Source organism: Mesorhizobium sp. 01N446, assembly GCF_056399285.1.
On sequence record NZ_JBFTRA010000011.1, the window covers coordinates 113049 to 170719 of the forward strand.

At 60.3% G+C, this 57671-nt stretch carries 41 protein-coding genes and 3 pseudogenes (1 of these 44 only partly in view); 19 read left to right on the forward strand and 25 right to left on the reverse strand.

From position 1 onward, the window contains the following. Window positions 1-119 precede the first annotated feature (119 nt). On the reverse strand, window positions 120-1163 hold the full coding sequence (locus tag AC1DPX_RS30720; protein WP_477241473.1) for a DUF7146 domain-containing protein: 1044 nt from the start codon (window positions 1161-1163) through the stop codon (window positions 120-122). Window positions 1164-1175: 12 nt separating this feature from the next. Further along, window positions 1176-5714 carry a strawberry notch-like NTP hydrolase domain-containing protein gene (locus AC1DPX_RS30725; protein ID WP_477241475.1) on the reverse strand — a complete coding sequence of 1513 codons (4539 nt, stop codon included), beginning with the start codon at window positions 5712-5714 and terminating at the stop codon, window positions 1176-1178. A gap of 187 nt (window positions 5715-5901) precedes the next feature. On the opposite strand from AC1DPX_RS30725, the gene AC1DPX_RS30730 reads away from it, so the two are divergent. Beyond that, window positions 5902-7095 carry a DUF1173 domain-containing protein gene (locus AC1DPX_RS30730; RefSeq protein ID WP_477241553.1) on the forward strand — a complete coding sequence of 398 codons (1194 nt, stop codon included), beginning with the start codon at window positions 5902-5904 and terminating at the stop codon, window positions 7093-7095. A 37-nt stretch (window positions 7096-7132) separates the two neighbouring features. Here AC1DPX_RS30730 and AC1DPX_RS30735 read toward each other — a convergent pair whose 3' ends face one another. Beyond that, window positions 7133-7816, reverse strand: a complete 684-nt coding sequence (locus AC1DPX_RS30735) for a transposase (protein ID WP_477241477.1) — start codon at window positions 7814-7816, stop codon at window positions 7133-7135. A gap of 292 nt (window positions 7817-8108) precedes the next feature. On the opposite strand from AC1DPX_RS30735, the gene AC1DPX_RS30740 reads away from it, so the two are divergent. Further along, window positions 8109-8504, forward strand: coding sequence for a hypothetical protein (locus tag AC1DPX_RS30740; RefSeq protein ID WP_232375913.1), 396 nt, complete (start codon window positions 8109-8111; stop codon window positions 8502-8504). Between the two features lie 181 nt (window positions 8505-8685). Here AC1DPX_RS30740 and AC1DPX_RS30745 read toward each other — a convergent pair whose 3' ends face one another. The 4 genes from AC1DPX_RS30745 to AC1DPX_RS30760 all read right to left on the reverse strand — a co-directional run bounded on the left by AC1DPX_RS30745 (window position 8686) and on the right by AC1DPX_RS30760 (window position 13562). Next, window positions 8686-9285 (reverse strand): DUF1419 domain-containing protein, encoded by a 600-nt coding sequence (locus AC1DPX_RS30745; RefSeq protein ID WP_477241479.1) that lies wholly within the window; start codon window positions 9283-9285, stop codon window positions 8686-8688. 131 nt (window positions 9286-9416) lie between these two features. After that, window positions 9417-9809, reverse strand: a complete 393-nt coding sequence (locus AC1DPX_RS30750; protein WP_477241481.1) for a hypothetical protein — start codon at window positions 9807-9809, stop codon at window positions 9417-9419. A 120-nt stretch (window positions 9810-9929) separates the two neighbouring features. After that, the gene (locus AC1DPX_RS30755; RefSeq protein ID WP_477241483.1) at window positions 9930-12080 is read right to left on the reverse strand and encodes a ParB/RepB/Spo0J family partition protein; all 2151 of its coding nucleotides are present in this window, start codon (window positions 12078-12080) and stop codon (window positions 9930-9932) included. A 285-nt stretch (window positions 12081-12365) separates the two neighbouring features. Continuing rightward, the gene (locus AC1DPX_RS30760) at window positions 12366-13562 is read right to left on the reverse strand and encodes a DUF932 domain-containing protein (RefSeq protein WP_477241485.1); all 1197 of its coding nucleotides are present in this window, start codon (window positions 13560-13562) and stop codon (window positions 12366-12368) included. A gap of 399 nt (window positions 13563-13961) precedes the next feature. On the opposite strand from AC1DPX_RS30760, the gene AC1DPX_RS30765 reads away from it, so the two are divergent. Next, window positions 13962-14204 carry a DUF982 domain-containing protein gene (locus AC1DPX_RS30765; RefSeq protein ID WP_477241487.1) on the forward strand — a complete coding sequence of 81 codons (243 nt, stop codon included), beginning with the start codon at window positions 13962-13964 and terminating at the stop codon, window positions 14202-14204. Window positions 14205-14279: 75 nt separating this feature from the next. Next, a complete protein-coding gene (locus AC1DPX_RS30770) occupies window positions 14280-14501 on the forward strand; it encodes a hypothetical protein (RefSeq protein ID WP_057143289.1) in 222 nt (73 codons plus the stop codon). A gap of 486 nt (window positions 14502-14987) precedes the next feature. Here the strand turns inward: AC1DPX_RS30770 and AC1DPX_RS30775 are convergent, their stop codons facing one another. The 5 genes and pseudogenes from AC1DPX_RS30775 to AC1DPX_RS30795 form a co-directional block, all read right to left on the reverse strand. Beyond that, window positions 14988-15200, reverse strand: coding sequence for a cold-shock protein (locus tag AC1DPX_RS30775; RefSeq protein WP_057143290.1), 213 nt, complete (start codon window positions 15198-15200; stop codon window positions 14988-14990). Window positions 15201-15547: 347 nt separating this feature from the next. Beyond that, window positions 15548-16753, reverse strand: coding sequence for a plasmid replication protein RepC (repC, locus tag AC1DPX_RS30780; protein WP_477241489.1), 1206 nt, complete (start codon window positions 16751-16753; stop codon window positions 15548-15550). A gap of 154 nt (window positions 16754-16907) precedes the next feature. Continuing rightward, entirely contained in the window at window positions 16908-17936 is a 1029-nt protein-coding gene (repB, locus tag AC1DPX_RS30785; RefSeq protein WP_181061394.1) for a plasmid partitioning protein RepB, read from the reverse strand. Continuing rightward, on the reverse strand, window positions 17933-19114 hold the full coding sequence (gene repA / locus AC1DPX_RS30790; RefSeq protein ID WP_477241491.1) for a plasmid partitioning protein RepA: 1182 nt from the start codon (window positions 19112-19114) through the stop codon (window positions 17933-17935). The genes repB and repA overlap by 4 nt, the downstream gene beginning before the upstream one ends. A 1038-nt stretch (window positions 19115-20152) precedes the next feature. Continuing rightward, window positions 20153-21063 (reverse strand): annotated as a pseudogene (locus AC1DPX_RS30795) (tyrosine-type recombinase/integrase); the annotation flags it as partial. 119 nt (window positions 21064-21182) lie between these two features. On the opposite strand from AC1DPX_RS30795, the gene AC1DPX_RS30800 reads away from it, so the two are divergent. Next, on the forward strand, window positions 21183-21572 hold the full coding sequence (locus AC1DPX_RS30800; protein ID WP_407941787.1) for an antitoxin Xre/MbcA/ParS toxin-binding domain-containing protein: 390 nt from the start codon (window positions 21183-21185) through the stop codon (window positions 21570-21572). Continuing rightward, window positions 21569-22087 (forward strand): RES family NAD+ phosphorylase, encoded by a 519-nt coding sequence (locus AC1DPX_RS30805; RefSeq protein ID WP_477241493.1) that lies wholly within the window; start codon window positions 21569-21571, stop codon window positions 22085-22087. The genes AC1DPX_RS30800 and AC1DPX_RS30805 overlap by 4 nt, the downstream gene beginning before the upstream one ends. A 38-nt stretch (window positions 22088-22125) precedes the next feature. Here the strand turns inward: AC1DPX_RS30805 and AC1DPX_RS30810 are convergent, their stop codons facing one another. Further along, window positions 22126-23253: a site-specific integrase gene (locus AC1DPX_RS30810; RefSeq protein WP_477241495.1), complete on the reverse strand. Its 1128-nt coding sequence runs from the start codon at window positions 23251-23253 to the stop codon at window positions 22126-22128. Window positions 23254-23488: 235 nt separating this feature from the next. Here AC1DPX_RS30810 and AC1DPX_RS30815 point away from each other — a divergent pair, with 235 nt between their 5' ends. The 4 genes from AC1DPX_RS30815 to scpB all read left to right on the forward strand — a co-directional run bounded on the left by AC1DPX_RS30815 (window position 23489) and on the right by scpB (window position 26253). Further along, window positions 23489-23785 carry a hypothetical protein gene (locus AC1DPX_RS30815; RefSeq protein WP_111543956.1) on the forward strand — a complete coding sequence of 99 codons (297 nt, stop codon included), beginning with the start codon at window positions 23489-23491 and terminating at the stop codon, window positions 23783-23785. Then, window positions 23775-24368: a type II toxin-antitoxin system VapC family toxin gene (locus AC1DPX_RS30820; protein WP_477241497.1), complete on the forward strand. Its 594-nt coding sequence runs from the start codon at window positions 23775-23777 to the stop codon at window positions 24366-24368. Before AC1DPX_RS30815 ends, AC1DPX_RS30820 begins: the two co-directional genes overlap by 11 nt. A 236-nt stretch (window positions 24369-24604) precedes the next feature. Next, window positions 24605-25552 (forward strand): DUF1403 family protein, encoded by a 948-nt coding sequence (locus tag AC1DPX_RS30825; protein ID WP_477241499.1) that lies wholly within the window; start codon window positions 24605-24607, stop codon window positions 25550-25552. Window positions 25553-25554: 2 nt separating this feature from the next. Beyond that, entirely contained in the window at window positions 25555-26253 is a 699-nt protein-coding gene (scpB, locus tag AC1DPX_RS30830; RefSeq protein ID WP_477241501.1) for an SMC-Scp complex subunit ScpB, read from the forward strand. A gap of 215 nt (window positions 26254-26468) precedes the next feature. Here the strand turns inward: scpB and AC1DPX_RS30835 are convergent. The 6 genes and pseudogenes from AC1DPX_RS30835 to AC1DPX_RS30860 all read right to left on the reverse strand — a co-directional run. Further along, window positions 26469-26741 (reverse strand): annotated as a pseudogene (locus AC1DPX_RS30835) (DUF4158 domain-containing protein); the annotation flags it as partial. Window positions 26742-27083: 342 nt separating this feature from the next. Further along, a complete protein-coding gene (locus AC1DPX_RS30840) occupies window positions 27084-27854 on the reverse strand; it encodes an HNH endonuclease (RefSeq protein ID WP_477241503.1) in 771 nt (256 codons plus the stop codon). Between the two features lie 17 nt (window positions 27855-27871). Beyond that, the gene (locus AC1DPX_RS30845) at window positions 27872-29797 is read right to left on the reverse strand and encodes a hypothetical protein (RefSeq protein WP_477241505.1); all 1926 of its coding nucleotides are present in this window, start codon (window positions 29795-29797) and stop codon (window positions 27872-27874) included. Continuing rightward, on the reverse strand, window positions 29781-34259 hold the full coding sequence (locus AC1DPX_RS30850) for an Eco57I restriction-modification methylase domain-containing protein (RefSeq protein WP_477241507.1): 4479 nt from the start codon (window positions 34257-34259) through the stop codon (window positions 29781-29783). Before AC1DPX_RS30850 ends, AC1DPX_RS30845 begins: the two co-directional genes overlap by 17 nt. Next, window positions 34259-37048 carry a helicase-related protein gene (locus AC1DPX_RS30855; protein WP_477241509.1) on the reverse strand — a complete coding sequence of 930 codons (2790 nt, stop codon included), beginning with the start codon at window positions 37046-37048 and terminating at the stop codon, window positions 34259-34261. Before AC1DPX_RS30855 ends, AC1DPX_RS30850 begins: the two co-directional genes overlap by 1 nt. Beyond that, window positions 37045-42141, reverse strand: a complete 5097-nt coding sequence (locus AC1DPX_RS30860; RefSeq protein ID WP_477241511.1) for a DEAD/DEAH box helicase — start codon at window positions 42139-42141, stop codon at window positions 37045-37047. The genes AC1DPX_RS30855 and AC1DPX_RS30860 overlap by 4 nt, the downstream gene beginning before the upstream one ends. A 528-nt stretch (window positions 42142-42669) precedes the next feature. Between AC1DPX_RS30860 and AC1DPX_RS30865 the strand changes: the two genes are divergently transcribed. Beyond that, window positions 42670-43317 carry a DUF2726 domain-containing protein gene (locus tag AC1DPX_RS30865; RefSeq protein WP_477241513.1) on the forward strand — a complete coding sequence of 216 codons (648 nt, stop codon included), beginning with the start codon at window positions 42670-42672 and terminating at the stop codon, window positions 43315-43317. Here AC1DPX_RS30865 and AC1DPX_RS30870 read toward each other — a convergent pair whose 3' ends face one another. The 5 genes from AC1DPX_RS30870 to AC1DPX_RS30890 form a co-directional block, all read right to left on the reverse strand. Continuing rightward, window positions 43318-44067, reverse strand: a complete 750-nt coding sequence (locus AC1DPX_RS30870; RefSeq protein ID WP_477241515.1) for an NYN domain-containing protein — start codon at window positions 44065-44067, stop codon at window positions 43318-43320. It lies immediately after the preceding gene. A gap of 51 nt (window positions 44068-44118) precedes the next feature. After that, window positions 44119-44520 carry a hypothetical protein gene (locus AC1DPX_RS30875; protein ID WP_477241517.1) on the reverse strand — a complete coding sequence of 134 codons (402 nt, stop codon included), beginning with the start codon at window positions 44518-44520 and terminating at the stop codon, window positions 44119-44121. Window positions 44521-44579: 59 nt separating this feature from the next. Beyond that, window positions 44580-45005 carry a DUF6946 family protein gene (locus AC1DPX_RS30880; protein WP_477241555.1) on the reverse strand — a complete coding sequence of 142 codons (426 nt, stop codon included), beginning with the start codon at window positions 45003-45005 and terminating at the stop codon, window positions 44580-44582. Then, window positions 44956-45216 carry a DUF6946 family protein gene (locus AC1DPX_RS30885; RefSeq protein ID WP_477241519.1) on the reverse strand — a complete coding sequence of 87 codons (261 nt, stop codon included), beginning with the start codon at window positions 45214-45216 and terminating at the stop codon, window positions 44956-44958. Before AC1DPX_RS30885 ends, AC1DPX_RS30880 begins: the two co-directional genes overlap by 50 nt. Window positions 45217-45459: 243 nt before the next feature. Beyond that, a complete protein-coding gene (locus tag AC1DPX_RS30890) occupies window positions 45460-46920 on the reverse strand; it encodes a hypothetical protein (protein WP_477241521.1) in 1461 nt (486 codons plus the stop codon). 882 nt (window positions 46921-47802) lie between these two features. Between AC1DPX_RS30890 and AC1DPX_RS30895 the strand changes: the two genes are divergently transcribed. Together AC1DPX_RS30895 and AC1DPX_RS30900 are read left to right on the forward strand one after the other, a co-directional pair. Then, a complete protein-coding gene (locus AC1DPX_RS30895; RefSeq protein WP_477241523.1) occupies window positions 47803-49353 on the forward strand; it encodes a hypothetical protein in 1551 nt (516 codons plus the stop codon). 13 nt (window positions 49354-49366) lie between these two features. Then, the gene (locus AC1DPX_RS30900; RefSeq protein WP_477241525.1) at window positions 49367-50362 is read left to right on the forward strand and encodes a PDDEXK-like family protein; all 996 of its coding nucleotides are present in this window, start codon (window positions 49367-49369) and stop codon (window positions 50360-50362) included. Between the two features lie 359 nt (window positions 50363-50721). Here the strand turns inward: AC1DPX_RS30900 and AC1DPX_RS30905 are convergent, their stop codons facing one another. Continuing rightward, complete coding sequence (locus AC1DPX_RS30905) at window positions 50722-51471, reverse strand: hypothetical protein (RefSeq protein WP_477241527.1); 750 nt, start codon at window positions 51469-51471, stop codon at window positions 50722-50724. 372 nt (window positions 51472-51843) lie between these two features. Between AC1DPX_RS30905 and dnaE2 the strand changes: the two are divergent. The 6 genes and pseudogenes from dnaE2 to AC1DPX_RS30935 all read left to right on the forward strand — a co-directional run. Next, window positions 51844-52215: pseudogene (gene dnaE2, locus AC1DPX_RS30910) on the forward strand (error-prone DNA polymerase); the annotation flags it as partial. A gap of 105 nt (window positions 52216-52320) precedes the next feature. Continuing rightward, window positions 52321-53550: an AAA family ATPase gene (locus tag AC1DPX_RS30915; RefSeq protein WP_477241529.1), complete on the forward strand. Its 1230-nt coding sequence runs from the start codon at window positions 52321-52323 to the stop codon at window positions 53548-53550. A 2-nt stretch (window positions 53551-53552) separates the two neighbouring features. After that, complete coding sequence (locus tag AC1DPX_RS30920) at window positions 53553-54113, forward strand: RloB domain-containing protein (protein WP_477241531.1); 561 nt, start codon at window positions 53553-53555, stop codon at window positions 54111-54113. A gap of 260 nt (window positions 54114-54373) precedes the next feature. Then, entirely contained in the window at window positions 54374-55969 is a 1596-nt protein-coding gene (locus AC1DPX_RS30925) for a hypothetical protein (protein WP_477241533.1), read from the forward strand. Between the two features lie 618 nt (window positions 55970-56587). Then, a complete protein-coding gene (locus AC1DPX_RS30930; RefSeq protein ID WP_172224970.1) occupies window positions 56588-57640 on the forward strand; it encodes an ABC transporter substrate-binding protein in 1053 nt (350 codons plus the stop codon). Window positions 57641-57665: 25 nt separating this feature from the next. Further along, window positions 57666-57671, forward strand: the start of a protein-coding gene (locus AC1DPX_RS30935) for an ABC transporter ATP-binding protein (protein WP_477241535.1). The gene runs 1116 nt beyond the window's last position; only the first 6 of its 1122 coding nucleotides appear in the window; it begins with the start codon at window positions 57666-57668; its stop codon lies off the right edge, out of view.

Sequence of the window (57671 nt, forward strand, 5' to 3'; positions counted from 1 at the left end):
GGGGGTGGCAGGGGTCGCCTCTCAGGCAGGCCGCGGGCGCGGCCTCTCCGGTGGAGCGCCGCTATGTCTGCAGGCTATCCGGCGACGCCGTCCCGGCCCGCGTGTCGGCCCGAACCCATTCACCCGGGCGGCAGCAAGAGACGGGCATCCTCCGGGACGAGCTGGTCGCGGAGCCATGCCGCGAGACGGGCGGGCCCGAGAAGACGCAGATCGTCGTTGAAGTCGCCGAGCTGCGGCCGCAACACCAGGGCGAAAATCCCTGACTCGCCCGCGCGCTGGCTGAGACGCTCGATGCCATGCCGGCCGGCGGCGTCGGCATCGGCTGCGATGTACAGGCGACGGCAGCCAGGCGGGATGGTCAGGCCGGCGAGGTGATTGACCGAGGTGGCGGCGGCAACCGGCAGCGCAGGCATCACCGACCAGAGCGAGGCCATCGTCTCGAACCCCTCACCGGCGGCCACAACCGCGCCTGGCGCAGCGGGCTCAAGGCCAAGCCAGATGGCGTTGCCCAAGAGATGACCCAGTGAGCGGCGTGGATCGGCGAGTTGCGCCTTGCCCTGACCCGAGGGATCAAGCCAGGTGCGTTGCAGGCCGGTGATCTGCCCGTCGAAGCTGGTGACAGCGGCAATCAGGGCAGGAAGCGTTCGCGTTTCGCCCGTCATGAAATCCCGGTAGTAGCAGCCGGGATGGAAGCGCAGCGCGCGCTCACGCGGGGAGAGCAGAATGCCGCGGCCGCCGAGGTATCGTTCGGCCAGCGTGCCGGCGATTGGTTGCGACATGGCGAACAGACGACGCGCCGTGTCAGGCGAGCCGCGTGCCGCGGCAGGTTGGCGCTGCGCGCCAAGGGGATGGGGCGGTGGCAGCGGCATGGAGAGGAAGCGACGTGCTTCATCCGCGACCTCGCGGAAGTCGACCAGACCACAGCTCTGCTCGATCACGTCAAGCAGGTCGCCATATTCCCCCGACGACTCGTCGACCCATTTTCCGGCTGCCTTGCCGCCAACCGCCGTGAGCCGCACATGCATGGAGCGGCCGCGTGTGTTGCGGACATCGCCAACCATCCAGTAATTGCCGGAGCGATGGCCGTTGGAGAGATATTCGCGGCACACCGCCTCGGCATGTTCGCCAAGGCGGTGTGCCAGCTCGGAGGCCGAAACGGTCATGATCGTCTCCCCTCACGCCGCAGCCGCGCGGTCGGTGACGCCGACCAGTGTGTGGCGGTCGAGGAGCGCAGCTAGGATGGACGGTCCTTGCTCGCTCGTCGGGATGAACAGCCGCAGCTTCCAGGAGATGATCTCGGAGATCAGCCCCAGCGCCTTCAGCCGGGGGACCGTCGCCTCGGTGAAGCCGATCAGCTCGATACGGTAATCGTTCATGACGCGGCTGCGGCGCAGGATCAGGCCATCGGCGAGTTGCAGTCCGATCCTGCCTTCCACAAGCCCCGTCCATGCATCTTCCGGCGCGAGCGCCGGCACATCGTCGAGCCCCAGATTGTGGAACATGGTCGCGACAAGGGTCGGAGCGATGTGACGCCCGATGATGCGCTCGCCGGCATCGGTCTGGATCCGATAGACCTGACAATCATGATCCGGCAGCCTACGCCAGATTGGCAACAGGAGGCCCGTCACGATGTGAAAGGTGCTGGTGGTGAACTCCGGGACGGCAGTGACCTCTGCCTGCCACAGGTCGCAGAACAGTTTTCGGGCGGCGGGCTGCCAGTGGGTCTCGGCAAGGGCATCGAGACCGAAGCGCAGTTCGTCCGTCGGCCGCAGCAGGCGTACGCGGTGTTCGACTGTCCCGTCGTCGAGCATTAGGCTGGCCGTCGGCAGCTGTATCGCCGCGCGGTTCGACCGCGCGTTCACCAACAAAACCGATTGCGGTTCCGCCCGGGCGATGGCCAGCGCGTCGACCAGGCTGAGCGGCCGAATCCGGTCCTTGCGTGCGACGGTCAGCACATGCGACTGCGCGCCCGAGATCGGGTGCGCGTAGACGGTGCGGCGATCGGTGACGACGATACTCTCCGCCGTGATCGTCTCCAGGCCTTTGTCATAGGAGCCGGCAGCGATCGCGCCCTCGACCTTCGCCGTCATCAGTTGCTCGAAGACCTCGAACAGCAGGTTCTGGGTTTCGATCCGCAACGCCAGCAGGCGATTGAGCCAGGTCGTGATCGGCGGCAGCTCGTCACGCAGCCCGCCCTCGTCAGTCGTCAGCGACAGCCCGGTCACGGTCTCGAAGGTGGTGAGCGAACAACCTTCGATCCTGCCCTGATGCAGCAGCATGTAAAATTGGCGAAGTGCGGCCCGCGCGTAGGGGCTTTCAAGATTGTCCTCGGCACGGAACAGCCCTGCCCCGCCGGTCTGGCGCTGGCCACGCGTGATCGCGCCCAGTGTGTCGAGCCGTCTGGCGATCGTCGACAGGAAGCGCTTGCCGGCCTTCACGTTGGCGGCTATGGGCCGGACCAGCGGCGGTTGCTTCTGATTTGTGCGGTGGGTCCGTCCGAGCCCCTGGATGGCATTGTCGGCGCGCCAGCCGGCTTCGAGCAGATAGTGCTTGCGCAGCCTCTGGTTCCTGACCCCGAGATCAGCGTGGTAGGAGCGGCCTGTGCCGCCGGCGTCCGAAAACACCAGTACGCGCTTGTCGTCATCCATAAAACTCTGGGTCTCGGCGAGATTGGCCGAGCCAGGGCGGTTTTCGACGGCCAGCCGGTCGATGCCGTCGCGGCCGGTCTTCTTCACGATGCGCCGCGAGCGGCCGGTCACCTCGGCAACGGTGTCGGTGCCAAAGTGATGGAGGATCTGGTCGAGCGCGCTACCGACCGGCGGCAGCGATGCGAGTTTTTCGATCATCACGTCGCGCCGGCGAACCGCCTCCCGGCATTGAACCGGGTTGCCATCTTCGTCGTGGTCAGGCCGCGAATAGACGTTGCCTTCGGCGTCCGAATATTGCTCGAACAGCTGGGTGGGGAAGGAGTGGATCAAGTACCCGCCGACGTACTCGCGCGGTGTGACGTCGACATGCAGGTCCGACCATTCCTCGGTCGGGATCTCGGCAAGGCGTCGCTCCATCAGCGCCTCGCCGGTCGAGACGATCTGCACGACTGCCGAATGACCCTCGATCCGGTCCTGCTCGATCGCGCCGATGAGCGTCGGCGTCATCATCGAGGTGATGAGATGGCTGAAGAAGCGCTGCTTGGTGCTCTCGAAGGCCGAGCGCGCCGCCGATTTTGCGTCGCGGTTCAGCGTGCCGGCCTCACTGGTGATGTTGGTCGCCTCGAGTGCGGCGGTCAGGTTGTTGTGAATGACCTGGAACGCGTCGGCATAGGCGTTGTAGATGCGGATCTGTTCGTCGCTTAGCTCATGCTCGAGGAGGTCGTATTCGACACCGTCATAGGAAAGCGAACGCGCCGTATAGAGGCCGAGCGATTTGAGATCGCGGGCGAGCACTTCCATCGCCGCGACACCGCCGTCCTCGATGGCCGCGACGAACTCGGCACGGTTGGCGAATGGAAAATCCTCGCTGCCCCAGATGCCGAGACGCTGCGCATAGGCCAGGTTCTCGACGGCGGTCGCACCGGTCGCGGAAACGTAGACGATTCGGGCGTCAGGCAGTGCATGCTGGAGCCGTAGGCCCGCCTTGCCTTGTTGCGAGGGCGCGACGTCGCCTCGCTCGCTTTTGCCGCCAGCGGCGTTGGCCATGGCGTGGGCCTCGTCGAAGACGATGACTCCATCGAAAGATTTTTTGGCCCCCGACAGGTTTTCTCCGGCCCCCGTCTGGCTTTCTTTAATCCCCGTCGGGCTTTCGGCCCTTCCCGTGTCTTGTCCGATCCAATCGAGGATTTGGTCGATCCGGGATTTCTTGCCCTCCCGTTCCTGCGAGCGCAGGGTTGCGTAGGTCGTGAACAGGATGCCCTCGGCAAGGCGGATCGGTGTGCCCTGCCGATAACGTGAGAGCGGCTGGACAAGAAGTTTTTCCTGGCCAAGTGCTGCCCAATCGCGCTGAGCATCTTCCAGCAATTTGTCGGACTTGGAAATCCAGATCGCACGGCGGCGGCCCTGCAGCCAGTTGTCAAGGATGATGCCGGCGACTTGCCGTCCCTTGCCGCAGCCGGTCCCGTCGCCCAAAAACCAGCCACGGCGGAAGCGGACAGCGTTCGCAGCGCCTTCTGGCGCGGCCGAGACGACATCGCAGGTCTCGTCAACCGTCCAGGCGCCGGTGAGATGGCCGCAATGGGCTTCACCCGCATAGACGACGCTTTCTAGCTGGGCGTCCGACAGCAGGCCCTCGTCGATGATCGCATCAGGAAGAAGCGGTCGATAGGAAGGTTTTGGCGGCGCGACGGCGGCCATTGCGGCCGACTGCACGAGCGGTGTCGGATGCGGTTTGGCGCGGGGAATGTCGATCGACTGGAGCGCGTAGGGCTCGTAGATCGTATCGGTGAGCCGGCCGCCCTCCTCCGGCATCCAGTCGCGCAGCTCATAGGCGAGGGGAAGGGCCGGCGTGCTGCTTGCTATGACCTGGCGAGCGGGCTTGGCCCGCACAATCGGACGGGCCGATTGGATGGCCTTCGGAGCAGCCGTTGAAACACCGAGGGGTGCGGCTCTCGCCCCCGATCGGGCGCCCATGTGCATGGCGGCATTGCGCGGGATGCCGCTGGACAATGCACCGATCGAGTCCGGAAAGCCGCCCGGTGCTCGGGGCGGCAGGGCGGAGATCCAGGAGAGCAACGTCTCGACATCCATGGCCTTGCCCGGCGAGCCGGAGAAGCTGGTTGGGTCGGTAGCAGGAACTTTGTCGATGATGGTCAAGCGGGTCTCAGTGGTGGTGCCATGGCGGGCGTAGACACGGCCGTCGATCGCCGCGGTGAAGACAATGGTGCCCTGCTGCTGCAGGCGTTCGAAGGCGGGCCGCCATTTGGGGTTTTCCGGAGACAGGCCGGTGCCGGTGACGGCGACAAGACGGCCACCCGATCGCAGGCGTGCGAATGCGGAGGAGAGATGCCTCCATGCCGCATCGGCGACATGGCCGTCGACATAGGCGCCGACGCTGAAGGGTGGATTCATCAGCACGACGGACGGCTCCATGGCCGCGTCGAGATGATCGTCGATATGGGCGGCGTCGTGCCGCGAGACGGGGAACCGTGGAAACAGCAGGCCGAGGAGATCGGCCCGCATCGCGGCAAGCTCGTTGAGGGCGATCGAGGCGCGCGCCATCTCGGCATGGACGGCGAGCAGGCCGGTGCCGGCCGAGGGTTCGAGAACGAGGTCACAAGATGCAATCGCCGCGGCGTGCGCCGTGACGAAGGCCAGCGGCAAGGGGGTGGAGAGCTGCTGCATGGCCTGGCTCTCGTCGGAGCGCCGTGTGTGGGTCGGAACGAGTTCTGCGATGCGCTTCATCATCGCCAGCGTTGCCTGCGGCGTAGTCGGCCGAGACAGGATCGCCGGGCCGAACCGACGCAGAAACAGCACCTGGGCGACCTCGAGCGCCTCATAGCCGTCCTTCCAAACCCAGAACCCTTGCGCATCGCTGCCGCCAAAACTGGTCGTCATGGCGGTGCGCAGTGCTGCGGTGGTGACAGGCTTGCCCTGCTCGAGGAAAGGCAGAAGCAGCGTTGCCGCTTGATAGATTGCCTCGGCGTTGTTGATGGAGGCCGGCGTCGGCGCGCCGAGGGGAGCGGCAGTCCGCGCAACGGCAGGTGTGGTCGAAACAATGTTCATGGAAATGTCCTTCGCGAGAGGGGAGAGTAGCGGCCGCGCCGGCACTCTCTGCGCGCCGGCCGGGCCAGACTCCTCCCGGCTCCCCTCTGCCTCTGGCGCCGATGCACCAAAGGGGTTGCGCTCTGTGCAAACCCATGACTTGAATGCGCGCACAGGGATGCGGCGGCGACCTGGAGCTGTGGAGGTGATGCGACGGTTCAGAATTGGCAGTGCGGTCTACGAGGAGGCAGCGCCTGACCTGCAGGCGGCGTTGGCGAGCGCCTATGCCCGCACCGAGCGTCCGCTATGCCTGTGCCGAGAGCCGGCCTGCCCGATGTACATCGCCCGCATCGGCGACCTCCACCTGATCAAGCGCATGCCGATGAGCGGCGGCGGGCATGATCCATCCTGCGATTCCTATGAATCGCCTTACGAACTGTCCGGCCTGGGCGCCTTGATGGGCACCGCGATACAGCTCGATCCGCAAAACGGCTTGGCCGCCCTCAAATTGGACTTCAGCCTGTCGAAGACAGGGAGCCGGGCGGCATCGGTGCCTGCGGGGCAAAGTTCCGCCAGCGTTACCGCCGATCCGAGGAGGATGTCGCTGCGTGGCCTGCTTCATTATCTCTGGCACGAGGCCGAACTGACGGTCTGGACATCGAGGTGGGCCCGCAAACGTCATTGGTGGAATGTCCGTTGGCATCTGCTCGAGGCTGCCGGGCAAATGACAGTGAGGGGCGGACCACTCGCCGACATCCTGTTCGTGCCCGAGCCGTTTCGGGCCGAGAACAAGGAAGCTATCGAGCAGCGTCGCAACGCGGTTCTCGGAACGGCGCTGCCGCCGAAATCAGGCCCACGAAAGTTGCTCGTCCTGGTCGGCGAGGTGAAGGAGATCGTGCCTGCCCGATCCGGTCAGAAACTCGTCATCAGGCATGTGCCCGGTTTTCCGTTCATGATCGACGATGCATTGCATCGCCGATTGCAGGCGCGTTTTGAAAAAGAATTGTCCCTATGGGCAGCGGATTCCAGCTCGCATCTCATGACGATCGCGACGTTCGGACTGAACCCGGCCGGCCTCGCCATTGTCGAGGAGGTCGCGTTGATGGTGGTGTCCGAGAACTGGATTCCCTACGAGACGGTGCCGGAGAAAAGGCTCGTCGATGGGCTCGCCCGCCTTCGCGAGAAGAGCGTGAAGGGATTGCGCTTTGACCTGCAACCCGACCAGCCGATCGCCAATGCGTTGCTTCAGAACAGGGACGAGCCGATAGCGCTCTTTGTCGTTCCGGCCGGAGCGGACCAGAACTTCGAAGTGTCGCTCGACGAAATGATCGCCGCGCGACCTGAGATCGGCTCCTGGGTGTGGCGGGTCGGCGAAGGCGATATGCCGCCGCTACCGCCTTGAGCCGTCGGCGGAATTTCCGTCGTCGCTTCAGTATGCCTTAGGCCAAGCCTAGCTTCTTCTTGAGCTCGGCATTTTCCTTGCGCAGACGGTCGGCAAGCAGGTTCTTTAGGCGCTTGTTTTCTTCTTCGAGCGCGACAAGATCACGGAGATCGCCGCTGTCTGAAGAAGGTGCGACAGCTCTCTTCCAATAATAGTAGGTCTGCTCGGATATGCCGGCCTGGCCGACCGCAGTCTTGCTGGTCGCGCCGGCAGCGATCGATTTCTCGATCTGGGCAAGCTTCTGGGCGCGTTCCTTCTCGGAATATGTCTTGCGGACTGTCTTCGCTGCCACGGGAGCTTCCGCGGGCTGGGGCGCAGGTTTCGCTCCGTTCTTGCGGACCGGCTTTACGAGCTCTGCCTTCGCTTTCTTTGCTCGCGGAACTTTCTTCTTCGATTCAGGCACTTCCACTTTGGCTGGGGCTACTGTCGTCTGAACAGTCTGAGCGTCCTGAAAATCGGCCATCATATACTCCGCTTGTGGTGTTTCCCCCTCTTCAGCATCAAGGGGTCTAATACTGAAGTCAATGACCTGGGAATTTGGCAGCGGAGCAGCATGAGCCGGTTGCGTCATCTCCGTGGCAATCTTGGGCAGGTCGAGATCGCCCCAGATCGAATGGCTTGGCTTCTGCTTACCGCGCCTCTGTTTCATTTCCACGATGAATGGCCGGATCTGGCGCTTCATAGTCTGTTCCTTGATATGAGCATGACTTGCAAGCCAAGTCGCAGTTCGTGTTAGCGAGTACCCGACGTATCATATCGCTTTCGCCGTGCTTTGTCGGAGAAGCCCCGCAACGAGCAAGCGGTGTGTCATGGGCCTAGGGCAATCGGCTCAATCAACGGGGGCAAAAATGCCTACCGAGAGAGAGCTGCCTCATACACGCGATGCTCAGGCGTCTAGCCGGCGGAGTGCGATGACTGTGCACAACCCGGCTGGACCGATTGCAATCCTTATATCCTTGGGAACTAATCTTCTCATGGCGGCGGATGAGCTGGACGCGCTTGTTTTCGGGATGGCGGTCGACAGCGTTCGTGCGCTTTCTGTTCCTTTCGCGGAAAAAGTCGCGGAAATCGCCCACAGAAGCCACGGCGTCCTGCTTTTCAATTTGCGCATCGATGGCGACATGGAACTTCAGCGCGTCGCCGCCATCCGGTATCCAAGCAATCAGACAGGGGTTCTGGTGCTGGATAAGCAGGGCTTGTTGACCAGCCATTGCATGGTCAATGGCACTTTCTCCAACTTTGTCGCTCCGTTGGAGGACTGGAACACGCTGCCGCTCGCAACACAGGCCAGGACGAGTATCGCCGGCCCGGCCAGCCTGTTCATCGGCGCTTTACGCAATGCCGGGTACTTCCCGCGTGGCAGGCACTGAGCAGACGTTTTTCTGAGGGCCGGATGCTTATTTCCTCGTGGCAGTTGGCCATACGGTCTCGAAGGTCGAGACAGCTGAGGATGGACGCGGTTGCATCCATTGAGCGAAAGTGGTCACCGTGATGGAGAGGTTTCGCCGTCGAGGCGCGGTTCTCGTAGACATCCATCGTCGCCTTCCTTCGTCAGCTCCGACGCAATCGCACTTTGGACAGGAACTCGTCGATCTCGAGATCCGACAGATCATCGAGCAGCTTGAAGGCAGCATCATGCCTTCCGGCGTTAACGAGAATCGTGCGTTTGCCGCGATGCTCGRCCCACCCGGTCTCGGGCTCTGCGTTGCGGGGGATTCCCCTGAGCTCGACAGGGGTGATGTTCCAGATCGCCTCGAGCTTTTCCGAGCGGGTCATGCTGTCGCTCGCGCCGGTCTCGTGGGCTATGATGGCGGCGCGCATCTTGTCTGGCGACTGGCGATCGGTGAGATCGCAGAACCCGTGAAACCAACGCTCGCGGCCCCGGATCCGGATCGCGAGGAATACGCTGGTGACGTTGCCGGCCTTATACTCAGACATGCCGAACATGCCAGTGCGCATGAAGAGCGGCGGCAGCAAATCGAGCATGAAGTGGTATTCTGACGCGTTGATCTCGAACCACTCGGCTGAATAGGGAGTGCCGGAAAGCGGATCGATGCCGGGAGTGTCTTTGTGGCGGCTGAACAGTTGGAACATCTGCTCGCGGGTGGCGACGCCGTCGAGCACCTTCCTGAAGGGTAGATGTGCGGTCATAAGGTCTCCTGAAGGCAGGTCGGCCACGCGCGGCATCACCGTTCCATGGCAACTGCTTGGTGTGTTGTGGCTGGCGACGGGCCGAGCCCGCGGCCGGCACGTGCATCGGCGATGATGGGGTTTGAAGGGGGTTAGGCGGCGCGTCGTTCGGAGGAACGCGAAGCGTCTCGACCAACTCCAGTGATGGCACGGACGGCGGCGGCGAGCGCCGGGATATCGTCGAGCATGCCGAGTGCGACGAAGTGGTTGGCCCCGCCGATGTAGTCTTTACGGCCCTTGCAGGTGCGGATCAGGACACCGTGACCTGAGGACAAACCGAACTGGCCGACCTGGATGTAGGCGTCGTCGTGGTGCAGGGTAATTTCACCGCAAACAGCGATGCCCGCCTTGTTTGAGCGCAGGTCAAAGCTTCCCTGCGGCAGCGCAAGTTCGGCGGCGAGTTTCTTCAGCCGTGAACGGGCTGTGGTGTGGAAACGTCTCTTCTGCTGCTCGTCGTAGGAGCAGGATCTTTTCCAGTCGAACATGTCGATCTCCATGAAACAAAAAAACGCCCGGGCGCGCTATGGCGATCCCGGGCTTGAGCGTGAGTTGGAACTGGATTGGGCCCGGCGGGAGTGCCGGGCCCGGTGCGAGCGTGAGGCCGGTTATTCGGCGGCCTGAAGGTGGTCGGCCTCGTCGCTGTCTATGGTCACCGGCTCATCGGAGGACGGATCCGCATCGTCGGCGAGGAAGGCCGGCAGCTCGGCGGCATCGCCGTCGAGAGCCGCCTCGTCCGACATCTCGCTGGCGGCCGCGTCGCCTGCATCGGCAGACACTTCATCGATCTCAACGCGCAGCGGCTCTGGCAGCCAGTTCGAGCCTTCGAGAAGACGGGCAGCTTCACGGGCCATGATGTCCTTCTTCATGTGGTCGATCAGCTGCGCGGAGTCTGCGCCACGCGCTTCACGGACAGCCTGTAGAATCCGCGCCTTGGTGAGCCGCCCGAGGAACTCGACAGTGGGCGTCCACCCGGCGTCGACCATGTCGAACTGGAGCGAGCGGCCAAGCACGTCTACATGCTCGAGCGCCTTCGCTCGCCTGTTCCAGGGTTCGACCACCGCATTGAGGGTCAGCGAGACGCAGTGCGCGAAAAGCGCCTTGCGGCTTGCTTCATCGAGGCCGAGAAGGAAGTCCCACAGGCCTTCCGCCTCATCGGGCAAATCGCGGTCCCAGGCTTCGTGCCGCTCGGCGATCTCCTTGGCCCAGGAGGTCTCGGCAAGACCGTCAACCTGGCTGAAGCTGCCGCTCTTCATGCTGATCTCCAGGCACGTGTTCGGCGCGAAGCGATAGAAGACCTGCAAGACGAAGGCATGGAGTGCGGCGATGATGGCGATATCGACGTCGCCGGCGAGCGCGTTGCGTAGCGCCAGCGTGCGCTGCGCCGTCAGGTCGAAGACGAGCCGATCAGGGAGGGGCTTGATGCCATCGTCCTCGCCGTCGTCGCCAGAGGCGTCGTTCACCGGCTGGCCGTTGAGGACAACGCCATCGCCGTCGTCGTCGCCATTGGATCGGGTTTGGCCTTCGGTGCCCCCTTCCTCGCCCTCATCGACGTCGCTGGTTTCGGGCCGCGGCTCGTCCTCGGACCGAACGAAACCGGCGTCGACCTGGAGCTTGCCGTTCGCGGCAAGCATAACGAACACCCCGGCAATGGTCTTCTGGGCGAAATCGTAGCTTTGAGGACGATCATCGATCGCATCGAGCTCGGCACCCAGCTGGTCAAGCTTCGCCTCGATTGCCTCGTCGGTCTCCTCTGCCTTGGCATAGTCCGCATCCAGCTTGTCGTATTCTGCCTTCAGCGCGTCGTAGCGTTCGATCTCCTCGGCGCTGAGCTCCTGCGCCTCGGCGTAGATGCGCCGCATTCCGGAGGTGTGGCCATAGGGAAAGCTGATCGCCGCCTCCACCCATTTCCAGCCTTCAGCGCGGATCGCCTCGGCATCCACCTTCAGCCTGTCGACGACAAGCTGCTCGAGGAGTGCGGCATCCTGGTACCAGCCACCGGAATCCTGCTCGAACAGGTCGCGCAGGATAACGCCGCCGGCCGCCTCATAGGCTTCGGCACCGACATAGACGGCCCGGCGATCATCGGCCCGCACAGTCGTCTCCGTCAGCAGGCGCCTGATGTAGTATGGTTCCTGCATGTGCGAGCTGGAAATCCGCTCCCAGACCTGCTCCTGGCGCGCGTGATCGTCCGAGATCGAAAACGCCATGATCTGTTCGAGTCGGATTTCGTCCTTCTCGTAGAGCTCGAGAAGCTTTGGCGATACCGATGCCAGCCGCAGACGCTGTCTCACTGTGGCCGGCGACACGAAAAAGCGGGCGCCGATCTCGTCCGGATCGAGGCCCTGGTCGCTGAGTGTCTTGAAGGCCCGAAACTGGTCGAGCGGGTGCAGGTCGGCGCGCCGCAGGTTTTCAGCAAGCGAATCTTCCTCGGCCGAGGTCTCCTGCGCGCGGTTGACGATGCAGGGGATTGGCTCGTTCTTCGCCAGGCGTTTTTGCTTGATCAGGATGCCGAGCGCGAGATAACGCCGGCCGCCAGCGGGCACCTCAAAAGTGTCGGTCTCCTCGCCCTCACTATCGAGCACGGGACGGACGTTCAGACTCTGGATCAACTTTCGCCGTCCGATATCTTCGGCCAGCTGTTCGATCGACACGCCGTCCTTGATACGCCGGACATTTTTCTGCGACAACATTAGCTTGTCGTAGGGAATGTTCTCCGCGGCGTTCATCGCGATCTTCTGAATGGCGTTCTTTGCCATGGTCAGGTTCTCCATGACGGGCGGCCCGGGGCCTCTCCCCGAACCTCCAAGCCCGTCAAAAACCCTCCCCTCCCCCCTCTGCCTCCCGGCCTCACGCCGACCTGGCCCCGGCCCGCGGATCTCGACGCGACCGAGCCGCCCGAGGGGCCTCCAGCATGTTGGGCACCGGGCTCTATCCACGAAAAAAGCGCCGTCCCCCTGCTTAGGAGGACCGCGCTGGAATTGATGGAGACGGCCCGGAGGCGAGGCCGGCGGCGAGAGTTTTCGTAGCCGGCCTGCGGAGGATCATGCGGCGAAGTCGAGAAGCTTCTTGGCTTTGCCTTCCATGTCCAGGCGGACGTCCTGATGCGGCTTGTCGCGCGCGACCCGCGTGATGCCCTGCACGAAATCAAAGATCGATTCCGGCGGTCTCCCTTCCTCCATGAGAACAGTATCGATGATCTTCGTGGTCTCGGACTTGGAGAAGCCGCGCTTGCGCAGGAAGTTTTGGCGGTCTTCGTCATCTCGGGCAACGATCCGTTGCCGCGCAGTCTTGATGCCGTTGACGAACGGCAGGGGTGACGAATCGGCAAACTGGATCAAGGCCGGCTCGGCTTCCAGGGCGAAACGGGAGGCCGCGTATTTCGAATGGCGGATGGTGATTTCTTCGAAATCTTCCACGCCCCACAGATTGCGATTCTGACAAACTGCGCGCAGATAGAAGCTGGCGATGCCGAGGGTGCGGGCTCCGACTTCGGAATTCCAGCAGTAGAAGCCGCGGAAATAGAGATCCGGTTCCCCATTTGGCAGCCGTCCGGCCTCGATCGGGTTCAGATCGTCGACGAGGAACACAAAGACATCGCGGTCTGACGCGTAGAGCGTCGTGGTGTCGCGGGAGTTGTCGACGTGCGGATTGTAGATACCTGTCGACCAGTCGAGCACACCGGGCACCTTCCAACGCGTGTCGCCGGTACCGTTGCCGGCGATCTTCTGCACGGCGTCGACCAGTTCTGAGTCAAATATTCTGCCGTAATCCGGGCCCGTCACCGCCCGCAACTCGAGGCGTCCGTTCTCGATTTCCAGCGTCTTCACCTGTTCAGCGCGGTGATTGAGGAGACCGTGCTGAAGGTTGATCGCCGCGAGCGGGGCTGGAAGCTGACGCAGATAGGTGGCTGGCGCGCCGACCAGGCTGGCAAGCTGGCCAAAACTCCAATGCGTGGGGGCAACAGGGGCGGGCGCATCGGGCAGCATTAGCCTCAGACGCTCCGGATCGTCACGGCTGGCCTCGATGCGGATCAGCTCACTTTCGACGATGCGGGTCTTGCTGCGCTCCGACCGGCTCTTCACCGCATTTCCAAGGTCATTGAGCGACAGGTATCGCTCATCCGCCGGCCGGTTGAACCATTCTGACGACACGCGGCCAATACGCTGGCCGCGGCTGAGGTCGACCTTGTATCCGGCACGCTCGTTGCGCTTTGGCGCAAGAATTTCCATTTGGGTCATGGTTGTAGCTCCTCGGCGGACGCCGTGAGACTCTCTCCCGGACCTTTACCCGCCACCGCACCCCGCCCGCCCTCTTTCTCTCCCGGCACCCGCGCGCCACTAGCAGCGTCGCCATTGCAGCAGCGGCCGCCTCAAGGCTGGCACCGTCCAGGAAAGCCCGAGCCTAAGACCAGGCGCCGCTTCACCTTCCGGACACGTCAGAATTCGCTGTGCTTCCTTGCGCAACAAGACCGGTGCCCATCCGAATTCAGGTAGCGGCGTGCTGAAATTGGACAGGCAACTTGTATTGAGATTGGGCAACCGTCAGTTCTGTTCTGGCCCTAGCCACGAATGTATAAATTGACCCAACGTCATGATACGCGAAGACCGTGTCACGGTCGGAATTGAGAGTGCAATTGCATGTCGAGCAGGTTCGTCCGGCCCGTGGTGGTGCAAGTTGGCCGGCATGACCGTGAGCGCGTCATATTCGATGTGAACGACGCAGCGACGATCCTGCTGCGGAGTCTCCCTCATCAGACGAACAAGCGAAAACTGGCTATGGATGCATGTCTTCAGGTTCTGCGTGGTGAAGCACAGCCGCCGGTAGCTAGACGGGCCTTCGTTGTAGCGGCGTTAGAAGCGAAAATCCTACGCAGCGACTGAGGCCGAAGCGGAACATCGCGCCTCTCGACAACGGGCAGGTAGACCGGCAATATCTACCTCGATCGGAGATGGCATATGCGAAATTTGCCGAGCGACATCGATGCTGACGTTGTGATCGAAGTCAGTCGGCTTATCGATGATGCCGAGGATCTCTTGCCTTTGCCGGTGCACGAACTGGTCAAGCGGATTCGTACGATACTGCAGACCCGCCTTTCCGACCAAGCTATCGAAGAACTGGTGGTCGAGATGGCATCGACACGCGGGTTGCCCATGGTCTTCGACAATCCTGCAGAATAGTCAATTCTTCCACATCTCTTGTGAAAATATCGGCAAAAGCAGGCGGCGAATTGCCATTGTCCTTCGAATGACCGGAGAGAATGGCAGGCCGAGAAACGGCCTTAGGTCAGTCTTCGCCAGCCGGGCTGGCGAATATAAGCCATCGGCTTAACCGCTCTGACCATGGCTCTCAATTCACCGATGAAGTGGCAACGCGATACTGCCCAATTCTGGCTGCGAGATCGCGCAATCACCGCCGGGCCTCGTCACCTCAGTTTACCCGTTTCTCGCGCGCAAGAAAAAGGCCGGACCAAGGTCCGGCCAGGTATGAAGGTTAAAACCTCCAGAGGGGAACGCGCCGGACGAATGGGAGGAAACATCCGACGCACCGCGCATATGGGTCAGCAAAGGTGACACTTCAACAACATGCCGGTAGGCCACCAGACCTGTCCTCTTGGTGCACTGAAGCTTGCGTGCTTGATGCGATTGCCAATTTGAGTGCCTGGTTCAGCCAGCCTTGCTCAGGTTGCCGGCAGACGATTTACCCGTCCGCCGATCCTGTTCTATCTCGTAGTTGACCTTCTGGCCGTCAGCAAGCGTCGATAGGCCAGCGCGCTCGACAGCAGAAATATGGACAAACACGTCCTGTCCACCACCGTCGGGTTGAATGAAGCCAAAGCCCTTGGTCGCGTTGAACCACTTTACCGTTCCAGTCGCCATAAAGGTGTTTCCTTGCCGTAAGTGTCTACCTGTCCGCTGGCCGACCGCACTGGCCGCAGCTGTTTCAGATACATGCAGCAAATGGCCCTCATAGCAAGTCTTTGGGCCTGTTTGACGACCTTTTGGCGCCAAGCGGTGGGGGCGCTAACGCCACCTTGATAATTGAGCAGTGCCAGCATCGTATGCTTGGAAACAAGACTCTCGGAATACTGCCCCACCCTTGTGCCTTGTCGGTCAGACGCGCGGACAACCACCAAGACTGCTGCTGGTCGACGAAACCAACGACCCAAAAGGCCGCATTGGCTTTGAGCTGGGCGCAAAGCGACAAGCTGCGGGATCGGCGATCGTCATCCCGTCATCTTCGCCATCGCGCCGTTCGCCTTGAGCGCCGCCATCAGCATCGGCCCGACAGAGAACTGCCCTGACGTCGCCTTTTCGGTCAGTACCCGCAAATAGCCGCCGGCCGAGTTGATGTGCTGCGCCCTTTGCAGAATGCAGGCAATCACGATCGCCGCGATCTCTTGGCCCATCACATGGCACGCCTCCTCATACGCAGACGGCGAAACGCCCAGATATCCCCGCACCTGGGCGGCCGTTATCATGAGATCGCGCCAATTGCCGATCCCGTCGACGGCATAATCCGCAATTTCGGGGCAAGCCTTCAGCACCATCCCTAGTGGGTATGTTTTCGGCGCCTCTGCGGTCCTCGTACTGGGCGCGACCGTCGCCCCGCTTTTCTCTAAAGCAGGTTCAAATTCAAAAATAGAGTCGGTATTTGAATCAGATTGCTGCCGCTCGTTTTGGGAGTCATTGCCGCTCGAATACGTGGATTTCATATGGATTTCCAGCAGCTTATCCACATCATCCCGCAAGGCGGCCATCTCGGCAACGATAGGCTCGATCTCGGCAACGCAAGCTCGGCGCGGAATTGCCTCCACAACGCCGCGGAAACGCTTCCACAGGCCTCCCCAGTCGCCCGGGGCATCTTCGTCAAGGGCCGCCTCTATCAGCTTGTGGATGTCACGGCGGTGCAAGGTGATCCGCTCGCGCATAAGCCTGAGCGCCCGGTTGTCGGCACGAACACGCTCGGCAGCCGCCTCGATCTCGTAAGCACGGGCCAGCAGCGGCGCCAGGGAGAAGCCGAATGCTTCCTCGATCTCCCCTCCCCGGCCCTTGCGGGCGTAACGCTTGCCGTTCGGGCTATCCCGACGGATGATCAGCCCGCAGTCAACAAGAGCCGCCAGGTGGCGCCTGACTGTGGGCTCGGGCATTCCGTGCGCCCTGAGCGACAGCTGTGCGTTCGAGGGAAAGACGATGAGGTCGTTTTCCTCACTCAATTCGCTGTCAGGATAGAATGATAGCAACGCATTCAAGACGGCCAGCGCACGATCGCCGATGCCGACGATGCTCTTGCCCTCGCAGAGGTTGCGGTAGATCTGCCATTTGTCGACGACCCTGCCCTTGGGGATTTCACGTGAATCGTTTTGCGCTGCCAGCATGGCAAGCGACATCGGCCGCCGCCCGAAGGGCGTCGTTGCAATACCCGTCTCCATTTTCTTTCACCCTCTATCAGGCAAAAGAAATCCGCTCGCCAAAACGACGCCAATGACTCTTGACAGTGATTCGTGGAGATGCGATTCTCAGAGTGCTTAGTTCAGAGAGAGGCTTCCACGGCTTGCCGTTTGGGGGCCTTTTTCTTTTGCGGTTTCAGACTCCTTGTTTCATGGTGGACTTCCGAAAGGCCTCGAACAGGTCGTCCAGTTGTCCGGCGATAAACGCTGCGAAACGCGATCCTTCAGCCTCTCCCACCGCAATCATGGTAGTTTTTCCGTTGTCTTTGAGGCTGACGCTGACTGTTTTGTCTGGAGCAGCCCAGGATTTCAGAGCAATCTTGGGCTTTGATGGCTTGGCCGGACCCGCAGGTTCTTTGATCGCATTATGATCCAATGGTAGCGTCTCAAGCAGAATAATGAATCTTTCGTCGGACGTTGCCTCACGAAATTTGTTTTTGCGAATAAAGGCTTTTGCGAGTGAGCCGTCGACTGAATAGCGGTTCGAGAATTCTTGCCATCGTCCTCGACCAATCCCGGGAGCTTTACCAATCGATTGCAGTATCTCCTTGTCGACCGAGGAGGCGATTTTGATCATCTCGGAGACATGCGATTTTCCTGTCGACAACGAAGCGCAGATGGTGTCCCGTTTGTACCCCGCTTCCTGCTGTGCAAGCGCAAAAGCGCACTTTTCAATGTATGAAAGGTCCTCTCGAGCGGTGTTTTCTTCGCCTTGGAAAATGACTGCTTGTTCATCAGTTAACTCGCGGACGGCCGCTTTGAAGCCGATCCCAAGCTGCTTAGCTGCGGCAAGTCGTCTGCGACCATAGACGATTTGAAACTCGCCATCCTTGCCTTGTACTGGCCGAACCAATCCAGGCACAATTTGACCGCGCTCCCGCATGGATTCTGTGATCTCAGCAATGGCGGAAATTTCGTAGGCGTCATCATATCGATCGGTGATAGATGACGGCCGTATTTTGTCGGGATCGAGTTCAATGATCTGTTCGCCTGACTTCAGTAACTTGTCGGCGATATCGCTACGCTCTTGCATTTGGCGAACACCAGCCGCCACCTTCATCAGGTGCGGCGACGACGTGCGGCGGCTAACGCCCTCCTCCGTATTCTCTTCCCCGAGTTGCCCCAAAACAGCAGCAAACATGCCCTTAGAATCTTTACGGCTCACTGTTCACGCCTCCATGCCATTGTGATGAGGCTTTCTATTTCCGCGTTCGCGGCGTTGATCGATTCGATTGCACGATCATAAGTTTTAGGTGCCGAGAACCTCGATCGTTGCACTTCATAGAGGCTCTGCTTCCACGTAAGAGCGTCCGCAACCGCAGTGGATTTGGAGACCGAATTCAGAAGTAAATCCTCGCCAAACACTTGGCGCATTAAGGCCTGCATGTTGGCTTGCGGGTGGTCGTTGGCCTCAAACTTTGTGATGAGGAATTTGGCGAAATCCCAATGTGCGCCTGCACCAGCCTCATCCAGGATTTGCATATAAGATGCGGCCAGCTCCAAAAACTTCCCTGTGGAGTCGACATCGAGCATATGCGCTGGAACTGGGATTAGGACACCGGTAGCGGCAGTGAGTGACGAAAGCGTCAGGAAATTGAGTGACGGCGCACAGTCGAGAAGAACGATATCGTAGCTGTCGACGATCTGTTCGAGGGCCTGTGACACTCGAAGCAGGAAACTGGTTCCTCCGCTCTTGCGCATTTCAAGGGTAACGGCCGTTTCGAATTCTGTCAGCTCAAGACCGGCGCAGATGACATCGAATCCGATGATATGCGTCTGATGAATGATCTTTTCCGTTGGCACCGGATCATCAAACCGAATCGCCGAGTAAAGGGTGTCACCTTCTCGGTAGTCAAATCCCGGTAACGCTCCTTGCAGACTTGTTAACGACGCTTGGGGATCCATATCGACTGCGAGAACGCGATATCCTCGTAGTGCCAACCAATGACCCAAGTGAATAGTGGTCGCTGTCTTGGACGATCCGCCTTTGAAGTTCGTGATCGCGATGATCTGGCAATCCTCGCCTTTAACACGACGAGGATTGATCCATTTCTTCCGTGCCTTTTCCGCCAGGTGCATCCGCAGGTCCAGTACCTGCTCCACAGAATATAGGCGCTTCCCGGTGGCCGTTGTCTCTGGCTCGGGTCCCTGCCCTTTTAAGGAGACCTGTCGTATGTAAGCTTCGGTCACTCCCAGCAATGCTGCCACTTCAGTCGAAGTGAATTTGCGCATCGAGCGAACCGCGTCAGGAGGATACTGAGCCAGCGAGAGATTGTTGAGTGCCTTCTCGAGTTTCGTCGAGAAGGTATTCATGAACTGAAGGCTGCTTAGATGCCGCGTCACCCAGATTCTCCTCTTGCACCCAGCGCCTATTGATAGCGACTGTGGTTAACAAGCTGTTAACGCCACGCCAACTACGCCAACTTTTCGAATTACGCGGTTTTTCCGTTACTGGGGTTATGCCCGATTCGGAGAAGTCGGGCAAATGGACATAAGGCAGTTCCCAGATGGGAACTTTCGCTATCGCTGGCTCCACTATTCCGTCAAAATTGCGCATCAGGTGTTGAAAAATATAGCTATGAAGGTGGTCACGCAGCATGGGCGCACGGGCGAGTCCGTTGACCGCGTTGTTCTGGTGAATTAGTCGACGTCGGTGTGCCGGTTGGCTCTAGCTTCCGCGGGCGGCGGCAAGCGAACTACAAAGGCGCGGGTAGCTTTCGGCGCCTGGAGACACGCCCGACATTGGTGCGGCGTCGAAATTCCCCTTGGTGACGGCAGGCACGGTTACTCGCGCAGTCCCTAGGGAGGTATCACATCCTTCGTCGGAGACGATCGGATGTGTTTGTGATGCAGCCCGGCCACGACCCTTCCGATGTCACTTCGGTAATCGCGCCTACCAGGCTGGCAAGTTAGACGCCCCACGGCCCCCTTCCCTGCAACAAGGCATTCCGCGCCAAGTGGTTCTCGAGAATGGCAACTCAACGGCTAGGATTCGTCTTAGGCAGCCCACGCGAGTTGACAGCAATCAGCCACCGTTTGACACGTGGGCGTCCTGTCCACGCGCTCCCCCCTCCAGTGCGTAGTCGATGAGGCAAGCAGGAGGCTGCAGCGGTCGCCAGGCGGCCTACCTCTGGGTCTAGACCAACGGTTGGCGAAGGATCCCGAGGACGCATCGAGAATGCAAACTTCTCGCATAACTCTTCGTCTCGCACTCACCACCCGCACTTTAAGTTCCCAGCTGGGAACAGGTCTCAAGTTGGAGGGATGCACGGCACCAAGAGACCCTGGACACTCATCAACTTTATGGTTGGGAATGTGGTTCTCGGGCGCATTGCCGCATCCCGAGTCACCTGCGGCTATAGGCGTACCGCACCCCACAAATCCTGACGCCATAGTTAGAACTCGAAACCAGTCACGCCGTCGCTGATACTTACGTGTCATCTCGGCACTGGCGTGGCAGCTGCTTTTTGCACATAGCGCTCGTGACCTCGGCCGAGGACGCGCGCAGCGAATGGCCAGAAAAAACCTTTGGCCGCGCTCGCCTCGGGAAAGACCCCCGCGCTCGCCGGCGGCCAAGGCGGCGCGTTTGACCAGCCGCGCCACCTCCTGATCGTTCAGCCGCTCAACTCCCACCGCCTTGCCCTGACCGGTGACGAAGCGGAAGAGGGAGCCATGCGCTATACGGGCCAGCTTCAGCCAGGTCTGCCAGGGCGACAACCGGGCAGCTGTCGGACGAGCCGCGACCAATTTCGACCTCGCGCCAGCCGGTCTTGCCCGCAACGTAACCAGCACGCCATGTCTGGAAAGAATTCAATCCAGCCGCGACCGTCGTCGGTTTGATCACGCGCAACACCAGGCCGACGATTTCGGATCGGCGCAAGCCACCGACTAAGCCCAAAAGGCGCATGGCACGGTCGCGCAGACCACGCAGTGTGCCGCGGTCGAGCGTTTCCCAGCATGGCGAAAAGATCATCGAGGAGGAGGGCTTCCCTTTGACGGGGGAGGCTGTTTGTTGCCGATGCGGGCGAGCACGGTGGCGATATGCCGGTCCTTTGGGTCGAGCGGTTGACCGCGAGGACATGCGGCGCTCGATGGTCGACACCGACTTGTTGTCCCTCTGCCGATCCCCAGGCCTGGGCCGTGATGTAGAGGCCGCCGATTTGTGGGTCTGGCGGCTGCGGATCAAACGACTGACGCCGGCAGCAGGCGCAAAAATCCTTCCAGTCGGCGGCATCGGCGCGACGGGTGTTTGCCGAACTTGCTTCCTCGACACAGTCGCGCGCACGGTCGGCTCAATCCGCGTACGCTAGGCGGCACTTCGAATTGGTTCGGTACCGAGCTTGAAAGTTGCCCAGAACTGCCATATCTTTTGCACAAGAAATATGACTCTCAATATGGTAGGATGAATTCTGTGGCCCACGCACTCAAGATCCCCGAGCAGAATGGACCTCTGATCTTGTCCTATATGGACCGGAACGGGAAGATTGCGATCGAGCAGGTCGCGGACGGTTTTGGCATGTCCAAGGGCCAGTTGGCCCAGACCGCCGGTCTTGCGCGCGAGACCCTTTATCGGTCAGAGCGCAGCGCTGCGGTAAAGACACAGGGGCGTCTGCGGGAAATGCTCGAGATCATCAGCCGCGTTACGGATTGGGCGGGTGGCAAGGAGCAGGCGATGGCTTGGTATCGGGCTCAGCCGCTTCCAGCATTTGGGGGACGCACCGCTGAGGCGCTGGTGAAGGACGGCAGGGCCGCTGCGGTCCGTGATTATCTCGATCACATGGCCGTTGGCGGGTTTGCGTGAGGTTCGTCAGAACCTGCTACCGGGCACACGATCCACGCTGGGCTTTCAAGCCGACTTCCGGTGAAGGAGCGGCGATCAGAGGTGCGCGATTCAATCCCAAAGGTGTGCCGGCGCTCTATCTCGCGTTGACCCTTATGACGGCGATCAAGGAAGCCAATCAGGGCTTCGCGCAGCGGATCGATCCGTGCGTGCTTTGCTCCTATGAGATCGATTGTGACGACATCGCGGATCTGACAACGGAAGAGGGGAGGGCAGAGTTTTCTGTGACGCTCGAAGAGATGGCCTGCGCCTGGGCGACGGCTCTTAGCGACAGAGAGCGCCCGGCGTCCTGGTCCATCTACGACCGGCTGCGGCCTCGAAATATTGCCGGCATTGTGGTTCCGAGCTTTGCGCCGAGCGCCGAGATGGAGGATCGCAACCTGGTCCTTTGGGACTGGGGTCCGGATCTGCCGCACAAGGTAACTGTATTCGACCCGAGCGGCCGGTTGCCGAAGGACCAGCTATCCTGGCGATAACGCACGCTCGGCTCCGAAGGGCAGGGGAGTCTTTCGCCCTACAGGCCTGATGCCTTGGTGAGATTGACCCGGAAGCGGTCACGCCGTCGCTGGTACTTGCGTGTCATCTCCGCCGAGGTGTGGCCAAGCTGCTTCTGCACGTAACGCTCGTCGACCTCGGCCGAGGAGGCGAGCCCGGCGCGCAGTGAATGTCCGGAAAACTTCTGTCCCCGCTCGCCCTCGGAGAGATCGCCGCGCACGCCGGCGGCCAAGGCCGTGCGCTTGACCAACCGGGCCACCTCCTGATCGTTGAGCCGATCGACGCCGACCGTTTTACCCTGACCAGTAACACGGCGGAACAAGGGGCCATGCGCGATGCGGGCAAACCTCAGCCAGGTCTCGAGCGCGACAACCGGGCAGGTGGCGTCGGACGAACCGCGGCCGATCTCCACCTCGCGCCAGCCGGTCTTGCCGCGCAGTGTCACAAGAGCACCTTTGTCGAGCACCTCGACCCAGCCGCAGCCATCCTCGGTTTGATCGCGGGCAAGATCGAGGCCGACGATTTCGGAGCGGCGCAAGCCGCCTGCGAAGCCCAAAAGCAGCATGGCGCGGTCACGCAGGCCACGCAGCGTGCCGCGGTCGAGCGTCTCCAGCATGGCAACAAGATCGTCGCGCAGTACGGCCTCCTTCTGACGGGGCGGGGCGGCGTGCGTGTTGCGGATGCCGGCGAGCACGGTGGCGATATGACGGTCCTTCCGGTCAAGCGATTGGCCGCGCTGCGTGTAGTTCCAGGTCAGGGATGACAGGCGGCGCTCGATCGTCGCCACCGCCTTTTTGTCCCTTCCAGTGCCCGAAGCCTGCGCGGTGATATAGAGGCCAACGGTCTGCGGGTCCGGCCGCGATGGATCAAAAGACTGGCGCCGGCACCAGGCGCAAAAATGCTTCCAGTCGGCTGCGTAGGCGCGACGGGTGTTCGCCGAACTTGCTGCCTCGACATAATCGCGCGCACGGTCGGCGAGCTTTTCGAGATGCGTAGGCAACGATGTCTGTCGCGGGTCAAGGACCGGCGGGGGAGGGGAGGGGCCTTCATCCGGCCGCCCCATCTCCATGACGACGTCGACAATGTCCGGCAGGTCATCGGTGTCGATTGCGTCGGTGGACACCATCAAATTACGGGCTTTGCCCATCCAGCCTCGTCCATTCTACTCTCGCAGCAATGCGATTCTTACGAGCGAAGGTGCGGCCAAAGTCCGGAATTGTCCACCGCGAGCTGTGTGACGGAATAGCTGCGCGAATTGCCTCCGCTCCGGTCCTGGTATCGCATCAGCGGAGCGCAACGGGCCTTTCCGATCCAGGGATGGTCTCTCCTTGCTATCATGTTCAACATCCTTTATATTCCGTTCAACAGATGGAGATCCCAAGATGACCATACGTGGCGCAGCGACAGCCGCAAGCGAGGAGCGGATCGCCCACACCCGCAACCGTCTGGTGCTTGAGCAGGCGAGGGCGGTCGGCCTGCTTGGCGCGGCCAAGAACACACGCCTTTCCGGCAGGGTGCCGTCGGAATTGATCGAGGCGGCAAAGAAGCGCGCCCATGTGACCTCCGACACCGAACTGCTTGAGCTCGCCTTGTCGCGGCTGGCCCTCGAGGATGATTTTGGCGCCCGGCTCGTCGGCCGCAAGGGCAGCATCTCCGCGGACATCGATCTTGGCATTTGATCTAGGCGGCGCACTGCGGTCCCTAAAACCACAGCGGCGGAGCGCTGGGCTGGAACGGCGACCAGATTCCACCCTGTCCTGGGCAGGTGACCAGCCGCCTGTCGGCGGCGTATTGCTCCTCGACACCAGCGTCTATCTGGATGTCCTGCAGGGACGTACGCCCGAAGCGGTCGATAACCTTCTGACGTATCGGCTCTGTCACCACTCGGCCGTCTGCCTTGCCGAGCTCAGCCACGTGTTCGGCCGGCTCGACCCGGCGCACCCGACGACGAAGTCGGTCCTGGGAGCCGTTGCTGATACGATCGAGGATATTCCGGCGCACCGGCTGCATGCACCCGACGCCACCGCTTGGGGACGCGCCGGCATGCTGGCCGGCCTGTTGTTCCGGCTGAGCCATCTGCCGAAAGGGAAGGGGCATGAACGCCGCTTCCTCAACGATGCGCTGATCTTTCACCAGGCCGGTATGCTCGGGGCGACGGTCCTGACCGGCAATGTTGGCGATTTCGATTACCTCAGCCAGCTTGTTCCGTCGGTACGTGTGATCTTTTATCGGCCGGTGACAGGCTCGCGCCTGCCGCGTTGAAGCGTTAGGCGCTATCGTAGCCGTTACAGGAAAGACCGTCGCGCTGTAGGGATGGTCCGGAGGGTCGCTGGGCGTGAATTTTGGGCTTCTGCGCGACGAAAACGGCCCATTTCTCATGTAGAGCGCAAAACGAACGATAATGCAAGATTATCATTCGTTTCACCGCCCCGACAGGCTGTGCGCTTTGGCGCGAAAACGATAGCGCAAAGCGCACGGCCGCTTTACCCTCCAAAACCATGATTCGCCTCGATCCCGCGACCGCCAGCTCCGCCGCGCCGCCGATCGTGCCCACCTGGGCGCTCGCCGCCGGCGCCGCCAGCGACGCCGACGCCGCCTTCCAGGCCGGCGCCGCCCTGGCCGCGCTCGACACCCTTGCCTGGGCGCAGCCTGCCTGGGCCGGCGCCTGGCGGCAGCGGCTGGCGCTTCGCTGTGCCGCCGCCAGCATGCGGCTCGCCGGCCGCGCCGAGGATGCGGCCGCCCTGCGCGACGCCTGGCACCTGCGGCCGGTCGGCGTTGATCCCGGTCCCGCCGGCGCCATCCTTGGCGCCTGGCGACAGCTGGCCGGGCAGCCGCCCGTCACCGCCGATCGTTTCGCCAGGATCGTCGAGATGCTCGGACTCCACTGGGACGGTGCCGCGCTTGCCGCGCTTCGCGCGGAGGTCGATAACCTGGCAAAGTCGCAGCGGCCGGCGCCGTTCGCCGCCGCGGCGATCGCCGCTCACGTCGTCGCCATGCGGCCCGACTGCGAGCTTTTTGCCTGGTGGCTCGCTGACCTGGTGCTGGCGCAAAGCCTGCGCTGGCCGCGGCCGCTGCCGCTGCTGATGGCTCAGGTTTTTGCTTCGGTCTTTCGCGGCGAGGCCGGCGGCAGGCGCATCCGACCCGGGGACGAGAATTTTGAGCGGGCGGTTTGCCTGGCGCTGGTGGCGGCGGGGGCAGACGCCTGCCGGCTGGCCGCCGAGCTGTCGCGCCGCGCCGAAAAACTTCTGGCGGTGGCTCCAAAATTGCGCGCCAAGGGTGCCGGCGAGGTGATTTTTGCACTACTCAACGAAGATGCCGTTTCGGGCTCGCTGACGACGAAAAGCCTGTCGCGTTTTGCGGCGCGACGCCTGTTCGAGCGGCTGCAACAATTGGATGCCGTGCGCGAGCTTTCCGGCCGCACCACCTTTCGGCTGTTTGGGTTGTAGCGATGAGCGAAGCGTCTGCCCGCCGCAAGCCAAACGGTCAGCCAGCTTTGCTGGATACCGAGCTGGAGCACCTGCCGCCAGAACTGCGCTGGCGCGAATGGATGGGCCGCGTCGAAGCGGTGATCTTTGCCGCAAATGAACCGGTGAGACGCAGTGTCCTCGCGCGGGTGGTGGGAAGGAATTGCAATATCGAACTGATCATCGACGACATCCGCGCCGAACTCGCCGAGCGCCCCTACGAGCTGGTCGCCGTCGCCGGCGGCTGGCAGCACCGGACCAAGAAAATTTTTGGGGACACCATCCACGCCGCATTTGGCACGGCAGCGGGCGAGGGGGCAAAAGAACTGTCGCAGGCGGAGGCGCTGGTCTTGATGTGCATTGCCTATTTCCAGCCGATCACCCGTGGCGAGCTGTCCAGTTTTTTCGGCAAGGAGGTGTCGCGCGACCTGATCGGCGTGCTGCGCGGGCAGGACCTCATCGCCTCGGGGCCGCGCAGCCCGCAGCCGGGCGCGCCGTATACCTATGTGACGACCAAAAATTTTCTGTCGCAGTTCGGGCTCGACACGTTGCGCCAGCTGCCGGATTTCGAGGCGCTTGAGGACGCCGGGCTGCTGTCGAAGGAAAAACTGCTGGCTGGTGACATCATTCCAGGGTTTGCAGATATCGACGATGATGGCGCCAGCGCCGCGCTCGACGAATAGATGATCCCATCAAGGCGGGACAATCCACGCGATCTCGCCGCTCGTCAGATAGACGATTGCACCACGCACGGCGCCGGTCGCGGACAGATAATCACGCAGCTGCTGCACATGTGCTTCGCGCACAGCAGGTGTGGGATGAACGTCGGATTTCAGCTCAGCCTCACCCGGACATCTGCCGGAAAGCGGGCACTACATTGCCGAGGAAGCACCCGAGCAATCTGCTCGGCAACGTACTTTAGCATTGCGCGAGGCGGAGTTTCATCGGTCGCGAACACTCTTCCTGGATATCGCATCAGGCAGAGCTGAACGGCAAATCCGAGCTGATTGTGTTCTCGTCTGCGAAGTCCAATCGCAAGCCTGTCAGCCGACGACAACGAATAGTGGCGGATGAGGCCGTCCTCATCGGTTGGTATATCGAAAAGTCTCTGTCGATCCTGAACCTTGAGAAGCCGCCGTTTACCTGTCGCCCAACTCCTTCCACGACTAATCTGCCGGAAGCGTTGTCGAGTCGGACGGGCGACAAAATAGAAACTGAGTACCCTGCGATGGCAATCCACAGGGATCGGATGCTGCACGGCCGCACTACGGCAGAGTTCATGATCCGTTCGCCCTTAGCGTACGATTTCGCACTGCTCTTGTTCCGACCCCCTATTCAAGCGGCATTCGTGCGAACGACTAATGAAGCGGCGCCTTGTCGGCAGCGACCCTAGAAAGGCCGAGTGATTACAAGTGCAAGCCGCGAGCGGTCATCCCGCTGACCGTTCTGTACCAAGGTCTGCTGTCCTAGAATTGTGACCCTCGTTTATTCTTTGAAAATTGAATGTTGCTGCTCAAGATCTGAAAATATTTTCCCTATGCCACAAGACTCTAGGACGATGGCCATTGGTCAAGGCTACGCTGGGCACGCGACTGGCGCTAAACATTGCCCGGCTCACGCTACCCAAATGAGGCGACAGCAGTACGGAACCGTCGTCTTCAAAACTCACCAATCCGGCATCGAACGCAGCGTCCCAGTGTGCTGCTAGGAGAATTCCGTTGTGGACATCGAGCCGTTCTGCGTCGCTCACACAGGCTGCCCAAGGGACAATGTGTGAGGCGCGCAGCAATGCCGGATCATCGATCCCTGTAATCGGGCAACGTCCCTGCCAGTATTCCATCAGCGCGCGGCGAAAAATGTCCTGCCCGATCCGCTGGCGAACGATCCGTTCGGCCTCGGTCGCACCCAGTGTCGCCACCTCGTCTTCGAAACGTTTGAGCGGCGCGTTGGGAAGGCTGAGAGATAGTTGATAGATGCGGCTTAGGGCGACGCGCATCGCCTCTTGTTCCGAGAAAGCAAAGGCGGCGCGGCAAGCGCTGGGCATCGGCTCGACGCGCTCAGCTGCGAGTTCAACAGCGACCCCAGGGTGCTCCACAGCAATAAACCAGTGCGTTGGTGAAGCAGCCAACGCGATCTCGCCGTCAATCGTATAGGAACCAAAGAAGAGCCACCCGTCTGCACTGCCGCTGTCGCGGTGATAACCGTGGTTCGCGGCGGCTTCACGTAATTCGCTACCTTGTACGAAGGGTAGTGACCGGAACCGCTCGTTTGTCGTCAGAGTCATCTGGGACGCAATCTGAGTCAGAGATTCATTTTGAACAGTCGATCGTCGGGGGGAGCACTGCACAACGTCAAACGCAGCCAGGGTACTGTCTGGAATTCTGACGGCGGCGCCGTCGTGGTGGTAATCACATACTGGAAAGTCGGTGACGTACCTAGACGCTCAAGCTTCAGTGCCAAGTCGAACAGCCGGTAGTAGAGCGAGACGCCCAAATCAGCTTCTCTCGGGCTGTCGTGGAGAAGAAAGCCCGGAAGCTGCGCCTTGCCCTCGATCGCCAGGATGAGTGCCGCGAGGTCAAACGCAACGACTTTAAGGGAATCGACCGCTGCCGTCGAAAGCGAGCCTCCCTTTACGACCTTGGCTTGAAGACCGTTTGCGTGCAGTGTAACGGCGCCGGTCGCGCCATCAGCGACGAGATAACGAATAACCGCGTCGAAATAGCCGGAAAGTCGAACAAGGACGTTTTGGGAGGAACGCTGAAGATCGAGGATACTTCGAGCGGCTAAATCTCGATCGGCCAACGCTCTCGTTATCTCGCCCTCGACACGCGCTAACTCCTCGTTGTGCATCTTGTAGCGTTCGGTCGTCGTGACATGTCCCTTAGCGGCGGAGACCTGTTGAGACTGGGCGACTAAGGCGTGTGTGAGCTTTTCGACGGTGGACGCAAAGCGATCGTATTCCTGTCGAGAAGCGGATATCGCGATCTTCAGAGACCTTGATTCAGCCTCCAGCACGCCACGTGCCTTAGCTCTCTGATCGAGTTCGGTGGCAAGCGCATCTCGTTCGGCGATTCGCTCCGCGATGAAGGCTTGCTCATTAGCCGTGATTGGCTGACCGCAGGAAAGGCAAAGCGGGTTCTCAGCATCGCGAACCCGTGTGCTGGCTTTCGCATGCCGATCATCCAGCATTCGAACAAGCTCGCCGATCCCAGCAAACTCGCTATCTACAACGGCGAGGCGAGTCTCTACGGCTTGAAGCTCGGCTCGCTTGCTTTCCGCTTCCTTTCGCGCTGATTCCAGTTTCGCCACCAGGTTGGGGTCAATTTGCGCTTGCTGCCGCTCCAGCTCCTCGTCGGCACGCCGCTGCCATAGATCGAGCGCTTCGGCGTTATGGGTTGGATCGCCGCCAAACGTTGCGGAAAAACCTCGAGCCAAATCGTCCCGGATCCATTGGAGGCGATCGCGCCGTTGCAGGGCCGCCGCATGTGTTCGTTCATGCCGGCGCATTTCGGCCGCGACCTCGATCTCTTCAGGTTGCAGCGCATTGAGAAGCAGGCGCACGATGGAAAGACGGTCAGAGGTCGAGAGATTGCGCGACGGTGACCTAGATTCCGTTTGGGGCGCCCGCCATTCTAGCGGCCCAAGTAACCGGCATTCTTGATCCCGTGTCAGCCAGGCAAGGGCCGATTCCCATCCGTCATCAATCGCATTGGAAACTGGCATGTGCTGCACGGCGGTTGGCATGATGGCTTGCACGATGGCGTGCCGAAGTGGCGACATGCCGGTGTTGACCATTTCAGCATGAAGAGCAGTTTCAAGATCCCCTCCCTCTTGTGCCAGCTGCCGACCACGCGAGCGGCCAATCGGACGGACGACGATCCACTGACTGCCTTCGAGCATGATTTCGGCGCCGACATATGAATCCGGAAGCGCGTTGCCGATGAGGTGTCGTTGCTCCTGCGAACCGAAACTGTCCTCGCCAAGGCAGTAACGCAACAAGCGGCAGAAGCTGCTCTTCCCGCCACCATGCCCAATAGGGCCTTCGCGCTCGTCGGAATCGGGCGACCAAACGATGTTCAGACCTGGTCGTAGGGAAATGTCCCGCAGAATTGCGCCTGGTTCTTTCCATATGACAACACGCCGAACCCAGAGTCGAGGACCACTCAGGCCCGCCGCCGGGGTGATCGCGTCAAGCGACGCGGTGAGTAGGTCAAGCTGCGAGTGCAATTCTGATGAAATCCCTTTCTTCCTGCGGCAGCGCGTTTTGTACATTCTCAAGAGAGATTGACCGTATCGCGTGCCAGACGAAATCCGCACGCCCTTCGCACCAGGCTGGGAGTGTGTAGTCGTAAATCGAAGCGCCTCGATCCCATGTCTGGCTGGCGGTATCAAAGCGGAGCGCACGCTCGGCGGCCAAACGAGCCTTCGCCTGACCAAACGTTCCGAGATGGGCAGATGCAATTCCGCTGACGACGGTCGACGAAGGCAAGTCGGCGTCAGACCCCACAAGGCGACGCCATTCCGTCTGACGTGCGCCGTCCAAGTGCCGCATCAGCAAGTGGGGCCGTGCCACGAAGAGCAACGCGTGGACGACCTCGCGTACAGTCTTCGGGCCACGCATGCGTCTCAGAAGACCCGCCAGCAAATGACGCACATCAATTTCACCGCTTAGTTGATGTTCCCATTCCGAGTCCGCAATTGTATCAGTCACAGGTGCGGCTGCTGTCATCCTCTCATAAGCGGCGAGAACGAGACGACGGGTGCGGTATTCACCGTATTTCGCGATCTCGTTCTTCTTCAGCACGCGGAAGGTTTCAGACGGATAATCCTCGCCCATTACGTCTGTCGGGTCGAGCACGTAGCGCAGTTCGTCGCGGGAAAGACCGTAGGCAAGTGCATACCAAGCGTCGAGTTCGGCGCGCAACAGGGCACGGCGGTCCTCGTCCCAGGCGAAGGGCGGGTCGTCACAGCCGAGATCGAGCGCGAAGGGGGCCATCGAATGGCTGGTGTAGGTGAGCTCCAGCACGCGCGGCACGATGAAGTGGAGATCGGCATCTGTGTAGGTGGTCGGCGACAGGACAGGAAACTGGTTTAGGTAACCATATGTCAGGTGCGTTCCGCCGACCTTTTGCCGAGCGGCAAAGTCGAGAACAACGGACGAAAGGTTGGCATGGAACGCCGCCCATAGCTCCGGCCTTGCTGATATGATGAATAGCGGTGAGGTATGCCCCGCAGCCGATCGGGGAAACGTCGTCGCAATGACAGTCCGCTCATTCTGAGGTTTGGATATGTCGCGCCAGCCCATTAGCCACCCACGATCCCAACCCCTCGCGCGCAATCGGCTGTCGACCTCGCGTCGGGGCACCAAATAGCGTGCGCAAGGCTCAAACGTCGGGTCCTGCTTCTCAGCAAGCGTCACGTCGCGACTGTCGAGACCGTCATAAGTCGCCCAGCGGTGATCGAACTGGTGGATCATCTTCGCTTCATAGAGCGGCACATATCGGTCGCTGGCTACGCTGCCGGTCGAGAGGTCGAGATTCAGTCTGTCGCTACCACCGGTGAGCGCGAGCGCCGCTTGGGGCGGACGTGCACCTCCCTCACGCACCCAATCGGTGCCGGCGTGCACATAGCCACTTTTGGCGAGCTGTTCAGCGGTGCGGAACAGGCTGCTGTCGTTCGACATGTGGAACATCGCCATGAACGACACGCCCCACGGATTTCCCGCTGCGCCCCGCGATTCCTGTACGAGGACGGGAATGCGATTATAGATATATTTTGTTATCTCTGCATCGCGACGGGTTCTGAATATCGGAAGCGTATATGTGTTCGGATTGACCAGCTTAACGTCCTGAACCGACATTTGAAACTGGCGCGTCTGGTCAGCAATGTCCTCACTAGTCTTCAAAACAAAACTAAAGGTTGGTGGGTCATCCTCCGAACTGCCCGTCAATGTCATCAAACAAAATTTGAACGTAGCATGCCCAATGGCGTTGAAGAACTCAAATCCAGTCTGAAAATCACGCAAACTAGCAAGCCGACGATCATGGAGGAGATGTCCAAAAAACGGCGCGGTCGTTGCGTCCGTTGCGATGCCCGTCGGCACAATCACGCCCGCCCGCCCGCCCCCTCGCGTCAAATTCAGGAAATGCTCCGCGAAGAGGGCATAGGTGTTGACGTCGCCTGTGCCGGTGAAGCGGTACCGGCCACCATCTTCGCCTGGCACGCGCGCGAAGAGCGAAGCCGCCTCGGCGATGCGTTTCGCAATCTCGAACGCCTCGAAAAGCTGCCGCTCCTGGCTGCCGGCCGGGGCCCCGGCTAAGTTGGCGATGGCAAGCGTGCGGGCGGCGGCGTTGGGCTCATCGGCGATGGCCGTGCCGGCGAAGAACTCTTGCTCCTGCAGCTTTATCCGCTCCCACGGTGGGTTGCCGAGCACCACGTCGAAGCCACCGCGGCCGATCATCACGTCGGGGAACTCTATCGGCCAGTGGAACGCGCGCGCGGCGAAGGCGGCAGCGTCGATCGCCGCCGCGAGCCGGCCCACAGGTGGGCGGCGGTCAAGCGCCTCGCGGACATGTCGAGTCGTGGGGACAAGAGGCCTCGTGGTCGCGTCGGGCAGAGCCGGTTTCGGCAGTACGAAAGCGCCAACATATGCGTTGCAGGCAACGGTGAGATGCCACCAGTCCTGCGAACTGCGCAGCTCCTGATAAGCACGAGCCTTAGCGCGAACCTCCGGAACGCTGCCCTCCGGCATGGCGTGAAACCGATCAAACGCCTGCGCCAGCTTCTCTGGCGCGATTGCGCGCCGAAGCAGCGGAGCGTCGCGTTCGGCCCGGTTGGTCTTCTTCAGGCCGTTTGCAGTCGCCTTTTCGTCGCCGGTCAGCGCCTTGTAGGCGTCGTCGGGAATACCCTCTTCAAGGGCCTTGAGAGCGAAGACGCCGAGCAGCGCGTCGCCACATCGGATATTGGCATCAAGGAAGCCGAGCGGCTGCCCGGGAGACACGCTTTCGATCCACAACGCGACCTTCGCGAGCTCAACGGCCATTGGGTTTCGGTCAACGCCATGGATGCAGTGGCCCACGACGTCGCGAAGAGCGGCCTGTCGGTCGGGCGCATCAGGGTTGCGCAGTTCGGCAACACGGTTGGCCATGCGGCGCGCGGCACCCAGCAGGAAGTGGCCCGAGCCGCAGGCCGGGTCGATAACGCGAAGGTCGAGAACAGCGTCTGCGCCGCCATTAGCCTCGGCGCGCTCCAGAACCGGATCGAGCGCGCTATCGAGCAGAGTCTCGACCAGGCTGTCGGGTGTGTAGTAGCTGCCGCTGGTTTTGCGGGCATTGCCTTTTGCGCCGAAGTCCAGCTCGAAGTCTCCGTTGGTACGCAGGATCGGCCGGATCTCTAGTAGGCTTTCGTAGACGGAACCCAGCTCCTCCGTCTTCATGTCGCGCCAATTGATACGGGTGCGGGTGGATTCAACCTCAAGGAAACCAAGGCGGTAGACCGCCATCAGGAAATTGCGGTTGGGGATTTTCGACGAACGCATGGTCGGAGTCTGCCCACCGCCGAAAAGCCCAGCGAGCGCCGGCAGGCCAAGCAACGCCTCGCCATTTTCTAGCGCCGCCAGCGTCACCTTCATGCCTTCCCACGCATCATGGTGGGCGTCGTAGGCCGTGCGCCGAGCCGAACGCTCACGCCAGAAGCCGAAGCCGTAGCTGCCGGCATAGAGTTCACGCACCTTGCGTGGCGCGGCCGGCGGGTGGAGCAGGTCGCGATCCTCGGCGACAGCGAGGAAGATCAGCCTATAAACCGTGCGCAGCAGTTCCTCGAAAAGCGTGTCGAGCGACAGCTCGCCCGACTCGATGCTGGCCAGCACCTGCGGATTGGCGGAGACGAGGCCCTGGCCAAGTTCCTTCAGCGCCGCCTCGACGCCGTCGCGAAGCCGCTCGCGTGCGGCTGTGCCCTGCTTCTGCCCAGCCTCACGCCATCTCTCCAACGGCGTGGCTGAAGCCGCAGCGCCGGCAGCGCCGAAACGCGAGGCATGGATCAGCAGCCAGAGCGCGGTAAAATCGGCGAACATTTCATCACGGAAGATCGCGGCGAGATCGGCCTCGATCCAAGCGGCGCGTGTTAGGCTCGCATTGTCGCGCATCAGCCGGACGCGGTCGCCGGCGAAGACAAGGCCCCAGGTTGCTTCTACGCTGGCGTTCAGCCAATCCTGCAGGAGCACCACGGGCGACCGCCGGGCGCGACCGCCATCACCGTCGCCGAATTCGGCCAGCGCCCTGGTGAAGCCCTCGCTGCTAGGCATCGGCGCGGCACAGACGATTGGAACGCGCCCGCCCTTCGCTTCCAAAGCTATGCGGTAGCGCCGCGCGCCCTCCTGGTGCTCGACTGGGCCGACTAGGTCGGTGAAACCGAAAACCTGTGTAAGTAACCCATTGGCGAAAATGGCGACTTGCGAGATTGTTGGTGCATCGATTTTTGCGAAAGCCTGCCAGTGCGCCTGGCCAATTCGAAAGTATCGCGCGATCTCATCCCCGATGTTGGTGCCCTTGGGGCAATCGTATTCGACGGCGCTCTTCGGGTTGCGTCCGGTCTTGACGATCTCTGCGATCTGCTCAGACGCGATCAGTCCGCCTTCGACGACGATCGCCTCAAGTCCAAGCACTGTAGGGCGGCGGGTCGGACGAGCCATCAGCCGACCTCCGGGATCAGAACATAAAGGCCGATGATGTCCGCCGGGAGAACCGCGCTGACTTCGGTCGTCGAGCCGCCGCGCGCGGCTTCCGTGACGCGCTGGTGGTCGTGGCTAAGCTTTTTCGCCCTTGCATCTGCGTAGGTGGCGATTGCCTGACCATAGCCGTCGATGCGGGCGAGCGCATCCGACAGTCGGCGCTCGATAACGCTGCGCTCGAGATTGCCCGACGCCTCTGGCTCTAGAAGTGCAAGTGCGTCTGCACCGCCTGCGGCCGCATCTTGCTCCATGCCTTCGAAGGCGAGCGCGGTCGCTTCTTCGGCGAGCAAGGTGCGGCTGGCGCGCCCGCTCGTCACAAGGGTGAAGCGAAGTCGCATCAGAAGAACTGTAGTCATCCGCGACACTGCACGCGTGCGCCACGCTCCCGCCCGGCCGAGTGGGGAACCACCCTGTCGCCCGCCGGGATCAAGCGCGCCCTCCGCCATGTTCTCGGCGAGCGTTGCGACGAGGGGATGAACGCGGCCAACGTGGGCGATGTCGGGCTGGAGATCGTCTTTGAAAGTGACGGTGCGCGTGCCGGTCAACCCGCGCGCGGCGAGCCGCTCGCGAAGCTGTGTAGGCAGCTGATCGTAGTGCACACGAAAATTGGTACCGATTTCGCCGATGGACCCTTTGTACATGCGGTCGAGCGCGCGGCGCGTGAAACGCTGCACCTCTTCAGGTCCACCGTTCAACGCGCGCATGCCTTTCCATTCGGGAAGAACTTCCGCCGGCTTTAGCGTGACCTGAGCATAGCGCGTTTGGCTCTTCTTCGCGTTCTCCTCAGCGTCACGCCATTCGGATTCGAGCTTAGCGCCAGCATCCCCGAAGTCGAAAGACCCCTGCGCTCGGGGACGCTGCGAGCGGAGAAGCATCGCCTGCAAGAGCGCATTGGCAACGCTCGCCGAATCCTCCGGCACTGGCACCGTCACGCCGGTCTCTTTGCGTATGCGTTCGGCCTTCCGGGTAATGACATCGAGTACCGCGCCGTCGATCATGCTGTTCTCGCCGAACATCATCACTGTCCAGACCGCCCTCGCAGGTTGACCAAATCGGTCGACGCGGCCCTCGCGTTGCTGGTGGCGGGTGGGATTCCAGTTGAGGTCGAAGTGAACAACAGCGTTAAATTGCGCCTGGAGGTTGATGCCTTCGGAAAGGCAGTCGGTCGCGACGAGGATGCGATCCGAATGATCGGCCAGCGCCTCGACCCGTGCCCGCCGTTCCTCAGGCGTTAGGCGTCCAGTGACAACGTCGATCGTCGACTTTTTGAAGGCGGTCCCTAACGCCTCGCCGACCGCCTCGGCCGAAGAGATAAAACGGCAGAACACGATCGGTCTCGCGCCCTCTGCCAGCAGTGATTTAATCTGCCGAACGAGTTCACGAAATTTGGGATCATCGCTTGTGCGGCCTGCAAGCTGCTTGGCCTGCCCAATAAGGCGGTCGAGCGCTGCCTGCTCTTCGCGGTCGATGGCCGTGGCAGGTTCAACATCGGTGTCAGTGAAGGTGCCTTCCTCTGCATCGAACAACGCGGGCTCCAGCGTCTCTTCGTTGGCCATGCCTGCAAGCCGGTTGCGCAATGCTGAAACGGCGGCAGCGGGCGAAGAGCCAACGCAGCGCATCAGTGCCAAAGTGCCCCAGAAGGCAAGTCGGCGAGCACGGTCGCCGTTGGTGCGCTGGGTGATGCCCAAACAATAGTCGAGTACGTCTTCCTGGAAGGTTTGGAACTCGCTCGCAAGCGTATATGGCGCCGGCCGATCCATGTGTTGGGCGAAGACACGGTCCTCGGCCCATTGACCTTCGATGTCGGGACGGCGCCGCTGTACGAAATGCTGGGCGAGACGTCGCCGATAGCGCTCGATGGCGTTGGCGTCCGCGCTTCCAGGGAAGCTGGCGAGGTCCGGATGCAACAAGCTAAGGAGGCGCGCATATGCATCCTGATTGCCGCTGTGCGGCGTGGCCGTCAGCAGCAGCATGTGCCTGCTCTCCGCATCGGCCACACGGCGCAGCAGGTCGAAACGCTGCTGCGTGCCGCGTTCGCTGCCGCCTACGCAGGCATGGGCCTCGTCGAYGATCACCATCTCCGGACAATGCAGTGCAAAGCTGTCCCGGCGGCTGTCCGCCTTTATGTAATCGAGACTGACGACTGTGAATGGATAAGCCCGGAAGATCGTGTCTGAAAGAGCGAGGCCTCGCTCCAGCGCGCGGGCGCGGGCGGAAGTTACCGCGACGGCGTCGATGTCGAACTTCGACAACAGCTCCCCAACCCACTGATCTACCAGATGGGGTGGGCAAAGCACTGTAAAACGGTCGATCTCGCCCCGGTCCAGCATCTCGCGTAGAATGATGCCGGCCTCGATCGTCTTTCCGATGCCGACATCGTCGGCGATCAGCATGCGCTTGACCTCAAGCTTAAGCGCCATCAGCAGTGGTACGAGCTGGTAGGCGCGCAGCTCGACGCCCAGGTGTGCGGCGCTTCGGAACGGCCCAGCCCCTCTTCTCAGCGAAAGACGCAGCGCGTCGGCAAGCAACCGTGCGGCATCCTGTGTGTCGAGCTGGTCGACGGAGGGGAGACCGAACTGAGCTGCCTTGACCGGCTCAGGCTCCAGCACAGACACGAGGTTTATTGCGTCCTCCTCCGACCCGGAAAGGGGACGAACACGAACGATCCCATCAGCCGGCGTGCCCAAAATGATCCATTCGCGGCCGCGCGCGCGAACCAGGTCGCCAGTCTGAAGAACAGGAAGGTTCACGCGGTCACTCCAAGGGCGTCGGCGAGTGCGGTTGGCATCATGGGTCCGGGCATCGCCGGGAGTTCGACGAGATCACGACCGATATCGGCGCAGCGCTCAGCAATCGAATCCGGGGCGGGGCCAGTCACCGCCATCACGCCACGATCAGGCCAGCAGAGCGGGTACCGGACGCCGTCGATTGTCTCTGCGACTGGCATCGGTGCCGCCCAGCCTTGCAATGCGGTGACCCAAGGATCAGCGCCATTACCTGCGCCGCGTCCCACGGTATCGCATTTGAAGAGAGCGCCGAGCATCCCTTGAACCGCCGGATCGCGCCGCTCGATAAGCTCGTGGTCCGGCTGGTTGTAGTAGGAGAGGAGGCAACGATAGCAACCAGCTTTGCAGCTATCAGTTCGCTCGATAAGCAATCCGGACTCGTCCCGGTCGAAATGCATCAGATCAAGAGCGCGGGAGCCGAGTTCGTGCCACCGCTCGTGACCCTCCATCAGCCGTTTGAGTACACCCGCGCCACCCTCCGAGGCCTCATATAGGAGGATGGCATTCCGGTTCGCACGGGTAGGCAAGGGCTCGCCAAGCAATTCGCCGGTTTCCAGGACGTGCTCGGTTTCGATGGCGCGGACGAGTGCGTGCTGGAGTGTTGCCAACTGGGCCTCGCTCAACGGCTGATGAACTTGGATGAGCATCGCATTTTTTGTGTCCTCGACCACCGGCACGATTGTCTGGCGCCGCGCCCCCCGGGGATCGTCCCCTTCGTCATCACCCTGGGTTTCGTTCTTGAGCCAGCGCCCTGTCAGCGTGTCGATATCAAATCCGTGCAGTTCCTTCGACGCTCGACGGCGCAAGCCGAGATTGACGCGAGATAGCCGCGTGCGTGGTCCGTAGCGCAGCGTCATCAGTTGCTCTCCGGCAGCGCCGAGAGTCAGTTCCTGCTGTCCTTCACCCTGCCACTGGAAAATTGTCTGGATCTCAAATCCTCGGCGCTGCCTGTCCTCGTCATTGGCGGTGATTCGCGCGCCCGGGACGGCATCGACATTGTCGATCCGAAACAGCTTGGCGATCTTTCCCTCACTGGTCAGCGCCGCCCCACAGACACCGCAGCGTTCCTGGGTTTCCTCCTCATGTGCGGCTCCACAGGTCTGACAACAATTAAGCGTCCGCGTAGCGAGCAGTCCGTCTTCGCCGCGCGAACCCGATGGCAACTTCGCTCGATTGCAACGGTAGGCCTTGCCTTCGTGATAGACGAGGCTGTTAGGACCGAACTCAGAGATTGCCAGGAAGCGCGGTCGCTGGAGAACGGTCGATGACTTCTCTGCGTCTATGAATGCGTAGAGCGGCAGTCGGGGGAAATTGTACCCCGGTAGGAATCCCTCCGTTGCCAGGTAGCGGTAACTGTAGAAATCTGACCCGGAGGAAGACTTACCCGTCTCTAGCAGCTCCAGCTGACGTGAGGCGCTGAGGTAGCGCGAGCGGGCATCACGCCGCTCTGTCGCCGAAAGCCCCGTACGCTTTTCAATGGCGGCTGCGTCGTCAAGCTCGCGTTGTGCCGAACTATACAGGCTGCGCCATCGATCGAATGCTTGCGAGAATGCGATCTCAGCGTCCTCCCAGACTTGGTGGACAAACGCCTCGGGATTCGGAATATCGCCGATGCCATTCACCGGGAGCGCCGAGCTGATCACCGCAACAGCCCGCCTGAGGTCCGAGCCGCTGGCAGTCGCGACCCGAAACGCGTTGGATAGTCGCTCGCATACGGGGAGCCCCGCTTCTTGCATGCGTAGGTTCTCCGGAATGGCCGGCGACAACCCTTCCCGCGCGGCGGCGAGCCACTCCGCATGGACGTGACTCGCCAGCAAATCAATGTTCACGAGGTCGATCGCGGGAGGCCGTACAATGCCTGCTACCAGGTCAGCTCGTCGCTCGAAGTAGTACTGGTCGTGAGGGCTCTGCGCTGCGCAATAAGTAACAACGAGTGCCGCCTGCCCGCTGCGGCCGGCACGGCCGGCACGTTGCGCATAGTTAGCCGGGGTTGGGGGAACATTACGCAGGAAAACGAGATTGAGCTGCGAGATATCGACGCCAAGTTCCATTGTTGGAGAGCAGAAAAGCAGCGGAAGGAAGTCGGTGCGTTCGCGCTGCTGCATGTCCGCTGCGGCCTCTTTCAGGCGCGCCTTGTCTGCCTCGCCATAACGAAAGCGATCCTCTCGCCACTGGCGGACCACGGATTCTACCTGTGCGGTATGTTCTCGCGCTTCAAAGGAGAACGGCAAGCGTCCGACGTCTCCAAGTCGCTCGGCGACATCTGCATAAAGTTGCGAAAAGAATCGGTTCTCCTGTCCCGGTTTTGCCTGTCCACTCCCTGGATGAAGTCGAATAGCGTTTGGGGCGAGTCGCCAGCCCCTTGTACCCCCAACCGTAAAATGGCGGACGATCTGATGGCTGTCCGCCGCTTCCAGCATAGCTTCAACCAACGTCAATCGATCGGCCAGCGAAAGAGGGGTCCCAAGTGCCTTTTCGATCGCGCGAGCAATCCGACTTCTGCCTGTAGCCCGAATGGTGGCAATATCTTCTGCGGCGCGTTGCTCAACTCGGGGAGGAGGCTCGGTAATCAGGATACCCTGCCTAGCAAGGTCCCTATCCTGCTCTTCTCGTGCAATGGACCACGGGGCCTTGAGTAGCGATCGAGAACGTTCGGCGATCTGTTCCAAGCTGACCCTGTCAAGCGCATCGACGCTGATCGCAAGGCCCTCGCGCATTGCATCGAGAAGGACGACGAACATCGCCGCCCGGACTTGCGGCGCCGCATTGGCGAGATGCGGATTGGCGCCACAGGCTTCCTCGTCCGCCGCGAGCATGGGGATACCGGGATATCGGACCTGCACCAGCGCGAGTTGATCGAGGTTGGGGTTTGTGTAGCGCCAGCCCCTCCGCAGATCGTTCCAGAGACGGTGGGCCAGGACCCGGTTAATCGCGATCTTGGCATCGTCGAGCGCCGCAAATCCCCGCGGATTCGGATCAAGCATCCACTCCTCGCGCCTCTCTGTCCGTTCGGGTTCGAAACCCAGTGCTCGCCGAAGCGCGTCTCCGAACTGTTCGTGCGAGAGCCCGTCAGACCCCGCCTGACGGACAGCGCGAAGCATCGCGCCGCGCAACAGCGTCACGAAGATGAAATCGTTGAAGTGTCCCGCCTGAAGGGCCGCGTCTTGCCGATTGTCCGTGAAACCGAGCAGCTTGCGCCGATACTGGTCGAGTGTGCCGTCGCGGGCCATCCAATCGAGTGCAGCGGCAGTGATCAGTGTGGTCGCCGAGCTGCGGCCTTCCGCAGAGAGGCCGGCTAGCTTATTTATGTCGCGCGCCTGTGGCGCGGGTTGATGCCGACAGTGTGGACAGAAGCGATACTTGCCGGCGAAGAACCAGGTAGTCGCTCCAGCACCATCCGGAATACCGTCGGGCGCTAGGATCATGCGCCGGCCTTCGTGGTTTACCCTGTGAGTAGATTTCAACCGTGTTCCTGATGCTGTCTGCTCGATCCAATCGTCGGGGTAACAGTCAGAAGTTCCGTCGAAGGCCAGATCAGATGCAGCATCGGGCACGAGGAAGCCGTGCCAGGTCCCCTCCTCATCGATCTCATCACGCGGAGACACGTCGATCGACCGGGCAATAACGGTGCCGTTGGACTCGACCGAGACGCTGTGAATCTCCTGTCCGCATTCACGACAGAAGAAAGTCGGATAGAGTCGAGCGTTCGGCTTGTCCGGATCGAGCTTCTCTCCAACCAGGCGAACTGAACGGGCGGTGGCCGGCTCAATCGTGGCATGGGCATGGCCCGCTCCAGACAGAAAGCGATGCAGTTTGAAAGCCATGAAGGCTTGGTCACCGGTTCCGTCACGTTCATTCTCCGGCGCGCTCATTGCGACCAGACGCTGACCGATCGCCTGTTTACATACGTCGGCAGGCAGAGCCGTTTGCGCTGCGAGCTCCTCGGCGGCCCGTGTCAGCGTCATCGGCTGGCGTCGACGTAGCGTTTCCTGAGCAATTAGACCGATATTGAGTTCGATCCAGCTTGACAGGGCGTCGACCATGAACGCGTTGTCCGTCAGTTTCCCGGTGGAGGAGCTTAATACGGCTTGCTGCAGTTGCGCCTCGAACAGCGCACCGCCTCCGGAGAATTGCGTTTTCCGTTCAAGGCTCTCGGTAATAACGTCATCGCTTTGTACTGGACTGCCAAATAGCAGGGAGCCTACCGAGGCAACTGCCGCACGCCCGGCGTCATCGTCTGCGGACGCCATCGTTGCTGAAGTGCCGACGCAAAGCATGTCCGGCGATCCGACCCTCTCGCGAACCCGGCGCACCAACATCCCGACGTCAGCACCCTGCCTGCCCCGATAGGTATGCAGTTCGTCAAGCACTAGGAAATCCAAGCCCTCCATGTTGCGGATAACGTCGCGGTCGAGTTCGTCCTGCCTCGTCATAAGCAGTTCAAGCATCATGAAGTTGGTGAGAATGATGTCGGGCTGTTCGACTGCTATCTGCCTTCGATCGGCATCACTTTCCTGCCCTGTATAGCGGCGGAAAGTTGGCCGCATCGACGCTGGCAAGCCCGAGGACCCAATGAACTTCTCCAGTTCCTCTCGCTGACTGTTGGCCAGCGCATTCATGGGATAGATGATAATCGCTCGCGTGCGTTGTGCCTCGCCAACTCGGCGCGCCCGCAGGATACGATCGACAATCGGCACGAAGAAACAGAGTGACTTTCCGGATCCTGTACCAGTGGTAACGATGTAATTGCGCCGCTGCTGCGCCTTGGCCAAAGCCTGTTCCTGGTGTCGGTGCAGCGTAATCGGAGCTCGCGGTTTACCCGCCGCGAAGATGTGAGCAGCGGCCGGATCGAGATCACCTCGTTCGATCAATTCGGCAATCTTGGCACCTTTCCTGAAATTTGGATTGAGGCCAATCAGCGGTTCCGGCCAATAGCGACCGGATGCGTACTCGGCGTCGATCTGCGATTTCAAATCAGGTGCGCGGATGTTGGTGAATGATCTCGCGAAAGATTCGTATCGTGCAATCAGATCAGCATCGAGTTGAAAAACGTCCAAGTTGGAATTCCCCCCAAATTCCGGCACTCCGCCATGGCCCGGACAATTAAAGCTCATAGGACCGCTGTTAGGCGTCGGTCATCCAATGAGGCTTGCGGATGCAGATCAACGCTGCCTCATGCCATCCCGGCAGTATAAACCTCAGTTGGAAGATGAGGCATTGTTCGCTTCTTTGTACAAGCACAAAATTCGGTGCGGCAGCGGAATCGCTGACGACCTTCGCATGTGGTTCAGGACAGAACCCTCGGTGAATGCCAATAGACCCTCTTTGCAATCACGGATTCCATTGTTGCCGGTTGTCATGTCCCTGCTTCGTGGCCCGGCGATCGCGATGTTTGACCGATTGTAGGTTCTGATAAGTGGATGTTATCGGAGGGTAGAGACCGCCCGCCTTCTCGAACGTCGGTCGCTCTGGCTTACCCGCGCGTGGTCCGCAAAATCGTCATTGCAGACCGCTTGACGCTTTGCTGATATGAGCAAAGGCTAAATTGCCAAGGACCACTGCATCGCGGAGGTAGCTTCTTTTGCATGCAACCGGAATTTGTTGAGCCTCTACAGCTCGCTCTAGTTCTTCTAGCTGGCGTCCTCGCTGGTATGGCCTTGGAGCGTTTTCTATCAAGAGAGCGGAGGCAAGCTTGGAGGGCAAAGAACCGCTTGCGCTGGGCGAGAGAGCGCAGTGGGGGCGACATCCTTAGCGGCTTGTGGGTCACTCCGAAGCCTGTTTCCGCGCCACCGAAACTAACTGATCCTGCTGACCAGTTGCGGATTGTCATGGGTGCGAACTTCACTATTCAACCGCTCCTCAACAGGAGTGAAGTGCGCGTCTTCAAGGAACTTGATCGCATGGTGATCAGCTGCAATCCGGGATGGCAAGTCATGGCCCAAGTGTCTCTGGGCGAAATTCTGCGTAGCGCCAACGCCGACGCCTACAGCTGCATCAACTCCAAACGGGTGGACCTTCTACTTGTGGACGAGAACTGTCTGCCTCGACATGCACTCGAATACCAAGGCCATGCACATCACCAAGGGACGGCAGCAGCACGTGATGCAGTAAAAAAGGAAGCCCTGCGACGGGCTGGCATCAGTTATCACGAAATTGTCGGCGGTCACACGACACCTTCCGAACTCAGGCGACTGGTCGAGAAGCTTGTGGATCGGCCAGCCGCAGCTCAATAGCTAAGCCGACTTCTCTGGCTTACTGGCTGTTGCCGACCTGACCCGGATACGCATAACTCCGCCATCGAGTTGTTCGATTTCGAACGCATTGGTCTTCCGCACGAGATCGCTCAGCTTACGGAAGCCGAAGGTTCTAGGATCGAAATCGGATGCCAAGTTGGCAAGCTGATTGCCTACCGCACCAAGTGGCACCCAGCCGTCTTCGTTTTCCATCTGCTTGATCACCTTCCTGATAATCGGCGTGGCGGCGCTCGGAGGTTGAAGGGGCTTGTCGGGCTGCGCTGCGTCGGGGGAGTTGGCCGGAGCGGTTGGAAGTAGGTTTTCGGTATAGATGAACCTGCCGCACGCTTGCCGGAAACTCTCAGGGGCTTTTTTCTGCTCCCCGAAGCCGAAAACATCGACACCCTGCTCGCGGATGCGTGCGGCAAGTCGAGTGAAATCGCTGTCAGACGACACCAGACAAAACCCATCGAACCTACCGCTATGGAGCAAATCCATTGCGTCGATCACCAGCGCGATGTCGGATGCGTTCTTGCCAGTGGCGTTGGCGTACTGCTGCTGGATCGCGTGTTTCGACACCACGTCGGACCACCCCTTCAAACGTGAACCAGAGAAATCACCGTAGATGCGACGGACGCTGGCCTCGCCAATTTTGGCGATCTCCTCGAATAGGCCATCCGCGATCTTGGCCGATGCGTTCTCAGCGTCAATCAAAACGGCAAGACGAGGGGACTTCATTTCGACCGGCATGACGTTCCTCTTTTACAGACGGTAAAGTCAATTCGCGCCATTGGCACTCGATCAGCATGCCGCTTCCGGCAAACCCAGGGGGCTCAGTGCGAAGTTAGCCCGAAAACGCAGAAACATGCCATCGACCTGATCAACGCGGAAATACCGCTCGGCAGCCGTCTTACTGGTTGGCTTATCACGGCGTGCGAACGCGTCGGCAACATCCCTCGGGATCAGGTATATCGCTCTGCCGTTTGGCTGGTCCGGCATAAGAATGACAATTGCAAGCCAATCGAATTGGTCGAATTCATAATACGTGACGTAGGCCGGTCCTTGCTTAAAGGTTCGGGATTTTACCGAGACCCTCTGCGGCGCTTGCCCGACCGGCTGGGCGATGACGTCGTAGCCGGGCCAGTTGTCGGGAACCTTCAACGCAGGAACTCCGGCAAGCGTCAATTCGGCTGCAACGACCATCTCACATGCGTCTCCCATCTGCTTTGAGGTGTACCGTCTTGGTTCCAAACGGACGACCTTCATTGGGAAAGATGCTCTGGATTTCCACTCGCCCATCCGAGCCGGAGGCGCTGTCCACTATTCAAAACGAAGGCGACTGATTGATCTGGTCGCGCCGCGACACCGAAAAGCCCCGCAAACCGTTCGAAGTCAGCGAACCACATTCGCGCGGGAGAGAAAGAATGAACGATCATCGCCGCTTCGTCCGTCTTGAACCGCTTGGCCTCCAGCAGCGCTGACGCCGTCCGATGCAGCAGCTGATAGCGAACGTCTAGCGGAGGAACGCCATCTAGACCCAACAGATCGCAGATTTGACGCATGCGAAGGCGCTTGCCATCGGATGGGTTTGCAAACCATTCGCCGACCGTTGGACCGAAGGGTTCGTTGACTTTCCCTTCAACGGCAACGGCGGATGTATCTTCCCCAAAGCGTATCGCGCTGGCCACCGACAAGCGGCACCTTGTGCTCAGGAAGAGCAAGTAGGAGTTCGCTCGGTTGGTCGAACATCCGGGCGATCTCCGGTGGAAGACCAGTCGCCTGTTCCCAGCAGTATGCCAGTGTTCGAGCGGAATAGCCGGTCCGCCAATGCTTGGTCGGATCGGCCAACATCGCTTGCCAGCTAGCAGGACCCAAGCTCGGGAGATAAATACGTGACATGCGGAGAAGTCCCACGATAGTCGGCTTCAACTAGACAGGTTTTCTAGAGCCTGGGCGATAACAGACCATCCCTTAGTGGCGACCGCAAAGTTGCCTGTTGGATCGACCACGATGATTTTGCCGGTGTCTCTTTGGCACCTTGGAGCAAGTCCCCATCTCGCCTAGCGGTCGGAAAGTATCATGAGACTTTGGAGCCTGCCACTGCCCTTACGCTCGCCCAGAAGGGGGATTCCTGTCCAAGAGCTACTTGCCAACGTACCAAGATCGGAGAAAGCGTGAGGGCAATGGCGCATGGTTCGTTACTATCCCACGTCTACGAAGCAGGCCGTCTCGCCGGTAAAAGTCGGCACGCAAAAGGCCACCTAGGCCATTAGCCCTGTTGATGACGAAAGTGGCTCTCTCGACGGCATTGCCCACCGTCCCAAGTGCAAAGTGACATTGTTCTGCGTCGCTCTTACCACCCTGTTCGGTGATGGCTGCGCTGACAGGTCGAAGTTCTTTGTCTGCGAGCGTTCGGAGAGCAATGGCCACGACTGCTGCGGATGCCATCCACGCAGTCTGAAACACTGTTTGGCCTGACAGCCCGAGCCCGCTGACTTGATCTCCAAAGGAATGAGGAGCGTCTGGCCGAAATACCGATATGTGAGCACTTTTGCTCAATAATAGAGGGACGACGCATGGATCACCCAGCGGTCGAGTAAAAGGCGTGGACAGCGCAATTGGGCGACCACCGGCCCCAACCACCGAGACTTTTGGCGCGACTGTAATGCAGGGCAATACTCCGCCGGTGTTCCCTGGCAGCAGCTGAAGCGCTACTTCGCGCCAGAAGGTGATTTGAACTCTAATCCCAGATTTTGGATGGCTGGGGTCGGAACACAACCTGCCAGGGGCACGCAATTGTGCGAAGCTGTAAAGCGGCACAGAGAGGGCCAGTGCCTCATCATGGGGATGCCTGAAGAAATTGTAGTCTTCTTCGTCTGCGTCTTCAGGCGAGGAAAGCCGGCTGGTAGCGACGCAATCTTTGACCACCATACCAAGGCGGGCGTCGTCCGGAATGCAGGCTGCCGTTTCAATGCCAAGGAGGTCCGCGATCAGGTCTGCAGCGTCGTCGATCACCTCGGAGCGATGAGCAAACCACCTCGACAAATCGAGCTCGTCGTCCAGCGCACGAGCGATCTGCCGCCAGGCATCCGAAATCGCCTTGCCACTATCAAGCAAGGCTTCCGTCTCCATGTTGAACTTGACGTAAGACACCGAGGATGCGCCGAGGATGGTCAGCATCGCGACACTTTCATTGAACCCGGGATCGAAAGCCTGAATGATGGCACACGCGGCCTTTGCCAGCTTCAACCTGGTGCCCAACTCAAGCGGACCAATCATTTTCTGGTTCGCGTAGCGATGCTTGTCTTGCTTGTATACTTCCTTTGGATCGCGCTCAGAAATTGAAGCGTACTCCACGGCGACCGCACTTCGACCACCGAGCCTTTCGGCGTGGTCAAGCAAGCTCCGTAGGTTCCTTTGAACTCCCAAGACATCTGATCTCGCAACCGAAAGGCGCTTTGTAGGTTCTCCGCCCCTAAGAAGGATTTCGACCTCGGCTCGTAGATCAGCAGCGGAAAGCTCTTTGGGCGTCAAAATCTCCCTGCTATCACGCACAAGCAGGGCTGTTTGGTAGTCATCCAGTTCACGCAACAGCTGGACCATTTTGCATTCCTCAGATGGTTCGATAGGGGCGTGCTGCTCTGGTCGTGGCTCGCAAGACTGTCACAGCGCTGCCAGCATCCGAAACGACAAGGATAACGTTGATAGCTCGCTCGACGTCACTACCCGCTGAAGCACGTATTTCGCGGATTTTCTCTCGGCTAATCTCCAAAGCCACGCAACCGTGCCCGCATGGAGTGCACCGATCAGCTTCCGAGTAAATGGTGTGCAGCAGTTGTTCGGGTATCCCGCGTTGTCGGCTGCGGGCTTTCGCATGTTTAGTTACCAGCATGATGCCCTCCAAACCATGCTTCCAAAAAGCACTTTGGTAGGCGAGTTGCAGTCGCAACTTCTCCACGTTGATYGACTGAAAATGCGACGTACAATCTACGCCGCTTGGCTTAGATAGTTTCGCTAATCACTCGCCGAAGGATCCGTGCAATTGATTGCAATGGATCGCCCGGCTCCATCATTTCCCGGAAATTTTTCCAAAAAACACGCCAAAATCTCCCAATCTTTCGATGCTTTTCCCACAAAATTTGAGCGACTTTTTAGCCCCGGCAGGTGATCATTCTCACTCGGTCAGTGGAGGTTGTCTTGTTAGCTCTCAGCTTGCACGCGGAAAAACGGTGCCGCCAACGCGGCGTAACAGGCAATAGGGTTAAGGAGTTGATCGAACATGCAGATATGGAGGCTCCTATCGGCAATGGCTGCTTTATCATTGGTGTGAGTAGGGCCACAGCAATTAAAATGCGCGACGGAGATCGTTTCAAAAACATAGCTGCGATTGTCGATGCTGCCTCGGGAAGCGTCCTAACTGTGCTTCACCTCGAGCAGCATAGGAGAGCACGCCGATACCGATTTGCCCTCAAGGGGACACTGTAGATGTCAGCACAGATTATTTCGTTTCCGAGCGTTCCTGGCTCCGAGGGCAGGGCTGCTTTGATACCTGTAAGACAAGAGCTTGTGAGGTTGGTTCGCAACGCCGCTTTGGAAGCCAAATTCCGGTTCCCTGCCAACCACGATCCTTTTTATCCGGCACAGATGGTGGATCGTCTTTTTGCTGAAGCGAAGCAGGCGAAAATCACGCACGAAGATATTCGCCGCGCACTCCCTGCCACCTCAGTATCGTGGCGGCATATCGAAAGATTGAGGGTCGATCATACGCTGACCTCAGTCGAGGCAATCAAGAGACATCGGGGCTACATTACGCGTAAAGTCCAGCCCTATGTCTTGGTGATCGACACGCTTGCAAAATTGGTAGGTCGCGCAGCGGACGAAACGCTGTACGAGGCATTTAGAGATACTAGTTTCCTTCGGAGTGCCAGCCAAGAGTTGGACAGCCCGTCGGCTACCTTTGCTTCCCTGCTTCACGAGATGGGAGCGTATCTCGCATCATCCGATATGTTCTCAACCTACTTCAATTTGGGTGCCAGCTGCCCTGCCTTGTTTGATCAAACATTGGGGAGGTTTGTGGCCGGGCCTTTCCCCGTGGTGGGAAATTTGTTCGAGGGAAATTTTGACATGTGGCACGTCGGCTCTCCATTGCCTGCCGTGTGCCTCTTCAAAATGGAGCGCGGTCAATGGCAAGGCCCTCTCGTCATTGAGAGGTCAGCCATTGCTGGCCCGAGCACGAATGCAACCGACGTCGCGGAAGCCATCACTTGGTCGAAGCGGCACGAGGCTATCGCCGATATTTCCTTGTTGAATGCCGAAGTATCTCTCTACACCGAGATCGGATTAGCGATAGGGCCGCTCAGCCGACCAGGCGAGTTCGGGCCGCTTTGGCAAACTCGATCACGGATTGAGATTTGCGTTGATGGCAAACGGTGCCCTCTTACCTGCGACAGCTCGCTTACGCCTTTCGCCGCATCGCCGGAATTCGATGAAGAGGAGGGCCGGTACGTTGGCGACCTGTACGACTATGTAGCTACTGTCGCAATATTGCTGAGCGATGGGTGGCACAGAGCGACCGGCCTCGGGATGCCGGGCTGGTCGGGAAACCCACCGCTAAATCCATCTATCGGCCTCTACTACGACTACGGTCTCTATCTGCCGACGCTCGTGGGGATCGACGGAGAAGTGCCGTCATCTCGGATGAGGCCGGAATTCTGCATTCATTGGGATCGGGTGAACGCAGAGAGCGTGTCTCAGTTCGTTGACCTTCTGCAAAGAGGTCCTGGGATGACCGTCAACCCTATCGGACCTTTAAGAGATCAGGTCCCCAGCGAGTTTCTTTTCATAGGGAAAGCCCAAGCTCTCGAAGCTGCCCTAGCAACAGCTGCGTTGGAAGACGCATTGACCCGTTCCTGCAGCGAACTTTCCAAAGCGCTTACTCAGTATGCCAAAGCGCGAAAAGGCACTTTGCAAAGACAGACAGCAGCTCTCATGGCCCGCTGGCAACGGAATGATCTTGGGACGACCAGCAACGACTGAAGGAAGCCCTCTTATGGAAACGTACCAGCTCAACGCCCATCCGCCGAGGATTTTCGAGAGCCAGGTAGACCAGATATTGGCCCGAAATCTTCGAACCAGCCGCAAGTTTGCTTCCGCGTTTGCTAGGGCTGCGCAGCTGAAGGGCAGCAGCTCCGTCCTCAAAGTCACGTCACAAGCGAACCATCGAAGCTCTGTCGGTACCATCGACTTGGATATTGTCCTCTCTGGAAACCGACGGCTCCTCATCGAAAACAAGATCAATGCCAAGTACAGTGTTACTGATGACGGGGATCAACCAAGCCGTTATCGAAGAACTGCCCAATCCTTTCGGGATCACGGAATTGATTGCCATACCGTGCTCGTGGCACCGCATGCTTATCTCCGAGCGCGCGGCGAGGCATGCGGGTTTGATCGACGGATCAGCTATGAAGACTTGTGCGATTGGCTATCGGGCGATGACCGATCCACTCTGCTTGCGGCGATAGAGCAGGCCCGTGCGCCTTATATCGGCCAAGCCGTCGAAGCGAACACCATCTTTTTTGCAGAGTACGGTGAGCTTGTAGCAAGCGATTATCCGTCGCTCATATTGAAGAAGTCACCAAACGCGGATGGCGGTCGTCCTGCTACATCCCGCTCGATCTACTTCGACGTGCCCAAAACACTAACGATCTACCCCGGTATCCCTCGCCCAACTATGTCCATACAGTGCTGGGAACAGGCCCAACCAACCCCATCGGTTAAGATCATGCTGGGCAAGTGGGCCGCCTCTCACCAAAGATTTCCCGCACCTGAAAGCTTGTCCAAAATCGGCGGGTACTTACGTCCCGCGGGTCAATCGCTAGGCATTGCCATTGATACACCGCTAATGATCGTCGAGCGCCCGTTCGCCGAGCAAATAGGCGCTATTCGCCGGGGGTTGGACGCGACAGTTCGATTGCAAAGCTGGTGGGAAGCAAACGAAGAAACCCTTCGACGGTGGGCCCAAATTGCGTCAGTCACTGACAGCTGAGTTGGCGCGCGCCGTGTGAGGTACACGCCAGAGCACCCCGATCCAGATTCGAGCGAAGTCATCCGCCGGGCCGTTCGCCGGGCAACGCGGTAGCAAGGAGAGAAGGCAAACAAGGCCTCACTTTTCGGTACCGGTGCGCGGTGACGGGTACCGGCGCGTGCGTGGCGATGAAGCGCAGCAGCCGGTCGACGGGCTCTCAACCTCATCGGGTCACCGAGGCGATGTTGGCAGAGATCAAGGAGCGGAATGCTCAGTTTCTCGGTTACGCCCACAATTCGGTGAAGATGCTTAAACTAACTGCCGCGTCTCCCGAGGATGTTCGTGGCACGTTCTCCGGGTTTGTCGAGCAGGCCGAAAAACTACGGGATACGAAGCCTGACAATCAAATCGACGCGATCGAAACATGGCTTTGGGATTTCTTGGAGGCAGAGCGGCGAAGAGAAGGAGCGACGATCCCGGTCAGTGAGGAAGTTTCTGGCCCGCAGGCTCACCGCTTCCAGGATGATGATAACTATTCGCGAATTCGCAGTAACTCCCCCGTCCGAGGATTTCACCCCCAAAGGCCCGATCAGGGCTGGTTTGGCGGTTTTGGCGGTGCGGAGCTCGCGGCTTTCGGAAGTTTCTGGTCGTCGGGCCGGGTCGCGTGCCACTCCTCGAGCATTCTTGTGATCCTTCACGGCGCGAAGGGCAGCAGCCTCGCCGCGAAGGCTGCGCTTGCCGGCCACGACGCGAGGTTCTTCCTCGATTGAGATATTGATGTCGCCATCCTGTAGCTGGACCTTCACGTGGGGGAAGCCGGCGTGCTGCGACTCGTTCGGGTAGAGCACCATCTTGAAGCCGGTATTCGCCTTGACCGTCACTTCGTCGAGACGCACCGGCCCTTCGGGCAGCGTGATCAGCCCGTCCTCAAAGCTCTCCATGAGCGCGGCGTGAAGCGGCTCTGAAATTTCTAAGGTTTCATGCTCGGGCAGGTTTCCTTGAGAGGCGAGCTGACGAGCCAGAGCCGCCTCGACCTCCTGCGCATCTTCACCAGCGTCGATGAGCTGCCTCGCTGCGATCGGGTAGGCGCCCGTCAGGGCCTCTTCGAGCGCCATGCCTTGGTTAATCATGGGCGCGGCGACTTTTCCCACATGCTCGCCGAGCGCACTCTGCCTGCGATTGACTCTTTCGTCATTGGGAACAAAGATAGAACATATCGGAAAAGGGAGCCGAGCGCGACGGGCATGGCCATGTGCTCGAACAGTCCTGCATTGCCCGAACTTCGGGAGCGCATCGCGCGCCTGGAAAGCAGCTCTGCACGCCGGCGCGAGGTCCTACTCTTCGGCGTCCCCGAAATCGATCGGGTGCTGCCGGGAGGACGGCTTACGCTGAGGGCGCTGCATGAGGTCGCCAGCTGCGCTAACGGGGCCATCGACGGCGGCCGCCACCTTGTGGGCGGTCGGTGTCGCCGCCCGAAAGCACGGCCGGATCCTCTGGTCCATCACCTGTCGCAGCACCCCGGTGGATTCGTCCTGACCCACGACCGCCTCGATGAGCTGGTGCCGATCGAGCCGGTGCTCATGGCCGATCGGCAGATCATCGAATGGACAAGGACGATATCGACATTCTCAATTCATGAAGGTGGATGTTTTGGTGCTAGGCATGCTCACCTGCATGACGCGCAGCTTCGATCTCCTGGCCGAGGACAAGGGCATCACGCTCGACCTCGCCACGCAGCCGAGGATCCCGCGACCTACGCCATGATCCGCAAGGCGGACACGGTTGGGGTCTTTCAGATCGAGAGCCGCGCGCAGATGTCGATGCTGCCGAGGATCAAGCCACGCGATATCGCAGATCACACGCTGAAGGGAGCCGATCCAAGTCAAAACCCGCACTTCAGGTAGTCATTTGGACTGATTAAAACGTGTAATCGACAAATTTCGGTTGAAAATACGAATAAGGCACCTCATATTGCGCGAATGCTGTACCGCCTCGAAATCGAGAACTTCTATTCCATCCGCGATTCACAGGTCCTCGACCTACGGATCGGCAAGAACGTGCCGGATCTGCCGGAAAGATTCGGTTCGATCTTCCCGCGCTCGGAAGAGCGTGTCGCCAAGGCGGTTGCGCTGTTCGGGCCCAATGGCTCGGGCAAGTCGACCGTGCTGCGTGCCCTGGCATTCGTGAGCTGGTTCATCGGCGAGAGCTTCCAGCACAAGGGTCCCGGTCTTCCCTGCGAGCGCTTCAACGACGCGGATTCCGCCAATCGTCCGATCCGCCTCGCGATCGAGCTGGGCGGTCTGCTCGACCTGAGTGGCGCCGAACGCAGCGCGGAGGAGATCGCCGTCGCCGACGATGTCGGCACATTCCGCTACGAATTGCACTTGCAACCCACAGATAGCGTGATCAAGTCCGTCACCCACGAAGCTTTGCGCATGAAGAACAAGGGCCAGGGCAAGTGGCAGCGCGTCTTCGAGCGGGATGCCGACCGTAAGGTCCAGGGATCGAGGATCTTTCCGCTCAGCGGCTTCTCGCAGGTGGTCGACAAGGTAAGGGAGGATGCCAGCGTCATCGCGACCTTGGCACTCTTCGAACACCAGGCCTCCAAGGTCATCCTCGAGGCCGCCGCCGCCGTCTATCGCAACATCCTGATCGACCGCACCGATCTTGGCGACCAGGCCGTGATCACCTATCTCGCGCAGAACCCGCCGGTCGTGGCGGCGCTCAACCGGGAGCTGCAGCGCATCGATCTCGGTGTCGAGGAGATGCAGATCGTGCAGGCAGCAACCGGACCGGTCGCACTGTTTCGGCATCAGGGTCTGCATGTGGACATGCCCTGGGGCCTCGAGAGCCACGGGACGCGTTCCTTCATCCGCATCTTCCCCTTGATCCTGCTCGCCCTGCAGCAGGGAGGGGTGGCGCTTGTCGACGAACTGGATCAGTCGATCCACCCGCTGATCCTGCCGGAGATCGTCCGCTGGTTTTATGACCCGGAACGCAACCCCTATGACGCGCAGCTATGGATGACGTGCCACTCGGCGTCCCTGCTCGACGATCTCGCCAAGGAAGAGGTGGTCTTTTGCGAGAAGGACAGCCGGGGCCGGTCACAGGTATATAGCCTGATGGACGTTGGCGCCGTTCGCCGCACCGACAATCTCTACAAGAAGTATCTCGGCGGCGTGTACGGCGCAGTCCCCCAGGTTGGATGAGGATGCGCCGTCCGACCATAAGACCGAAAACGCCGATCTTTCTGGGCTGCGAGGGGGAATCCGAACAGGCCTATGGGCAGTTGCTCAACGATCTGCTGCAGGCCGCCGGCCGTCCGGTTCACCTCGAAGTCGTGAACCTCAGCCCGGGCGCGGGTGACCCCACCTCCCGCTTGCGCCGCGCCGCACAAGAGATCGAGCGGAGACGCCGGCGCCGCTCGGAATTCGCGCGTCGGGCAGTGCTCCTCGACATCGATCAGGTGCAGAACGATAACCAACGTCGGCAACAGGCCGAGCAGCTCGCCAACCAGCTGGACATCCGTCTCATCTGGCAGGACCCCTGCCACGAGGCGCTGCTGCTGCGTCACCTCAACGGCTTCGCCCAGCATCGGCCGCCGACCACGCAAGCATCGGGAGTCGCCCTGCATGGTGCCTGGCCTCAGTACGACAAACCCATGACCAAGATCCTGCTGGCGCGCCGCATCGGCCTTACCGATGTGCGCCGGGCCGCTGCAGTCGAGCCCGTGCTCGCCGCCTTCCTCCAGGATGTGGGGCTTCTGCCCTGACGCCTCACCTTGAAAGCACGCCGATGTACAACCCGTTGTGGCCGACCAAACAGACACTTTCTGTGACGCGGCTCCGGCCGCCCAGAGAGTCTCCGTAACCAATCGCCCCACAGTCCTCATGCTCTCATCGTAACTGCTGCGGCTCCCGCTGAGCATTTTTGGGACAGGGGCCTGCGAGCCCCAGTTGTACTTTGCACGATGGTACGCCACTGCCTCGGAATCGTGTAGGAGTGGATATCATACCGTTGCAGGGGGGCGCGGTGAAACTGAAACGACTTGAAAAAATGCGCATGGGCGGTACGCGAACGAAGATGCAGCTGAGCATCCCAGTGCCCAGGACGCCTGACGGCAGGGTCTATCGATACTCACCCAATGTCGACGCCCATCCGAGGCATTTTGTTCTCGGCGAGACTGTCGTCGGCTTCGCTGCGGATCCTGATAGAGCCGCGCGGACGAAATATACTGCCGGCACTCCGGGGACTGTCTGCCCCTATAGCGGCATTAGGGCTGACGATTCCGAGTTCACACATCCCGAGGATCGCAAGGCGGCGGTCAAGATTGTGAAGCAAGCGGCCCTGCAGGACATGCAAGACGCGGTATCGGAAATGCTGTCCGGTGTGGTACGAGGCAGCAAGTCGATCACTTACAAGCCGGCCCCCCGGCAGAGCAAACCTCCCCCGCGTTTCGGACGCCGTGACCTCATGCGCCTGCTGGTTTGCGACTGCTGCGGGCGGGACTATGGTGTATTCGCGATTGCGCTATTTTGCCCGGACTGCGGGGCGCCCAACCTAGCACTGCACTTTTCTCGTGAGGCCGAGTTGGTCGGCCAGCAGGTCGATCTGGCGGAAGCCTTGGGCAAGGATCGTCAGGAGCTGGCCTATCGACTGCTCGGCAATGCTCATGAGGACGTACTCACCGCCTTCGAGGCGACGCTCAAGGTAGCGTACGCCTATCGAATTCACAATCGGCCTTTGGGATCGATGCCTGCTAAGTCGGTCGTCAACGACTTTCAGAACATCGATAAAGGTCGCAAGCGCTTCGACGAATTCTTGTTCGATCCGTTCGCGGAACTCGACGCGCAGGAGCTGGCGGTGCTGTCCCTCAACATTCAAAAGCGCCATTTGATTGGACACAATCTTGGCGTGGTTGATGCCAAATTCACGCAACACGCCAAGGAAGCGAAGTTGGGCGAGACAGTCGAGTTGGTGGCAGCTGATATCCGTTCGTTCGCCGCGCTTTGCCGAAAGGTTATCCGCCGCATCGACGATATGCTGGCGAACATGTCGCTACCAGCTCCGGCGGTCCACGACGAGGAGGACGCGATGCCTTCACCAACAGAGACCGTCGGTGATCTGAGCCCGGAGGGATCGGCAGTGGGAAAATGGATTTGCACGACATCCGTCGATGGCCTGCCCTGGAACCTCGATGAGAATGCTCTGGTCGCCGCCTTCCCGAGCCTATCGACGGACGAGCTCGCCGAAGCGCTCGCCGACCTTGCTGAGGACGACTACGTGAGCCTTTCCCATACGATTTCGGAACGATTGCCTCGCGTACACGTGCGTGAGGACTTGTTCCTGACCTTTGATCCGATTTGTGTGGAAAGCGATCCGGTGGCCGACGCACTGCAGCTGATCCCTCTCGTCTTGAAGAAGGACTCCGTCGACGTACCTGCCTTGCATGTTGAGAGTGCCATGTCGCTGCGCCGGTTCAATCCCGCCATCGGACTGATTATTTCTGAAATTGGCGAAGGACGGGTCTCTGGCACCTGGGTTGAGGGATACCCGACGCCGTACTTCCTCATCGTTGATTCCGATCGCGTCGCGGTCAAGCGCCTGGCACGACGGCTCAAAGGATAACGAGGATGTAGTCCTCCCCCTGCCGTCCAAATCAGCCGTGGGGAACCTGAAGTCGCATTATCGCGATCATTATGATCTGGCCGCAGTGCCAGACCGCCAAGATCGCCTGTACCGCCGACATTCAGGCGCTTTCGCTTGAGGCTCGGATCTGACGATGTGATCTTGGTAACGAGGCGATATGTCGGCATCGACCTGTTCGCCTTTTGTGCTTCGAAAGTCGCATAAATGGCAGAGTGGAACGCGGAGCTGGAGCGTCGATGCCGAGTGCTGGCAAAATGATGCCATAGGCAGCTGAATCCTTAGGCCTGCCGTGCATGGACAAGCAGGGCAACAATGCAAGCATGGTCGTATTCGAGGAGCGGTCGGCTCGATCAATTCCTACGAAAAATCCGCTCGAAGCGTACAGAACGTCGTCGCCGGCACCGACGCTAGCCGTCCAGCGCTCTGCCAAGCGCTTCACGCGAGGTCTGAGACAGCCTTGTCGCGATAACGGTTTCTCATGGGCCCATGCGATGTACTTATTTGCTGTCGCGCCCTAGCCAAATTACCGTTTTGCACCGGCCAAGGCTCACTCAGACGAAGTCGAGGCCGTGGTTCCAATCAATGGGAGTGGCGGAAATGAGATATCCCTTAACAGGTCGTGTGCTGACTTTGTCGCTGTTGGCGCTGACGCCGCTTTGTTCGAATGCAGCGCGAGCGCAAGACACGCTTTCGGTCATGAGTTTCGGTGGCGCTTATCAGGAAGCGCAGCGCAAAGCCGTGTTCGAAACCTATACCGCCGAGACCGGGGTCAAGATCGACGAGCAGGAATATGGCGGCGAGATCGCCAAGATCAAGGCGATGATCGAATCCGGCAACACCACCATAGATGTCGTCGATGTCGATGCGCCGACGTTGCTGCAAGGATGCGACGAGGGCATTTTCGAAAAAATTGACTGGGCGAAGGTCGGACCGCAGGACGATTGGATCAAGGGCACGACCTCGGAATGCGGCGTCGGCACGATCGTCTATGCGACGACCCTTGCCTATGACGGCGCCAAGCTGGCCGATGGTCCGAAGACGATCAAGGACTTATTCGACACCAAGAAATTCCCCGGAAAGCGCGGCCTCTGGAAGAACCCCGCAACCAACCTGGAATTCGCGTTGCTCGCCGATGGCGTTGCGCCTGACCAGGTCTACGAAACACTGTCGACCCCGGCGGGAGTGGATCGTGCCTTCGCCAAGCTCGACACGATCAAGGACAGCATTGTGTGGTGGGAAGCGGGCGCCCAGGCACCGCAGTTGCTCGCTTCGGGCGAGGTAACGATGACGACCGCGTGGAACGGCCGCATCTACAACGCCAACAAGGAAGGCAAGGATTTTCGGATCGTCTGGGACAACCAGATCCTTGACTCCAATTACTGGGTAATCCCCAAGGGCGCTAAGAATGCCGAGGGATCGCTTGCCTTTATCAAATACGCGGTCGAGCCCAAGGTACTCGCGGGGATCACCAAATACATTCCCTACGGCCCTGTACGGAAATCGGCGGCCGAGTTCGTGGCGCCGGAGGATGCCAAGAATCTACCGACCAGCCCGCAGAATCTGACGGTTTCGCTAACCCTCGACAATGGTTTCTGGGCTGACAACGGGGACGAAATACGCAAGCGGTTCACGACCTGGCTCGCGCAGTAGTCAGGACTTCCGGAGGAGAGCATCGATGAAT

Excerpts from the sequence above, each read along its gene's own strand:
- AC1DPX_RS30900 (WP_477241525.1), top strand. The coding sequence starts at position 49,367 with ATGGAAACGTACCAGCTCAACGCCCATCCGCCGAGGATTTTCGAGAGC.
- repC (WP_477241489.1), bottom strand. The coding sequence starts at position 16,753 with ATGGAGACGGGTATTGCAACGACGCCCTTCGGGCGGCGGCCGATGTCG.
- AC1DPX_RS30915 (WP_477241529.1), top strand. The coding sequence starts at position 52,321 with ATGCTGTACCGCCTCGAAATCGAGAACTTCTATTCCATCCGCGATTCA.
- AC1DPX_RS30720 (WP_477241473.1), bottom strand. The coding sequence starts at position 1,163 with ATGACCGTTTCGGCCTCCGAGCTGGCACACCGCCTTGGCGAACATGCC.
- AC1DPX_RS30760 (WP_477241485.1), bottom strand. The coding sequence starts at position 13,562 with ATGACCCAAATGGAAATTCTTGCGCCAAAGCGCAACGAGCGTGCCGGA.
- AC1DPX_RS30875 (WP_477241517.1), bottom strand. The coding sequence starts at position 44,520 with ATGGTCGTTGCAGCCGAATTGACGCTTGCCGGAGTTCCTGCGTTGAAG.
- AC1DPX_RS30930 (WP_172224970.1), top strand. The coding sequence starts at position 56,588 with ATGAGATATCCCTTAACAGGTCGTGTGCTGACTTTGTCGCTGTTGGCG.
- AC1DPX_RS30750 (WP_477241481.1), bottom strand. The coding sequence starts at position 9,809 with ATGTTCGACTGGAAAAGATCCTGCTCCTACGACGAGCAGCAGAAGAGA.
- AC1DPX_RS30840 (WP_477241503.1), bottom strand. The coding sequence starts at position 27,854 with ATGACTCTGACGACAAACGAGCGGTTCCGGTCACTACCCTTCGTACAA.
- AC1DPX_RS30770 (WP_057143289.1), top strand. The coding sequence starts at position 14,280 with ATGCGAAATTTGCCGAGCGACATCGATGCTGACGTTGTGATCGAAGTC.
- AC1DPX_RS30815 (WP_111543956.1), top strand. The coding sequence starts at position 23,489 with ATGACCATACGTGGCGCAGCGACAGCCGCAAGCGAGGAGCGGATCGCC.
- AC1DPX_RS30895 (WP_477241523.1), top strand. The coding sequence starts at position 47,803 with ATGTCAGCACAGATTATTTCGTTTCCGAGCGTTCCTGGCTCCGAGGGC.
- AC1DPX_RS30885 (WP_477241519.1), bottom strand. The coding sequence starts at position 45,216 with ATGTCACGTATTTATCTCCCGAGCTTGGGTCCTGCTAGCTGGCAAGCG.
- AC1DPX_RS30870 (WP_477241515.1), bottom strand. The coding sequence starts at position 44,067 with ATGCCGGTCGAAATGAAGTCCCCTCGTCTTGCCGTTTTGATTGACGCT.
- AC1DPX_RS30850 (WP_477241507.1), bottom strand. The coding sequence starts at position 34,259 with ATGGCTCGTCCGACCCGCCGCCCTACAGTGCTTGGACTTGAGGCGATC.
- AC1DPX_RS30775 (WP_057143290.1), bottom strand. The coding sequence starts at position 15,200 with ATGGCGACTGGAACGGTAAAGTGGTTCAACGCGACCAAGGGCTTTGGC.
- AC1DPX_RS30825 (WP_477241499.1), top strand. The coding sequence starts at position 24,605 with ATGATTCGCCTCGATCCCGCGACCGCCAGCTCCGCCGCGCCGCCGATC.
- AC1DPX_RS30810 (WP_477241495.1), bottom strand. The coding sequence starts at position 23,253 with ATGGGCAAAGCCCGTAATTTGATGGTGTCCACCGACGCAATCGACACC.
- AC1DPX_RS30765 (WP_477241487.1), top strand. The coding sequence starts at position 13,962 with ATGTCGAGCAGGTTCGTCCGGCCCGTGGTGGTGCAAGTTGGCCGGCAT.
- AC1DPX_RS30740 (WP_232375913.1), top strand. The coding sequence starts at position 8,109 with ATGGCGGCGGATGAGCTGGACGCGCTTGTTTTCGGGATGGCGGTCGAC.
- AC1DPX_RS30865 (WP_477241513.1), top strand. The coding sequence starts at position 42,670 with ATGCAACCGGAATTTGTTGAGCCTCTACAGCTCGCTCTAGTTCTTCTA.
- AC1DPX_RS30755 (WP_477241483.1), bottom strand. The coding sequence starts at position 12,080 with ATGGCAAAGAACGCCATTCAGAAGATCGCGATGAACGCCGCGGAGAAC.
- AC1DPX_RS30725 (WP_477241475.1), bottom strand. The coding sequence starts at position 5,714 with ATGAACATTGTTTCGACCACACCTGCCGTTGCGCGGACTGCCGCTCCC.
- AC1DPX_RS30920 (WP_477241531.1), top strand. The coding sequence starts at position 53,553 with ATGCGCCGTCCGACCATAAGACCGAAAACGCCGATCTTTCTGGGCTGC.
- AC1DPX_RS30730 (WP_477241553.1), top strand. The coding sequence starts at position 5,902 with ATGCGACGGTTCAGAATTGGCAGTGCGGTCTACGAGGAGGCAGCGCCT.
- AC1DPX_RS30735 (WP_477241477.1), bottom strand. The coding sequence starts at position 7,816 with ATGAAGCGCCAGATCCGGCCATTCATCGTGGAAATGAAACAGAGGCGC.
- AC1DPX_RS30905 (WP_477241527.1), bottom strand. The coding sequence starts at position 51,471 with ATGATTAACCAAGGCATGGCGCTCGAAGAGGCCCTGACGGGCGCCTAC.
- scpB (WP_477241501.1), top strand. The coding sequence starts at position 25,555 with ATGAGCGAAGCGTCTGCCCGCCGCAAGCCAAACGGTCAGCCAGCTTTG.
- AC1DPX_RS30890 (WP_477241521.1), bottom strand. The coding sequence starts at position 46,920 with ATGGTCCAGCTGTTGCGTGAACTGGATGACTACCAAACAGCCCTGCTT.